We start from the raw sequence: 56,808 nt of genomic DNA on the forward strand, positions 1-56,808 counted from the left end.
TTGGCCTCCGACTTCGGGCCGCTCCCGGGCCGGGCGGGCCGGAGTGCCGCCGCGCGGCCCCTCCCCCACCCCCGCCGCGCCGGCCGGGGTGGGCGTGGTGCCCCACTCCCCCGGCGCGGGCACGCCCGGCGGGCGGATCGGCCGGCGACCACCGCCGGCCTCCGACTCGCCGGGCTCCTTCGCCCCCGGCCACGGCTTGGCGACCCGGGAGGCGAGCACGAACTCCTTGCGCAGCGGGTGCCCCTCGAACTCCGGCGGCAGCAGCAGCGGCAGCAGCCCCCGGTGGCCGGCGAAGTCGATGCCGAACATCTCGTGGGTCTCCCGCTCGTGCCAGGCGGCACCCGGGTAGACGTCCACCACCGAGGCCACGGTCGGCGTCTCGCGGGGCACCCGGGTGCGCAGCAGCACGCCGTGCCGGTGCCGAATCGACCAGAGGTGAGCCACCACGTCGAAGCCGCCGCCCAGCTCGTCGACCGCGGAGAGCCAGTCGAAGAAGTCGCAGCCCAGCTCGGCGTCGTCGCGGGCCGCGCGGAGCGCGTCCGACCAGCTCGCCGGGGGTACGTCGATGGTGGCGCGGGCGTAGGACTGACCGCCGGAGACCGACGCGGTGGCCTCGACCGGCGCGAGCAGCGCGACCATCCGCTGGCCGACCTCTTCCGGAGTCATGCCGTGATCCTATGGCCGTCCGCCCCGGGCCGTGACGGGCCGCCCGCGCCCGAGGGTGCCGCATCTGCCGCTTTGCCGGGCGGACGGGCCCCGGGCGGGGAAGGATGAGCACGTGCGCGCGATAACTGTCTCCCCCGAGGTGCCCGACTCGCTGCGCCTGATCGACGACTGGCCCGAACCGGCCGCCGAGGAGGGCGCGATCCTGGTCGAGGCGCTCGCCGTGGGCATCTGCGGCACCGATCAGGAGATCATCGCCGGCAAGTACGGCGAGGCCCCGCCCGGCCAGGAACGGCTGGTGCTCGGGCACGAGTCGCTGGGTCGGGTCCTGGAGGACCCGACCGGGACCCTGCAACCCGGCGACCTGGTGGCCGGCGTGGTCCGCCACCCCGACCCGGTGCCCTGCCCGAACTGCGCGGTCGGCGAGTGGGACATGTGCCGCAACGGGCGGTACACCGAACACGGCATCAAGGGTCTCTCCGGCTTCGCCCGGGAACGGTGGCGGGTGCAGCCGAAGTTCGCCATCGGCCTGCACCCGGTGCTCGAACCGGTCGGCATGCTGCTCGAACCGGCCAGCGTGGTGGCGAAGGCATGGGACCACATCGAGCGGATCGGCAACCGGGCCGAGTGGCAGCCACAGACCGTGCTGGTCACCGGCGCCGGGCCGATCGGCCTGTTGGCCGCCCTGCTGGCCGCCCAGCGCGGCTTCTCGGTGCACGTGCTCGACCGGAACACCACCGGGCCGAAGCCGGACCTGGTCCGGGCGCTCGGCGCGACGTACCACACGGTGCCCGTCGGCGAGCTGGACTTCGAGCCGGACGTGGTGGTCGAGTGCACCGGCGCGCCGACGGTGGTCCTCGACGCGATGTGCAAGGCCGCCCCGACGGGGATCGTCTGCCTCACCGGGGTGTCCAGCGGCGGCCGGACCATCGACTTCGACGCCGGCGCGCTCAACCGGGCCCTGGTGCTGGAGAACAACGTGGTCTTCGGGTCGGTCAACGCCAACCGGCGGCACTGGGACCAGGCCGCCGACGCGCTGGCCCGGGCCGACCAGTCCTGGCTGAACTCGCTGATCACCCGCCGGGTGCCGGTGGCGGAGTACGCCGAGGCGTACACCCCCGCCGGCGAGGACATCAAGGTGGTGGTGGACTTCACCGCCTGAGCCCACCCGACGGGGTCGCTCAGATGCCGGGGAGCCGGCCGTTGCGGAACAGGTCCACGAAGAGCTGGTGGTCCTCCCGGGTACGGCCGCCGTAGGCGTGCGCGAACTCGACCAGGTACGCCACGAAGCCGTCCTCGTCGCCCCCGACCGCGGCGACGATCGACTCCTCCGTCGAGTAGTCGACCAGGTCGTGGCTGGACTCGTCGTCGGCGACCGAGTGCATCCGGGCCACCGCCCGGCCCAGGTCGGCCAGCACCCCGGCCATGTCCTCCGGCTCGTTGACGTCCGCCCAGTCCAGGTCGGCGGCGTACGGGGAGACCTCGGCGACGAGCTGGCCGACCCCGTCCAGTTCGGTGAAGCCCAGCCACGGGTCCGCGTACGCCTGGAGCGCCCGCTGCGACTCGGCCGTGCGGTGCCCCTGGTGGTGGAAGTAGCCGCGGACCCGCTCGTCGTCGATGTGCCGGGCGACGGCCGGCACCTGCGCCTGCTTCATGTAGAGCACGACGTCGTTCTCCAGCGCCTGGGTGTGCCCCTCCAGCAGCAGGTTGTACGACGGCAGCCCGGCCGAGCCGATGCCGACCCCCTTGCGCAGCACCACGTCCTTGATCTTCGAGGCGACCGGCCGGAGCCGGGTCGCCGACTCGGGACGGGTGTCCAGGTACGCCTCGTAGGCCGCGCAGACCATCTTCCGGGTCTGGCCGTCGATCTCGAAGACGCCGTCGCCCAGGGAGAACCGGCGGTCGTAGTTGTCGATGGTGGTCTGGGTGGCGAGCAGGTCGACCCGGGTGTTCAGCCGGGCCTGCTGGAGCACCCGGCGCAGCACCCCGTCGGCGTTCTCCAGGGTGATCGAGCCGATCGCGTCGTCCCCGCCGGCGGCGATGGCCCGCAGCTCGGTCAGGTAGGCGCGGGCGAACCGGTCGACCAGGTCGCCGATCACCTGGTCGGAGAGGGCCTTGGCGTAGCCGAGCAGGGCCACGCTGGCGGCGAGGCGCTTCAGGTCCCAGGAGAACGGCCCGACATAGGCCTCGTCGAAGTCGTTGACGTTGAACACCAGCTGCCCGGAGGCGTTCATGTAGGTGCCGAAGTTCTCCGCGTGCAGGTCGCCGTGGATCCACACCCGGCTGGTCTGCTCGTCGAGATAGGTGTCGTCGGCGAAGTCGCCGCGCTGGTCGGCGTAGAAGAGCGACGCGCTGCCCCGGTAGAAGGCGAACGGGGAGGCGGCCATCTTGCGGAACTTGCGGCGGAAGGCCGCCGGGTCGAGCGCCATCGACGCGCCGAACTCGTCGGTCAGCACGTCGACGATGAAGGCGGAACGCTGGTCAGCGGACTGGGTCATGGACCGCAGGCTAACGCCCGACCGCCACCGGGGGCGCTCGGCCGGACGGAAGGACGGGCGCCGGTCAGCGCCCGGTGCGGGCCGCCCCGAACCGCCACGTCGACCGCGACGCGAGCGGCGGCGTCGGGCTGAGCATCGTGCCGGCGGTGGAGAGGGACCGCGACGTGGACGCGGTCAGCGGCATCTTGCCGCAGCTCCGGGTCATGTCCGCCGCGATGGTGGTGGTCTGCCCCGCCGTCATGGCGACCTCGATGGCCGGCTTGCCGGCCAGGCCGTACCAGCAGTCCTTGGTCAGGCTCGCGTACTGGACGTACACCTTCTGGGTGCGGTGGCCCTTGAGGCTGAAGGTGCCGTCCCGGGCGATGTTGGTGAACGACGGGCTGGCGACGTCCCCGGTGCGGGAGTTGTACGTCCAGACGTACCCGGCGTCGACCGGGTTCGCGCCGTCGGTCACCTTGCCGGTGAGCTGCCCGCCGGCGGCCAGCTTCGCGTCGACCGTGGCCGTCCCGCCTGCGGTCACCGTCGCCATGGTGGCGGCGAACCGGTCGGCGACGTCACCCGACCACTGCCAGCCGTACCCGGTGCCACTGTTCGGCATGAACTCCACCGGCCACCGGTACGGGCCGAGCTCCCCGATGGTGTAGCGGCCCTGGGAGTTGGAGCAGTTCGCCCCGAAGATCGCACCCTGGCCGGGGTGGAACGCGAACGGGTAGGCGCAGACCCCGGCGACCGCCGCGCCGGAGGAGTTGCGGACGGTGCCGGTGATCGTGCCGGGCGGGTCCACCCGGATGGGCGGAATGGTGATCGTCTGCTGGGGCGTGAGCGTCACCTTCGACGCCTCGCGCTGGTCGCCGCTGCCCCCGGTCGCGGTGACCCACTGGTCGCCGTAGCGCTTCGCCGGCGGCTCGTACGGGTTGACCGCCTGGTAGGCGTAGAGCTGGACGGTCTCCGCGTTGGTGAACGGGCCGATCTCCAGCGATCCGTCGTCGGACGAGCAGGTGCTGCCCATGTGCGCGGACTGCCCGCCGAACCTCGGCTTGACCAGGCGTACGCAGATGCCGCCGACCGGCTTGCCGGTCGGCCGGTCCTGCACGGTGGTGGCGATCGCCGCCCCCGGGTTCAACGCGTACGACACCGTGGTGGTCTTCCCGCGCTCCACGTGCACGTACGGCGTCTCGTCGATGGGGAAGTACGAGGCGCCGCCGCTCACCGTCAGGGTCCAGTCGCCCGGGTCGTACGCGCCTCAGCTCGCCGGCGGGCGTACCGGCGGGGCGGTGAGCGAGGAGACCGGGCGAGCGTCCCGGGGCGCCGCGTCCACCGGCGACGCGAGCGGGTCGGGGCGGGACACCCCGCCGATGCCGGCCTGCTCGGCGGCGATCTTCTCCTGGAGGCGGAGGATCCCGTGCAGCAGCGCCTCCGGCCGGGGCGGGCAGCCCGGCACGTAGACGTCGACCGGGATGAGCTGGTCGACGCCCTTGGTCACCGAGTAGGAGTCCCAGTACGGGCCGCCGCAGTTGGAGCAGGCGCCGAACGAGATGACGTACTTCGGCTCGGGCATCTGGTCGTAGAGCCGCTTGATCGCCGGGGCCATCTTGTCGGTGACCGTGCCGGAGACCACCATCAGGTCGGCCTGCCGGGGCCCGTGCGCGAACGGGATCACCCCGAGCCGGATGAAGTCGTGCCGGCCCATGCTGGTCGCGATGAATTCGATCGCGCAGCAGGCCAGGCCGAAGTTGAACACCCAGAGCGAGTAGCGGCGGCCCCAGTTCAGCACGAACCGGATCGGCTCGCCGAGCACTCCCGGCAGCTGCACGTCGAACCCCCTTCCGTCCGTCTCAGGACAGTCAACCACAGCGTCCGGCGACGATCATGGACGGCGGTCACCGGCCCTCGGCCCCGGCGGCGACGCGTCCGGACGCCGCGCTGTCCGCAGCCGGACAACGGACCACCGATGCCGCTGCAACCTTTCCGGCCGGTGACTTGTCTGACGGGCGGGAGGCGGGCGACCGCCGACCGCCACGGGGAGGACGAATGAACGTGACGAGAGACATCCGGGCCGGTGGTCCCCCGCCGGACCCGCTGCCGGGAGTCGCTCCACCACTGGCGGAACTGGTCTTCGACGACTTCTACCACGCCCATTTCCGGGGGCTGGTCGTGCAGCTCGCCGCGTACACCGGCGACCGGTCACACGCGCAGGACCTGGTCCAGGACGCCTTCTGTCAGGCGTTCACCCGGTGGGACCGGGTGGCCGGCTACGACGACCCGCTGGCCTGGGTACGCCGGGTCGCCTGGAACCTCGCCCACAACCGGTGGCGGCGGCTGCGCACCGCGCAGGCGTACCTGCGGCGGCAGCGGGAGACGCACGTGGCGGGGCCGAACCCCGACCGGGTGGCGGTGGACGCCGCGCTCGCCCTGCTGCCGCCGAGGCAGCGCCGGGCGGTGATCCTGCACTACCTCGCCGACCTCTCGGTCGCCGAGATCGCCGACCAGGAGCGGGTCGCCGAGGGCACGGTCAAGTCCTGGTTGCACCGGGGCCGGACGGCCCTGGCCGCGCACCTGCGGGAGAACACCGGGGAGGTGCGGAATGTCTGAGCAGGAAGACCACGTCCTCCTGAGCGAGGAGTTCGGGCGGTACCGCCCGACCGCGATCATGCAGGTCGAGGTGCCCGGCCCGGCCGCGGTCCGACGGACCGTGCGCCGCAACCAGCGCCGGACGCTCGGCGCCGCCGTCGCGGCCGCCCTCACGCTGGTGACCGGCCCCACGGTCGGGTACGCGGTGCTGAGCCACCACCCCGCTCCCCGGCCAGGGCCGGTCGATCCGACGGTCTCGCCGTCGCCGACCCCCACGCCGAGCCTCTCGGGCAGCCCCACGCCGACGCCGCCGGCCACCACGCCGGCAGCGCCGCCACCCCCGGACGGCCACATCACCCGCTCGCAACTGCTCGCGTCGCCGGTCTCGCTGCCTCCCTGGCCGTCCACCACACCGGAATGCCCCTCCGGGAGGGTCCGACTGTCGGACAAGGGCCGGACGTCGCCCGCCCCGGTCCTGCTCTCCCTCGACCACGCGGATGTGGATCGCGACGGTGCGGCCGAGACCGTCGCCCGCGTCAGGTGCGACAACGGCGACAACGGCCCGGAACAGGTGGTGGCCTTCGACCGGGACGAAGCGGGGAGGATCGTCACCCTCGGCCGGGTGGCGAGCGTGCCCGGTTCGGTCACCAAGGGCTGGCTGGAGGCGATGGAGCTACGGTCGGACGGGCAGGTCCGGCTGCAGCTGACCGACCGGGCCAACGACGTGGCGTGGCCGTCGGAGTGGGCGCAGCACCAGTGGCGCACGTACCGGTGGGACGGCGAGGGCTTCGACCAGGTGCTCGGCGAGACCGCCTTCCCCGTCAACCCGTACGCGGTGGATCTCTCGGTCACCTCCACCGACCTGCGGCTGACGAAGAACGCCGACGGATCCCGCTCCGGCGCCATCGACGTGCGGATCCGGCACCTGGGCGGCCGGGACGCGACCGCGGTGGAGCTCCGGGTGAGCCTGCAGTGGGGGCTGTTCCCGGTGGACGACACCTGGACCTCGTGCCGAGACGGCTACCGCACCTCGCGGGATCCGACGCTGTGCCGGCTGGGCCCGTTGCGCTCCGGCGACGACATCACGCTGCGGCTCCCCGTCCGGGTGCCGCAGGGGTACGTCTTCACCGGTGAGAATCGGTCCGTCGCGGTCACCGCCCTCGGACCGCAGGACCAGGAGCTGATCGAGCGCGACCGGAAGAACAACGAGGTCATGCCCCGACTCGGCTGAGCGGGAAGCAGCGCGGTGGCCCGGCCGGGGAGCGATCCCGGCCGGGCGGTGGTGCTGGTGGCGGCCCCGGTCGTCGCCAACGCGGCCCTGCACGGCGACCGGACGGCCCCGGTGCCGGGAGTGTCCGTCGACCCGACCACCCCACCGACCCAGTCCCCCTCGCAGACGCCGCCGGCCACCGCGACGACCACGCCGACCCCGACCGCGTCGGCCAGCCAGCCCGCACCGGACGGCCGGATCAGCCAGCAGCAGTTGCTGGCCGCGCGGCTCGACCTGCCGGCCTGGCCGACCGGCTCGCCGTCGGGCTGCGTCACCAGCCGGGTGCGACTGGGGGCGCCGCCGAGCGGCCAGGCGGGGGACGGCCCCCACCTGATCACCCTGGACCACGGCGACGTGGACGCCGACGGGGCGACGGAGACCGTCGCGCTGATCGGCTGCCGGGCCGGCGAGGTGATCCGCAAGCAGGTGGTGGCCTTCGACCGGGACGAGGCGGATCCGATCGTCACGGTCGGTCGGGTGACCCGGACCAATTCCGGCTTCGACGACATTCTCGGGGTGCAGGTCACCTCGGGCGGCGCGGTCGAGGTGCGGGTGGCCGACATCCAGCCGTGCTGCTCAACGCCGAGCTATCTGGTTCGGGAGCAGACCCGGACGTACCGGTGGAACGGGACCGGGTTCGCCCAGACCGGGGGGCCCCACGTCGTGGGGCACCGATCCGCGGCTGACCGACCTCAAGGTGTCGGTGAAGACGACGCTCGGGCCGGCCAACCCTGACACCACCCTGCGGCCGTTCACGATGACCTTCACGGTCAGCAACGCCGGCCCGCACGACGCCGACCGGATCGCCTTCTTCAATCTGGAGGTCGACGAGCACGCCGGTGGTGACTGGTCGAAGTGCGACACGTCGGTTGGGACGCGCGGAGAGATTCCGTCCTGCCTCCTGGCCGGGCCGCGGGCCGGTCAGACCCGCACCTACACGTTCGTGTCCAACGTGCCGGACGGGCAACGTGGTGCGGGTCCGCCGCCGTGGATCACCGAGGTCGCCCACTGGGACGCCCAGAACCGGGACTGGCCGGACGTCGCGCCGCAGGACAACTCGGTGCGGACGGCGATCCCGTACAACTAAGCCGGGCCCCGCGGGCGTCCCGTCCCCGTCCTGGGGCGGGGCGCCCGCAGGCGTCCGCGGGTCAGTCGCCGGACGCGAGCCGCCAGGCGGGGCGTTGCAGCAGGCCGACGAACTCGACCAGCAGTCGTTCCCGCAGCGCGGGCGGGGCGGTGTCGAGCAGCGTGTTCACCAGGGCCATCCGGTCCGGCAGCGGGCCGGCGCCCGCGCCGAGACCCAGCCCGGCGGCCAGCCCGGCGATCAGCTCCGGGGTGAGCGCCTCCGGGGTCAGGCTGGTCACCAGGGCGCGCAGCTCCGGTGGCAGCGCCACCGGCCCGGCCGCCCGGGCCGCCGCCACCGCCTCGGCCAGCGCCGGCCGGAACTCCGCCACCCGGGGCGCCACCGAGGCGGTCACCGTCAGGTGCACGGAGGCCGGCAGGCCGGCGTACGTGAGTTGCGGCTGGGTGTGCCAGCCCCGGGCGGTCAGCTCGTCGACCAGCACGAAGAGGTCCAGCGCCGGGTCGGTCGAGGTGAAGCAGACCACGGTGGACTCCGGCTCGGCCATCAGCCGCAGGCCCTCGACGCCGCGCACCGCGAGGGCCAGCCCGGCCACCGCGTCCCGGGTCGCGGCGGCGAGCCGCAGGTAGCCGTCGTCGCCGAGGTGCCGCAGGGTGGCGTACGCGGCGGCGATCGGGCCGCCCGACCGGGTGGAGGCGAGCACCGGGTTGACCATCGTGTACCCGGGCCAGTCCGCGTACGCGAAGTACTGCGGGGCGCGCAGCGACGGGTCGCGGTGCAGCAGCACCGAGACGCCCTTCGGGGCGTACGCGTACTTGTGCAGGTCGACCGAGATCGAGGTGACCCCGTCGACGGAGAGGTCGAACGGCGGCACCGGCGCCCCGAGCCGGCGCAGGTACGGCAGGGTCCACCCGCCGAAGCAGGCGTCCACGTGGCAGCGCACCCCGGCCGCCGCCGCCACCGCGGCGATCTCCGCGACCGGGTCGATCACCCCGTGCGCGTACGAGGGGGCGGAGCAGGCCACCAGCACGGTCTCCGGGCGGATCGCGGCGGCCACGTCGGCGGCCGACGGGCGCAGGGTCACCGGGTCGACCGGCACCGTGTCCAGGGTGACCCGGAGCAGGTGGGCGGCCTTGGCGAAGGCGGCGTGCCCGCTGGCCGGCACCACGATCCGCGGGCCGGCCAGCTCGGGGCGGGCGTCCCGGGCCGCCTTCACGGCGAGGATCAGCGACTCGGTGCCGCCGCTGGTGACGCTGCCGACGACGTCCGGCGCGCTCGTGCCGGGCCCGCCGCCGAGCAGCCGGGCGGCCGCCCCGACGAGCCCGTTCTCCATCGCCAGCAGCGAGGGGAAGGCGGTCGGGTCGAGCCCGTTGACGTGTGCGCTCTGCGCGTACGCCGCGGCGGCCAGTTCGTCCAGCCCGGCCACCGCCGGGTCGTACACGTAGGCGAACAGCCGCCCGCCGTGCGTCGGCCGGTCCAGCCCGCGCAGTTCCCGCACCTCGTCGAGCACCCGCTCGGCGGGCACCCCGGCTTCGTCCATCATGGATTCGTGGTGGCCTTTCCGGACGGCTCGGCGGTGGCGAGGGTGTAGTGGCGCAGCAGCAGGGTCACCGGGGCGATCAGCAGGGCCGGCAGCACGGTGAAGCCGAGCAGGATGCCGAGGCGGGCCGAGTCGGGTTGGGTCGCCGCGGTGCCGGTGCTGGAGGAGACGTAGCCGCAGAGTTGCAGGACCAGGCCGTAGAGGCCGGGGCCGAGGGCGAGGCCGAGGGTCTCGCCGGCGGTCCAGAGGCCGGTGAAGACGCCCGCCTGGCGGCGACCGGTCCGCGCGGTGGAGTGGGCGACCACGTCCGGGAGCATGGCCAGGGCGAAGACCTGCTGGCCGGCGTACCCGACGCCGATCAGCGCGACCACCGCGTAGCTGGCGGCGGCGGGCAGCACCGGCGCGGCGACCAGTCCCAGCGCGCCCGCCGCGAGCAGCAGCGACGCGGCGACCAGTGCGGTGCGCTTGCCGACCCGGGCGCCGACCCGGGTCCAGACCGGCATCACCAGCAGCGCCGGCCCGACGAAGCAGGCGAAGAGCAGGGTCGGCCCGTTCTCCGGGTCGCGCAGGACCTGGTCGGCGAAGTAGCTGACCCCGGCGAGGATGGTGGCCACCCCGGCGGACTGCACCACGAAGACGATCAGCAGCGCCCGGAACGGCCGGTTGGCGCCGGCCACCGCGAGCTGCGCGCGCAGCGACGGTTCGGTCGCCACCACCGCGCCGGTCGGTGCGGTACGGGTGCCGAGGAACGCGCCGAGGGCCCCGACGGCGATCAGCGTGGCGACGAAGAGCCCCATCCACCGGTGCCCGGCGACCCCGTCGCCACCGGCGGTGACCACCATGGGGGCCACCGCGCCGGAGACCAGGATGGCCAGCGCCAGCACCGCGATCCGCCAGCTCATCAGCCGGGTACGCTCCGCCCGGTCGTCGGTCAGCTCGGCCGGCATCGCCACGTACGGGACCTGGAAGAAGGCGAACGCGGTGGCGGTGGCGAGGAACGCGACCGCCACGTACGCCCCGGCGGCCGGAGCGGCCCCGAAGGGCGCGGCGAAGATGGCGGCGAAGAGCGCGGCCAGCGCGAGACCGGCCCCGAGCAGCCACGGCCGGCGCGGCCCCCAGCGGGAGCGGGTGCGGTCGGAGATCCGCCCGGCGACCGGGTTGACCAGCACGTCCCAGGCTTTCGGCAGGAGCACCAGCAGCGCCGCCACCCCGGCGGCCACGCCCAGCGTGTCGGTCAGGTACGGCAGCAGCAGCAGCCCCGGCACGGTGCCGAAGGCGCCGGTGGCGAGCGACCCGAGCGCGTAGCCGGCGTGCACCCGTCGGGGCAGCGCGCCGGCTGGTGACGGGGCGGCTTCCACCACGGGCGCGTCCATGCGGCCGAATGTTACTCACGTTATGGCGCGGGTCACATCCCCTCTTCCGGCCACCAGCTCGCCGCCGCCATGTCCACCCCGGCCGGGCGCAGCGGGCAGCCCTCCTCCCGCAACCGGGCCCGCGCCTGCACCTCGTGCCCCGGCGGCAACCGGCCCGCCGAGTTCACCACCCGGTGCCAGGGCACCCCACCGCCGTGCCGGGCCATGATCGAGCCGACCAGCCGGGCCGAGGCCCGCCCGGAGCGCTCGGCAAGAGCGTCGGCGACCGCCCCGTACGACATCACCCGACCCGGCGGGATCCGCTCGACCAGCGCGAGCACCGCCTCGACGTACTCCTCAGGCGTCACGAGCTGCCACAATATGGGAACGGCCCGGGGTGCGGTGGGACCGGGCGCGCAGAATGGGCGGGTGCGCGAAGCAGTCACCTCGGCCCGGCGGATCGCCGTCAAGATCGGTTCGTCCTCGCTGACCACCCCGACCGGCGGTCTGGACGACGCCCGGGTCGACGCGCTCGTCGACACCCTCGCCGCGCTCGCCGCCGACGGCCGCGAGGTGGTGCTGGTCTCCTCCGGCGCCATCGCCGCCGGGCTCGCCCCGCTCGGGCTGCCCCGGCGCCCCCGCGACCTGGCCACCCAGCAGGCCGCGGCCAGCGTCGGGCAGGGCCTGCTGATCGGCCGGTACGCGGCCGGCTTCGCCCGGCACCGGCTCACCGTCGGGCAGGTGCTGCTCACCGTCGACGACGTGACCCGGCGGGCGCACTACCGCAACGCGTACCGGACCCTGCGCAAGCTGCTCGACCTGCGGGCCGTGCCGATCGTCAACGAGAACGACACGGTGGCCACCGAGGAGATCCGGTTCGGCGACAACGACCGGCTCGCCGCCCTGGTCGCCGCCCTGGTCGACGCCGACCTGCTGGTGCTCCTGTCGGACGTCGACGCGCTCTGGACCGGCGACCCGACCCAACCCGGCAGCACCCGGATCAGCGAGGTCCGCGACGAGCGGGACCTCGCCGGCATCGACATCGGCGGCGCCGGCCGCGCCGGGGTCGGCACCGGCGGCATGGTCACCAAGGTGGAGGCGGCCCGGATCGCCACCGGCTTCGGCATCCCGGTGGTGCTGACCGCCGCGCCGCTCGCCGCCGAAGCGCTGGCCGGCGAGCCGGTCGGCACCTTCTTCCACCCGGCGCAGCGGCGCCCGGCGGCCCGGCTCTTCTGGCTCGCGCACGCCACCGCACCCCGCGGGCGGCTGCACCTCGACCCGGGCGCGGTCCAGGCCGTGGTGGGGCGGCGCAAGTCGCTGCTGCCCGCCGGGATCACCGCGGTCGACGGCACGTTCACCGCCGGCGACCCCGTCGACCTGGTGGACGCCGCGGGCGCCCCGGTGGCCCGGGGGCTGGTCAACTACGACGCGGTGGAGCTGCCCGGGCTGCTCGGCCGCTCCACCGGAGAGCTCGCCGCGGCGCTCGGCCCGGCGTACGAACGGGAGGTCGTCCACCGCGACGACCTCGTGCTGCTGTGAGGAGTGGACGCATGAGCGAGCGTCAGCGAGCGAATCATCAGTTCAGCGCGGTGGTGCCTCATGGCGGCACGGAGCGCAGCGGAGTGCCGGCATGAGCGAGCGTCAGCGAGCGAATCATCAGTTCAGCGCGGTGGTGCCTCATGGCGGCACGGAGCGCAGCGGAGTGCCGGCATGAGCGAGCGTCAGCGAGCGAATCATCAGTTCAGCGCGGTGGTGCCTCATGGCGGCACGGAGCGCAGCGGAGTGCCGGCATGAGCGTCGTCGAACAGGCCCGACGGGCCCGGGACGCGGCGGGTGAGCTGGCCGTCGCCACGCGTACCGCCAAGGACGCGGCGCTGCACGCGATGGCCGACGCGCTGGTGGCGCGTACGCCGGAGATCCTGACCGCGAACGACGCGGACCTGGCGGCCGGGCGGGAGGCCGGGCTGAGCGCGGCCGTGCTGGACCGGCTGGCCCTAGACGTGGGCCGGGTGGCGGGCATCGCCGACGCGCTGCGCCAGATGGCCGCGCTGCCCGACCCGGTCGGCGAGGTGGTCCGCGGCGCGACCCTGCCCAACGGCCTGGAGCTGCGGCAGGTCCGGGTGCCGTTCGGGGTGGTCGGGATCATCTACGAGGCACGGCCGAACGTGACCGTCGACGCCGCCGGGATCTGCCTGAAATCCGGCAACGCGGCGCTACTGCGCGGCTCCTCGTCGGCGGCGCACTCCAACGCCGCGCTGGTCGCGGTGCTCCGCGACGCGGTGGCGGAGGCGGGCCTGCCGGCGGACGCGGTGCAGCTGCTCGACGCCAGCTCCCGCGACTCGGTCAAGGAGCTGATGCGAGCCCGGGGACTGGTCGACGTGCTGATCCCGCGCGGCGGCGCGTCGCTGATCCGGACCGTCGTCGAGGAGTCGACCGTGCCGGTGATCGAGACCGGGGTGGGCAACTGCCACGTCTACGTCGACGCGGCCGCCGACCTGGCCAAGGCCGTGGCGATCACTTTGAACGCCAAGACCCAGCGCCTCTCCACCTGCAACACCGCCGAGTCGCTGCTGGTCCACGCGTCCGTCGCGGACGCCTTCCTGCCGGCGGTGCTGGCCGCGTTCGCCGAGGCCGGGGTGACCGTGCACGGCACCCCCGAGGTCGCGGCCCACTCGGACGCGGTGGTGCCGGCCACCGAGGAGGACTTCGCCACCGAGTACCTGTCGGCGGACATCTCGGTGGCGGTGGTCGACTCGCTCGAGGCGGCGGTCGCCCACATCCGGCGCTACGGCACCGGCCACACCGAGGCGATCGTCACCGACTCGCAGACCGCCGCCCGGGAGTTCGTCGCCCGGGTCGACGCGGCGGCCGTGATGGTCAACGCCTCGACCCGGTTCACCGACGGCGGCGAGTTCGGCTTCGGCGCCGAGATCGGCATCTCCACCCAGAAGCTGCACGCCCGCGGCCCGATGGGGCTGCCCGAGCTGACCTCCACCAAGTACGTGGTCACCGGCGACGGCCACCTGCGCCACTGACCGTCCCTCGTGGACTCAGGGCCCGCGCGGGTGCGCCGGGTCGGTAGTCTGGGGCCGGTTCACCGCGGCTGGGGAGGTGGCATGCTGGGCGAGAACGCCCTGGAGGAGCAGTTGGCGCAGGCACGGGCCGCGCTGCACGAGGCACGCCGCAGCGCCGTGCCGGCGCAGCGGGCCGAGTCGGTGGCCGAGGCCGCCGACGGGCGGATCCGGGTCACCCTCGGCACGGACGCCCGGGTCAGCGCCGTCGACATCGACCCCCGAGTGCTCCGGGAGGGCTCGGAATACCTCGCCGAGGAGCTGCGCCGGGCGGTGAACGCTGCCCTCGACGCGCAGGACCCGGGCCCCGCCGCCGGACCGGCACCCGACCTGGCCGCGATGGCCGCCACCGTCGAACGGCTCCAGGACTCGGGCCTGCGGCAGATGCGCGAGATGAGCGTCGCCATCAGCGAGACGATGCGCAAGCTCCAGCGGCGGAGCTGACGTGGAACCGCTGGAGGTGGACGTCGACGCGCTGCGCCGGGGCGCGGAGCAACTGGCCCAGGCCAGGGAGGGCGTCCGGCAGGCGTTCGAGGCGTTCCAGGCGGCGGCGGGCGGCTACGCGGGCGCCTTCGGCGGCGACGAGATCGGCATGCTGCTCGGCCTCGCCCACCAGGCCTGTGTGGACGGGCTGACCGAGTGCCTGAGCACCAACGTCGCCGAACTGGAGAGCTACGCCGAGGGGCTGGCCGTGATGGCCGAGGGCTACCGGGCCGTCGAGGAGGACGCCGCCGCCTCCTTCCGCGCCATCCTCGGCTCGCTCGGCGGCTGAGGCCGCCGCCGACGCAGGAAGGGAACCTCGTGGGTCTGACGTTGCCGGGCGAACTCGCCTCGCTGCTCTCCATGATCGGCTACGACTGGCCGGAGTCCGACGAGACGGCGCTCTTTCAGCTCGCCGGCGAGTGGACCGGCATGGCCGACCGGATCGACGCCTCGGTCGCGCAGCTGGAGTCGGCGGCGCGGACGGTGCTCGACACCAACCGGGGCGAGAGCATCACCGCGTTCGCCGCCGAGTGGAACGACCGGGAGTCGGCGGCGCGCAACATCGCCGACGCGACCGACCCGACGAACGTCATCGCCATCGGGCTGATGGCGGCGGCCGGGGTGGTGCTGGCCCTGAAGATCCAGGTGATCGTCCAGTTGGTGCTGCTGGCGATCCAGATCGCCCAGGCCGTCGCCACCGCGGTGGCCACCTTCGGGGCGTCGCTGCTGGAGATCCCGATCTTCAAGATGATCACCGGGCTGATCGTCGACCAGCTGATCGGGATGGCGGTGGACACGGTGCTCAATGGTTAGGAAGCGGACCACCCCGCCCCGGCAGGCCCAGGCGAAGGGCGCCCGGATCGTCTCGGCGTACCTGGAGAACGCCGACGTGTTCCGGACCGCCAAGGCGGCCGGGAAGAAGGTCGACGGGCCGGCGGTGCTGGTGCTGAAGAACCGGCCGGACTTCGACCGGCGGGACTTCGACCGCAAGGCGAAGGACCTGGCCCGGCTCGGCCAGGAGGGTCGGCTGAAGAAGGCGAAGCCGGACCGGGACAGCAACAAGGTCCACGACCCGTCGACCGGGAAGCGCCGTACCCGCACCAACATCTACCGGGACCGGATGATCCGGAACCTGACCAAGGACGGCCGGCTCACCGCGCAGAAGGGCACCCCGGCCAGCAACAAGTACCTGGCCAACAAGAACGTGGTGGACCGGCTCTACGCCGGCAAGGGGCCGATCACCGCCCGGGGCCAGGGCTACGACCCGGACCACATCCACGAGCTCCAAATGGACGGAACGGACACGTACGATAATCTCAGGCCGATGGACGCCTGGACCAACCGCCAACTCGGCAGCGACATCTCCGTCGCGCTGCGGGACGTCCCCGAGGGCACCCCGGTCATCGTGCGAGTCCTTCCGTGAGCGCGAGGAGTGAGCCGGGGTTGCGAGCCCCGCAGTCGCGAACCGAGGTGGCGCCGTGAGCGCGAGGAGTGAGCCGGGGTTGCGAGCCCCGCAGTCGCGAACCGAGCTGGCGCCGTGAGCGCGAGGAGTGAGCCGGGGTTGCGAGCCCCGCAGTCGCGAATTGAGCTGGCGCCGTGAGCGGCCCGGAGCCCGCCCTCCTGGACCGGATCCGGGACAAGCTGGAGCTGCTCCGGCGGGTGGCGGCCGACGGCGAACTCGCCGTCGTGGTGGGCGACCCGACCCCGCTGGAGCCCGTACCCGACCTGCCCGGCGTGGCCGAGGTGTACTCCCTCTTCGGCCGGCTGGAGGGGGACAACTTCCGCTTCGCCCCGCCTGCCGAGATCGTCACCCCGGCGGCCTGGGCGGCCCGCACCGTCGACGAGTCCGACCCGATGGGCAGTCCGCTCGCCGTGGGCCACGAGCTGCACAGCATTCCACCGGGGCTGCGCGACGACATCCCCGCCGGCGCCCCGATCTACCTCGACCCGGAGGACCTCGACGTCTACTGGATGGAGCCGGACGACTACGTCTTCCAGTACGAGCACCCCGACGAGGACGTGGCGTTCACCGTGCTGGCGCCGGACGTGGCGACCTTCTTCGACGAGCACGTGCTCGGCCCGCGCTACCCCGAGCTGGTCGCCACCGTCCTCGGCCCCGGGGTCGCCGAGCGACGACTCCGCACCGGGCGGCACACCGGCGAGTACGCCGACAACTGGCGCCGGCTGCTGATCGCCGCCGGGCTCTCCTCCTGACCCACTGCCGACCGCGAAGGACCGTCATGGCTGCTGATCCCCGGTTCACCGCACTGTGGAGCGAGGACGAGCTGATCCCCTACCCCCGCCAGGCGTGGCTGGAGGGGGGCTTCAGCCCCGACCTGCTCCCCGAGGGCGACGAGATCCCGCTCGACGTCGAGGTCGTCTACAGCGCCTTCCTGGAGGGCGACATCGAGCTGTACGACACCATCGCGCTGACCACCGAGGACGGCTCGCTGGACGTCCGGCTGATCGTGGTCGGGATGGTCGCCGACAACAGCGACCTGCTCTACGTGCTCGACCCGCGTACCGGCGAGATCCTCCAGTACGACCTGGAGCAGCAGGACGTCCAGGGCGTCAACAGCAACTTCCGCACCTTCGTCGAGTTCCTCTACCGGTTCGCGCTCTTCGTCGAGGCCGACGAGGGCAAGGCGGGTCGGGCCGAGCGGGCCGAGCAGCTGCGCATGGTCCTGGAGAGCATCGACCCGGCGGCCTTCGCCCCGGACGGCTGGTGGCCGCTGGTGCTCAGCCAGCTCAAGTAGGCCGGCACGCCCGGATCGCGTTCAGCGTGGTGTGCACGTCGAACTGGTGCCCGTCGTCGCTGTCCCAGCCGCCGTCGCTGCGCTGCGTCTCGGTGAGCCGTTTGCGCGCCGAGACCAGCAGCCACTGCTCATCGCCGACGTCGACCCGGCGCAGCGTCGCGGCCAGCCAGGCCACGTCCGCCGGGGACATCTGCGGGATGCGCTCGGCGAGCACCGCCTGGATCCGCGCCGACTCGTAGTACAGCTCCTGCCGGTGCAGCACCGCCGCGCTCAGCCACCCGGCGGGCAGGAACGACGGCCAGCTCCCGTCGGGCGCGAGCTGCCCGGCGAGCGCCTGGGCGGCGGCCTGCACCACCCCGGCGTACGCCCCACCGACCCGGTGGTCGAGCGGCCCCGCGGCGCGGGCGTCCCGACCACCGACGGTCAGCCAGAACCCGGCGTTGGCGGTGAGGTAGAGGCGGGCCTCCGGGTCACCCGGTCGGGCCCACTCGGGCGCGCTGCCGGCCAGCCGGGGATCCTCGTCCCAGCCACCATCGGGCAACTGCCGGGCGGCCAGCCAGTCCAGCGCGTGCCGGGCGGCGGGCCGGCCCAGCGCGCCCAGGTCGTCCAGCTCGGCCAGGCGGAAGCAGGTGGCGTCGACCGACGGCACGTCGCCGTCGAGCGTGGCCGGCCACCCGCCGTCCGGTGTCTGCCCGACCTCGGCCGCGTCGAGCAGTTCTGCCGGGACCGGGGCGCCGGTGCGCAGCCGGGAGAGCCGAGCGCGATCGACCGCGTCCCCGTGAGCCACGACGAAGCCGATCGCGGCGTCAATGTCCACCACGGCGGACACGCTACCTGCGAAAAGACGATCTCGCCTCCGGGGAATGGCCCCGCCGGAGGTGGCCGGGCGGCTACCGGGTGATCTGAACGCGAAGGGGCCCTCCCGGCACCGGGAGGGCCCCTTCGACGATCGGTCAGTACGCGGGCAGCGACGGGTCGATCTGCTTGATCCAGGAGAGCACCCCGCCCTGGACGTGCACCGCGTCGCGGAACCCGGCCGCCTTGAGCGCGGCGAGCGCCTCGGCGGAGCGGACGCCGGACTTGCAGTGCAGCACGATCTGCTTGTCCTGGGGGAGCTTCGACAGCGCCTCGCCGGAGATGATCTCGCCCTTGGGGATCAGGGTGGCGCCGGGGATCCGGACAATCTCGTACTCGGCCGGCTCGCGGACGTCGACGAGGAAGATGTCCTTGCCGGCGTCCTGCCACTCCTGGAGCTCCAGCGCGGTGATGGTCGCGTCGACCACCGCCTCCTGGGCCTCCTCGGAGACCGCGCCGCAGAAGTCCTCGTAGTCCTCCAGCAGATCGGTGACGGTCGGGTTCTCCCCGCAGAGCACGCAGTTCGGGTCCTTGCGGACCTTGATCTTGCGGTACTCCATCTCGAGGGCGTCGTAGACCATCAGCCGGCCGACCAGCGGCTCGCCGATGCCGGTGAGCAGCTTGATCGCCTCGTTGACCTGGATCGACCCGATCGACGCGCAGAGCACGCCGAGCACGCCGCCCTCGGCGCAGGAGGGGACCATGCCGGGCGGCGGCGGCTCCGGGTAGAGGCAGCGGTAGCAGGGGCCGTGCTCGGCCCAGAAGACCGACGCCTGACCGTCGAAGCGGTAGATCGAACCCCAGACGTACGGCTTGCCGAGCAGCACCGCCGCGTCGTTGACCATGTAGCGGGTGGCGAAGTTGTCGGTGCCGTCGACGATCAGGTCGTACTGGGCGAAGATCTCCCGGACGTTGTCCCGGTCCAGCGCGGTGTTGTGGATCTCCACGTTGACCAGCGGATTGATCTCGCGGATCGAGGCGGCGGCCGACTCGGCCTTGGCGCGCCCGATGTCGGAGACCCCGTGGATGATCTGCCGCTGGAGGTTCGACTCGTCGACGGTGTCGAAGTCGATGATGCCGAGCGTCCCGACCCCGGCGGCGGCGAGGTACATCAGGGCCGGCGATCCGAGGCCGCCGGCGCCCACGCAGAGCACCCGGGCGTTCTTCAGCCGCTTCTGCCCCTCGACCCCGACGTCCGGGATGATCAGGTGGCGTGAGTAGCGGCGGATCTCGTCAACGGTCAGCTCGGCGGCGGGCTCGACGAGCGGGGGCAGCGACACGGTGGACTCCCCGGGATCGGCTGGTGGCGAACCGCGCCATTGTCGCTCGGCCGGTGGCCGGTCGGCCATGAGCAGGGACACGTCGTCCGACATGCGGGAGCGGGAATAACTCAGATGCCGGGAACGAGGCCCCCCTCGTACCGGTCACCGCCCACGTACGGCCAGGCGTTGGCGACGCAACCGTCCAGGCCGTACGTCTGCTGCTGCATCACCGGCGCCGGCTGCCCCGGACCGGGGCAGGCCTGGTGCTCCTCGCCGAGCTCGTGGCCGACCTCGTGGTTGATCACGTACGACCGGTACGTCTCGATCGGCGCCCCGTAGTCGGGCACCCCCTCCATCCACCGGGCCAGGTTGACGATCACCTGGCCGGGCAGCCGGCAGGAGGTGTACCCGTCGGTGCTCAGCCCACCGTCGGCGCACATCCGCTCGGAGGTGGCCGGGGTGGCGAGGTAGATGGTGAAGTCGGCGGCGGCCGGCTCGGAGACCCGCTGCATCCGCAGTTCCCCCGACGCGATCCAGCTGCGCCGGTCGCCGAGGGCGTCGTCGACGGTGGCGGCGAAGGCGTCGACGTCCTGGCCGGTGCCCTGCTCGACCAGGACCCGGTAGCGGCGCAGCGGACCGTCGACGCCCTGGATCGACGACCGCCCGTCGGCGGCGGCGAAGAGGCCGGGGCCGCTGCTCGGGTACGCCGGTGCCTGGTCGCCGGCACCGATGTCGTCGGCCATCCGTTGCGCGATCGGCGCGGGCGGGACGCCCGGATCCCCACGGTGCACGAGGGCGACCCCGCCGGCCGTCGCCCCGAGCAGGAGAAGACCGAGCAGCAGGGCCCGCCGTCGGCGTCGCCGCATCCGGACCAGGCCGGGCCGCCGGCTCGCACCGGTCGACTCGGGCCGGTCGTCGTCGGCGGCGGTCGAGGCGAAGGGATCCACCCGGCCAGCATGCCAGACTATTCGGGCATACCGCCGCTATTGTCGCAAGCTCCGCGAAGATGTTTCACATGACGCGCAAGGGTTCAGACCGGCGGACCGCTGTATCGCTTCCCCGCCACGTACGGCCACGGGTTCGCGGTGCAGCCGCCGAGGAAGAGCGACTGCTGCTGCATCACCGGCGCGGGGCGTCCGGCGCCCGGGCAGGCCTCGTGGTGGTGCCCGAGCTGATGACCGACCTCGTGGTTCACCACGTACAGGCGGTACAGCGAGAGCGGCACCCCCGCCGAGACGAAGTGCGGCACGGAGGTTCGCCAGCGGTCCAGGTTGATGATCACCTTCCCGGGCGCCCGGCAGGAGGTGTACGGCCGCCCACCGACCCGGATGTCGACGCCACCGGCCAGGCACATCCGGCCCGCCGTACGCGGCGTGGCCAGGAAGACGGTGAACTCCGCCGGACTGCCGCCCGGCACCCGGCGCAACCGCAGCTTGCCGCTGTCCACCCAGCTCCCCGGCCCGGTCAGCGCCTGCTGCACCTGGTCGGAGAAGGCCCGCACGTCCTCGCCGGACCCGTTCTCGACCGCCACCCGGTACCCCCGCACCGCACCGGAGCGGCCGAGGACCGCACCCGCCCGGTCGTCGTACCCGAAGGTGCCGCTCCCCGCGGCCGGCACCGCGCCGGCCAGCTGGAGCACCGGCGCCGCGCTCGACGCGGCCGGGCTCGGCGTCACCGTCGGGTTCGGGACCGGGCCATCGGTCGGCGACGGCGACGGGGTACCGGCCGTCGCGCTCGGCTCGGCGGCGAGCAGACCCGCGCCGGCCGACGGCCACTCGACGGTCGCCGCGACCCCGGCGGACCCGGCCACCAGCAGCGCGGCCAGTAACAGGGCCGGTCGCCACCGGCCGGCGGACGAGCGGCGCGGTCGAGCGCGGTGCGACTGTCTCGGCAGGTCACCGTAGGGGAAGTTGCTGGGCATCCCGCTCAGCCTGCCATGCCGCGGTGCGCCGCGGCGTCCCCCGTTTCGGCGAGGAGTCCCACCACCGCCCGGGCCACCGTGCGGGGCACCTCCATCTGCGCCACGTGGCCGACGTCCCGCAGCATCAGCAGCCGACTGTCCGGGATCACCCGTGCGGTCTGCGGCGCCACCCGCACGTCCACCAGCCGGTCCTTCATCCCTCCCACCACCAGTGTGGGCGCCTGGATGGACGCGGCGATCCGCCACATCGAGCCCGGCCCCGGCAGGTACGACCGCAGGAAGCTGGAGACCAGGCCGCGGAACGTACGGACGTACGCGGCGGCGTAGTGGGTGGCCTCGTAGCGGATCCGGATCTCCTCCAGCGCCTCCTGTCGGCGCTGCTCACTGATCCGGCTCAGGTCCGCGACGCACGCCTCCATCGCCTGCTGGGCCATCACCTCGGGGGCCAGTTGGGCCAGCCGCCAGGCGGCCAGCCGCTCCCCGCGCGGGATGGCCAGCAGCGGCAGCATCCGCCCCTGCACCGAGCGGTGGAAGGCCAGGAACGGCAGCGCCGGAGAGATCAGGGTCAGGGTCCGCACCAGGTCGGGCCGCAGCCCCGCGACCTGCACCGAGATCGCCCCACCCAGCGAGTTGCCGAACAGGTGCACCGGGCCACGCCCAGAATGCTCGATCCACCGGATCACCCGCTCGGCGAAGGCGGGGATCGTGTAGCTCGGTCCCGGCTCGCTGCGCCCGAAGCCGGGCAGGTCGATGGCCTGGCCGTCCAGCCGGTCGGCGAGCAGCCCGGCCAGGTCGGTCCAGTTCTGCGACGATCCCCCCAGCCCATGCACGTAGAGGGCGGGTTCGGCGTCCGGCCCGGTGGCGGGGGTGTCCCGGACGTAGGTGATCGTGCCGTCGAGCCGCACCGCTCGGCCGGGCCACGGCGGCGGGATGTCGTGTGGGGGCAGAAGGTGGTCGGGCCAGAGGGCGGCGCGCTTCATCTCTCTAGTTTTCCCGCTCGTGCCCAGTGCGACACCGCAACGCCGGTCACGCCAGCAGCGCCTCGAGCCGCCGGTTCACCGCGGCCAGTGTCGCCCGGACCACCGCCTGCCTCGGGTCGCCGGCGACCAGGGCGGAACCGGCCAGCTGCTCCACCCAACCGTCGCAGACCAGCAACACCACCACCGTCGCCACCTCGCAGTTGCCGAACGGCACCACCGCGGTGTGCTCGACGAAGCAGCGCCCCCGGTCGGCGGTGCGCTCGGAGCCGCGCAACAGCTGGTCGACCGCAGCCGCGGCGGCCACCGCGCAGAGCCGCAGGACGTACCCGTCCACGGCCGGGCCGGTGGAGTGCCCGGCGGCGACCTCACCATCGGCAAGCAGTCGTACCTCGACGGTGGCGTCCAGGCCGAACGTGCTCACCTGCACGTGGTCGATCACCACCCGGGGCCCCGGCACGCCGCCGGTGTCCAGCGGGCGGGAGGGCGCGGTCTCCGTCGTGGTCATCTGACCACCGGAGTACGACGTGCCGGCCGTGGCCGGGCTGCCGGCGGCCGGCGGCGCGGAGTACGCCGTCACCTCCTCCACACTGGCCCGGCCCCGGTGCGGGGAGATCTGTCGGCGTCGGCGCGGGACACCGGCCACCATCTCGGCTGGCTGCTCCCCCCGGTCGGGGTCGGCCACCGCAGCGGGAAGCCTCGTCTCGGCGGGACGTTCCGCGCGCACGACCGGGTCGACCGGCCGGACGGCGCCCGCGCCGGCCGGCCGGACGGCGCCCGCGCCGGCCCGGGGCTCGCGCTCCCCGGTGGCGGCCGGCGGAGCGGCGGACCGGGGATCCGCATCCCGGGAACGGGAACGGGAGCGGGCGTCCGCGTCGCGCGTCTCAGTGGCCCCGGCACCCCCGGCGGCCCTGCTCTCGGCCGGGCGGCTCTCCGTCGGGCGGTTCTCCGTCGGGCGGCTCTCCGTCGGGCGGCTCTCCGTCGGGCGGCTCTCCGTCGCCCGGGCCTCTGTCGGCCGGCGGCGCATCGGCGGCGCCGGGGCGGCCGGCGATCCGGGCAGGTTCTGCGGAGCCGCGGCCAGCCCCATCCGCTCCTGGAGCAGGCGGGCCACCATTCGGCTGACCTCGGCCGGGTCGGCGCCGTCGGAGAGGTCGAGCCGCAGGCTGTGGGCGCCGGCCGGGGTACGACGCAGCGCGGCGTCCCGCACGCCGGCCACCTCCCGGACGGCGTCGAGGATGGCGTTGACGTCGAAGCCCTCGGGGCGTTCCCGCAGTGGGGCGGGCTCGTCGTCCCGGCGCAGATGGGTGGCGATGCGGGCGAGTTCCGGGGTTTCGGCGGGTGGCTCCACGGCAGGCGGCTCCGGCACGACGGGCACGTCCGGTTCGGCGGGGACGCGCTGCGGCAGCACCGCCGCGCCGCCATCCGGCCTCAGGTCGTCCGAGACCGGCTCGGGCGTGGGCTCCGGATCTGGGGCGGACCGGCGGGCCGCGTAGGAGGGTGCACCCGTCGGGGCGGGCGCGGACGACGTGCGGTCGAGGCGACGCGGCCCGCTCATGGCGGGAAGGGGCGCGGCGCCGGAACCGGCGAGGGTCGGCGGATTACCGGAGCCGGTGCGGGTCGGCGGATTACCGGAGCCGGCAAGGGTCGGCGGGTTGCCGGGGCCGGCGAGGGTCGGCGAATGGTCCGGACGTCCTCGCGGGGCGACGGCCTCGCCCGGCAGCGAACGGAGCCGGAAGGGCTGTTCAGCCCGGTCGACGACCGGGCCGCGGTCCGGGCCGGTCTCCGCCGCCGGTGCGGGCGGTGCGCTGCTGGGCGGGGACACCGTGGGCCCGCCGGGCCACGCGGGGGGCTCGACGACGGGCCGGTCGAGGCCGGGCCGATCGCCCACCGGCCGGTCGAGGGCCGGTCGGCCGGGTGAGGAGCGGTCGGTCGCCGATCGGTCCGGGGAGGGCCGATCGAGGCCGGGCCGGTCGACGACCGGACGATCCAGTGAGGGCCGGTCCAGCGAGGGCCGGTCCAGTGAGGGCCGCTCGAAGGAGGGTCGCTCGAAGGAGGGCCGGTCGAGGCCCGGACGGTCGATCGTCGCCCTGTCGAGGCCCGCCCTGTCGGGACCCGCACGATCGAGTCCCGCACGATCGAGTCCCGCACGATCGAGGCCAGGGCGGTCAACACCCGCCCGATCGACACCGGGGCGGTCGACACCGGCCCGATCGACGCCGGGGGCATCCGCGGCAGGCGGGTCGGCGCGGGGCCGCTCGGCGGCCGGGTGATCCAGGGTCGACCGATCGAGGGGCGACGCCTCCGTCTCGGCGACAGCCGGTCGGGCCGCCGGCCCGGACGCCACGCGGGGCTCCGACTCTGAGCGGGTGACCTCGTACGGACGACCGGTCTCGGAGCGCACCGGCTCGTACGGGCGGGCCGGCTCGGCCCGGACCGGCTCGTACGGTTGGGCCTGCTCCGGGCGCATCGGCTCGTACGGCCGGCTCGGTTCCGCGGCCCAGTCGGCCGCCCGATCCGCCCGGGCCCGGCGACCGCCCGGCTTCTCCTCCCGCGACCAGGGCGGTGCCCAGCTCCCACCCCAGCTCGGCCGGTTCCAGCTCGGGCCCGACCAGTCCGGTTCGTCGGCGGGCAGCACCGGCCGGCGGTCGGCGTCGGGCTCGGCGACGCGCCGGTCCGATTCCACCGGGTCCGACGGCTCGGCGCCGAACCGGTCCGCCCAGCGGGGCGGCTCGGCGGCCGTCGAAGGCTCGGCGTCGGCGCGCTCGCCCCGCCCGGCGCGGCCGTTCGGCGCGACGCGTTCGTTCTGCGGAGCGCGTTCGTTCTGCGGAGCGCGTTCGTTCTGCGGAGCGCGTTCGTCATGCGGGGCGCGTTCGTCATGCGGGGCGCGGTCGTCATGCGGGGCGTGGCCGTTCGGCGCCGCGCGGCCGTTCTGCGGTGCGCGGTCGTTCGGGGCGGCACGACCGTTCTGCGCGGCGTGGTCGTTCTCGGGGGCGGGCTCGTTGAGGGGGGCGTGGAAGCCGGGGGGCACCTCGAAGCCGGAGGCTGCCGTGCCCACCGGGGGCACCTGCACGGCCGGCGGGGCCGACGAGGGGAACATCCCCTCGGCCCACGGGCTCACCCGGACACCGGGCGGCTCGTCGGAGGCATGCCGGGCGGTGGGGTCGGGCTCCGTCTGCTGCTCGACCGGGGGGACCGGCCGCTGCGCCGGCACGACCAGCCGGTCGCCGTCGGAGTCGCGGCGGGCCTCGGCGCCGAACCGGGGCTGGTCGGCGGGCGGGGCGCTGACCGGCGACGGTCGGGCCGCGAGCTCGTCCTCGGGGTGGCCGACGCCGTTGAGCCGGGGCCGCCCGTTGCGGGGCGCGAGATCGTCGGCCGTCGGGTCGGCGAGCGGCGCCGGCAGGTCGCCGTGCCGGGGCGAGGAGGCGCCCCAGCCGGAGTGCGGATCGGGCTGGCGCCACGGGGCTGCGGGCTCCCGGTAGGTGGGGGCGTCCGTCCCGCCGGACCACCCGGTCGCCGGCGGTGCCCACCCAGTGACGGAGCGGGCCAGGTCGTCGTGCTGACCCGTCCCGTCGCCGTGCTCTCCCGGGGTGGCGGCACCGGGTTGCCCTGTTTCACTCACCGCGCGCTCCTTGGTCGCCCTCGCTGAGGCTACCGTGTGGTGACAGTGGCGATAAGTTACGGCGGCGGGCCAATTCCGGGCCGGGGTCATTGCCCTGACCGGTACGGGGTAAAAGTGCCGGCTCGTACGAAGAACTCGGAGGTTCCCATGACCGCTGTGGGGAACGGTGCGCAGACCGCCGGCCGGCCCACCAGGCTGCCCCGCTCGGCGCGCCGTAAGCAGCTGCTCGCGGCGGCTCAGGAGGTGTTCGTCGCGCAGGGCTACCACGCCGCCGCGATGGACGACATCGCCGAGCGGGCGGGGGTCTCCAAGCCGGTGCTCTACCAGCACTTTCCGGGCAAGATGGAGCTCTATCTGGCCCTGCTGGACACGCACTGCGACGCCATGGTCGCCAAGGTGCACGAGGCGATGCGCGGTACCAACGACAACAAGGAGCGGGTCGGGGCCGCGGTCCGCGCCTACTTCGACTTCGTCGACCACGAGAGCGAGGCGTTCCGTCTCGTCTTCGAGTCGGACCTGCGCAACGACCCGGCGGTGCGGCAGCGCGTCGAGCGGGTCGAGCAGGGCTCCATCGCGGCGATCACCGACACCATCATCTCGGACACGGGCATCAGCCGGGCGCACGCCGAGCTGCTCGCCTCCGGCCTGGTCGGTGCGGCCGAGACCGCCGCCCAGTTCTGGCTGGCCGGCGGTCGCCAGGTGCCCAAGGCGGAGGCGGAGGCGCTGGTCGCGGCGCTGTCGTGGCGTGGGATCGCCAGCTTCCCGCTGCAAGGTGAGTCAGCCTGAACATCCGGCCCCGAGATCGGATAGCCTTCCCAACGGCGGCTCTTTCGCCCACCTGAGGAGGCACAGTGGAGGTCAAGATCGGCGTGCAGTACGCGCCGCGCGAGCTGGTTCTGGAGAGCGCGCAGTCGCCGGCCGAGATCGAGCAGATCGTGACCGACGCCTTCGCCAAGGAGGAGGGAACGCTCTCCCTCACCGACGAGAAGGGCCGACGGATCATCGTGCCGGTCAGCAAGGTCGCCTACGTCGAGATCGCCGAGGCGTCCCCGCGGGCGGTCGGTTTCACCGTCCGCTGACCCGGTCCGGCCCCCGCGGCGGCGCGAGTCGCCGCGGGCCGGGCCTGGCCCGGTCCGCGCCCGTCGCCGTCAGTTGTTGAGACCGACGGCGGTCATCCGGGCGGTGTGGTTGGCGGTGAGCCTCCGGAACAGCGCCGGCACGTCCGTCCCGTCCCGCGCGATGAGCGCGGTGAGCGCTCCGCGGTCGGCGGCGGCGACCCGCCCCGCCTGGGAGAGCGCCTCGCCGACGAGCCGGCGGGCCCACATGGAGAGCCGGTTCGCCACCCGCGGGTCGATCTCGATTGCCGCGCGGATCTCGGTCGCCGCGAATTCGGCGTACCGGGACTCGTGCAGGACGTCGCGCACCAGTCCCCGGTACGGCTCCTCCAGCCGGTCGGCGATCTCGCCCAGGAAGTCGTCGGTGATCCCGTCCCCGACGTACGCCTTGGTCACCGCCTCCAGCCAGTCCCGCGGCTCGGTCGAGTCGTGGTACGCCCGCAACGGCCCGACGTACGGCGCCATCACGTCGTCGGGGGTGGCGCCGAGTGCGGTGAGCCAGTCGGCGAGCCGCCGGTAGTTGCCGATCTCGGCGCCGGCCATCTCGCTCAGTGCGGCCCGTCGGCGCAGGTCGGGGGCGAGCCGGGCGTCAGCGGCCAGCCGGTCGAAGGCCAGCAGCTCGCCGTAGGCCACCAAGCCGAGCAGGTCGACGACGGCGGCGGGGCTTGTCGGGGCGGACACGAGCGCAGGGTACCGCCCGGGACGTCCCCTTTCCGACCCGCTGGGGTGACGCAGATCACACTTGTCACCCCCGGCGAAGAGGCGCTCACCGCGCTCCGGGACGACCGGGGACCCGCTCGGGTAGGATGGAGCAGTTGCCGCGGGCGCCGATCTGATCGAAGTCCTGCCTGCGGCGCGCGTGCGGCCCGGTCCGGCTCGGCGTTTTCCGCCGCCGACCGCGTGGCCCGCGCCAAACCGAACGCGCCCTGAGGACAAGACGGGGCGCACCACGAGAGGGCACCCCCAGATCCAGATGAGCGAACAAATTCTCGAAGAGCTGGGTGGCCACGAACTGGCCCCCACCGCCCCGGTCCGTCCGGAGGCCCCCACCTTCGCCGCGCTCGGCGCGCGGCCCGAGACCGTCGAGGCCCTGGCCGCGGCGGGCATCACCCGCGCCTTCGCGATCCAGGAGTACGCGATCCCGATCGCGCTGCGCGGCACCGACATGATCGGCCAGGCGCCGACCGGCACCGGCAAGACCCTCGGCTTCGGCGTACCGCTGCTGGAGCGGGTCTTCGCGCCCGGCGAGGGCAGCGACGGCGTGCCGCAGGCCCTGGTCGTCGTCCCCACCCGCGAGCTGGGCATCCAGGTCGCCAAGGACCTGGCCGCCGCGGGCCGCACCCGGGGCGTCCGGGTGCTGCCGATCTACGGCGGCGTGGCGTACGAACCGCAGATCGACGCGCTGCGCAAGGGCGTGGAGATCCTGGTCGGCACACCTGGCCGGCTGATGGACCTGCAGAAGCAGAAGCACCTGCGGCTCGACCGGGTGCGCGCGCTGGTCCTCGACGAGGCCGACCGGATGCTCGACCTGGGCTTCCTCGACGACGTCGAGAAGATCCTGGCGATGCTGCCGGAGGACCGGCAGACGATGCTCTTCTCGGCCACCATGCCGGACCCGATCGTCACGCTCTCCCGGCGCTTCCTGCGCCGTCCGATGACGATCCACGCCGGGCACACCGCCGACACCGGCCCGTCGCCGCAGACCCAGCAGCTGGCCTACCGCACCCACTCGATGAACAAGATCGAGATCGTGGCCCGGATCCTGCAGGCCGAGGGTCGCGGGCTGACCATGATCTTCACCCGGACGAAGCGGGCCGCCGACCGGGTCGCCGAGGACCTCGACTTCCGCGGCTTCGCGGTCGCCGCCGTCCACGGCGACCTGGGCCAGGGCGCCCGCGAGCGGGCGCTGCGTGCGTTCCGGGCCGGGAAGATCGACACTCTGGTCGCCACCGACGTGGCGGCCCGGGGCATCGACGTGAGTGGCGTCACCCACGTCATCAACTACGACTGCCCCGAGGACCAGGACACCTACACCCACCGGATCGGCCGCACCGGCCGGGCGGGGGCGACCGGCGTCGCGGTGACCTTCGTCGACTGGGACGACATGCCCCGCTGGCGGATCATCGACAAGACGCTCGGCCTGGACATGCCGGAGCCGCCGGAGACGTACCACACCTCGCCGCACCTCTACACCGACCTCGACATCTCCACCGAGATCACCGGCACCCTGCCGACCGCCGAGCGGACCCGCGCCGGGCTCGCCGCCGAGGTCGAGGAGGACCTGGGCGGCCGGCCGCGACGTGGTGAGACCGGCGGCCGGGGCTCCCGGCGCGGTGACGGCCGGGGCGAGGGCCACGGTCGCGGCGAGAGCCGTGGGCGGGGCGAGAGCAGCGGGCGGGGCGAGAGCCGCCGTGGCGGCCGCTCCGACGCCGGCACGCCGGACGCCGAGGCGCCCGTCGCCGTCGCCGAGGGCGAGGAGGGTCCGCGTACTCCGCGCCGCCGGCGTCGCCGCCGGGCCGGCGAGGCGGCCGCGGGCGAGACGACCGCGGTGACCACCGGCGGCGACGCCGGGAGCACCGAGCCGGCCGCATCGGCCGCCGAGGGCGAGGCGTCGGCCAAGCCGCGCCGCCGCCGGCGCCGCCGTGGTGGCGCTTCCGGCGCCGACACGCCGGCCGAGGCGATCGCCGACTGACCAGCGGAACACCGGACATCCCCCGTACCGCCCACGCGGTACGGGGGATGTTCCCTTTCCCACCCAGGGCCGGCCCGACCGGTGGTCCGGGCCCTCGACGAGGATGATGGAGCGATGCCGGAACCGTTGGACGCCGCCCTGGCCGAGGTGCGGGCGCTGCTGCTCGATCCCGCGCTGACCCGCGCGGTCGCCGCCGGCCGCCGCCGTGGGCAACGCCCCTCGGTGGTCCGCGCCGAGCTGCGCCCGGTCGCCCTCAAGGCCGGCCCCCGGCTGCAGATCGCCACCTCCGACGGCGCGCGGCCGTACACCCGGAACGTGGCGCCGGGCGCGGAGGCCGACGCGGCGGTCGACGCGCTGCTGGCCGAGCCGTTCGGCAACTGGCACGTGGAGACGGCCGACGGGACCCTCCAGCTGCGGGTGACCAAGTCCGGGGAGGCGCAGGTGCACCGGGCCGCGGCGGTCCGGCCGGCCGCCGAGCCCGGCGGGCACGACCGCGCCAAGGAGTACCTGCTCGATCCGGGCGACCCCATCTTCGCCGAGATCGGCGGGTCGGCCGCCAAGCGCCGCCAGGTCGACGCCTTCCTCCGCGCGCTGGCCGCGACCCTGCCCGAGGACCTGACCGGCCCGCTGCGCGTGGTCGACCTGGGCTGCGGCAACGCGTACCTGACCTTCGCCGCGTACCGCTACCTCTCCCAGCGGGGCCTCGACGTCACGCTGGTCGGGGTGGACGTCCGCGAGGACCAGCGGCGGCGCAACACGGAGCTGGCCGAACGGCTCGGCTGGGGCGACGCCGTCTCGTTCGTGGCCGGCACCATCGCCGACGCGGTGGTGGAGCCCGCCCCGGACCTGGTGCTGGCGTTGCACGCCTGCGACACCGCCACCGACGAGGCGCTGGCCCGGGCGGTGCGCTGGGAGGCCCGCTGGGTGCTGGCCGCCCCCTGCTGCCACCACGACCTGGCCACCCAGCTGCGGGCCCGGCCGGCGCCCGCCCCGTACGAGTTGCTGACCCGGCAGGGCATCCTGCGGGAACGCTTCGCCGACGTGCTCACCGACGCGCTGCGCGCCGGGCTGCTGCGGCTGCACGGCTACCGGGCCGAGGTGGTGGAGTTCGTCGACTCCCGACACACGCCGCGCAACCTACTGATCCGGGCCCGGCGGACCGGCACCGCCCCCACCGGGGGGCAGCGGGCCGAGTACCGCGAGCTGGTGACGCAGTGGCAGGTCACGCCCCGGCTGGCGACCCTGCTGACGGACGAGCGGGAGGGCGCGGTCGGGCACTGACGGCCCGCCGCGACGACGTCGGCTGCCGGGGTCCCGGCCGGTCAGCGACGGCGGTCGCCGTTGCGCCCGCCCGGCCGCTCACCCTGGACGCCCCGCTCGAAGACCGACACCCGGTCGCCGTGCCCGCGGTACGACGGCTTGTCGTCCTCGGCCGGCTGGGTCGGGAACGGCACCACCTTGCCCTGCGTGTCGGCGTTGCCCGCGGCGGTGAAGGCGTTCCAGGAGATGTCCACCAGCAGCCGCTTGAGCTCGGCGTGCCGGACGGCCGCGCTGCGCTGAAGGGCCAGCCGGATGCCGAGCACCACGGCGACCAGGGTGGTGGTGACCGCCCCGGCGGCGGCCAGGACATGCGCCCCGGTGGCCTCCTCGCCGGTCAGCACCAGCACCAGCAGCCAGATCCAGCAGGCCAGGGCGAACACGCCGGCCTTGGCCACGAAGAAGAGACTGACCGCACCCGGGCGGTGCGGCACCGGACGGACGAGGTCGGCCATGCTGCTCCTCATCGATGTCGCGGGACGCACCGGGCGGCCCGGGGCCAGGTTGCGGTGGGTCTGTCGAGCTTAGTTGACGGGCGGCAATCGTCGCTGGCCACGACCGCTCCGCCGGCCTTCCCGCCGCGGGTCCCGCCGACGGGACGTTCGGGTCGATCGGTCAATTGCTTCTACGGACTGTCGTACTACCCTCGAAGGGCGCGACCGACACCGCGCCCGGTTCAAGAAAGGGACCATCCCGCACGCATGGGCTCCGCAGACGTTTCACCACAGATGGCCTTCGCGCGCTTCGTGCGACGCGCCATCGACGACGCCCGTGACGAGCGGGGGTGGACCGTGAGCGACCTCGCGGCGCACACCGGGGTCGGCCGGTCCACCGTCTTCCGCTGGCTCGCCGGCGACTGGCAGGACTACCCGGAGCTGGCCAAGGTGCGCGGGTTCTGCGCCGCGCTCGACCTGCCGGTGGCGGCGGCGTTCCGGGCGCTCGGTCTGCCCGACGCCGGCCCGGCCCCGCGCCGGCGCGCCGACGACGCCCCGGTGGAGGCGGACGTGCGGGTCATCCTGGACCGGCTCGCCGACCCGAGCGTGCCGGCCGAGGAGAAGCACCACATCCGCGACCTGCTCCGCTACCTGGCCCGCCGCCCGGTGCGCCGGGCCGGTTGAGCGGCCGGGTGTGCCGGGCCGGTTGAGCGGCCGACCGCCTCAGCTCACGGCACGTCGAGGGTGAACTCGGCGGTCCGCACCTCGCCCGCCACCTGGAAGTCCAGGAACATCCGGTAACGACCCGGTCCGGGCACGGTCGCCCAGAAGGTCACCGTGTCGCCGGCTGGCGCGGGTTCCGGGTGCACGTGCAGGTAGGCCAGGTCGCCCTCGCGGAGCGCGACCAGGTGGCCGTACGCGCCGAGGTAGCGCTCCAGCTCGGCCGGCGCGGCACCGGCGCGGACCTGGAAGCGCAGCGGTGCCGCCACGCCGACCCGCGGGGTGCCCTGCCAGCCGACGGTGAAGCCATCGACGGTGGCGCTGTTGGCCGGCGCCGGCAGCGGCCGCGGGTGGTAGCCGCCGGGCGCGACCAGGTCCACCCCGAGGGTGGCCGGGGTCTGCGCGCCGTCGTCGACGAGGGCGACGAAGTCGGCGTACGCCCGCCAGACGCCCGGCTGCGGCAGGGTCAGCGGTACGGACCAGGTGCCGTCGGGCGCCATCGTCGGGTGCAGGTGCTGGTAGCCGGTGAGGTCGCGGCGTACCACGATCAGGTGCATCGGCTTGTCGTGCACGACCGCGAAGCGGGTCGCCGGTCGCCGCCGGTCGTCGCGGATCTGGAACCGGAACTCCCCGGGCCGGCCGGCGGTGAACTCCCCGGCCGACGGGGTGAGGGTGTAACCGGCCGAGGTGACCGAGAGCCCGCCGGCCCCGTCGGTCCCCGCCGGGTCGGCGCCGCCGTCGTCGTGCGCGCCGGTGCCGGGGGCGTGCGCGTGCTCCCCGCCGGCGGTCGCACCGGCGGGGACGGCCACGGGAGCGCCCGGCCGGGGGTTGGCCCGGCCGAGGCCGAAGCCGAGCAGGACGGCGAGCACCAGCCCGCCGACGGTGAGCGCCAGCCGCAGGGTGCTCCGATCGGCACCGGCCGGGATCGGGCCACCGGTGCCGGAGCCGTCGCCGGCGACCGGCGGCACGTCCGCCGCCAGGTCGGCGGGCGCGGCCGGGTCGGCGGTCACCGGCCGGTCGGTCGGCTGCTCGGGCCCCGTCCCGGGTCGCTGGTCGGCCATGGCCCCACGGTACCGGCGGGTCGGTGACGGCACGGACCACGGTCGGTGACCGTGGCGACGGTCCCAATCGGCCCGGGCCGGGAACTTTTCCGGTGGTGGCCGGTCCCGGTCAGCCGGCCACGGCGAGGGCGAGCGGCAGCACGTCCGGCGCGCCGGCCCGGCGCAGCAGCCGGGCCACCATGGTCATCGTCCAGCCCGAGTCGACCAGGTCGTCGACGAGGAGCACCGGACCGTCCAGGCCGGTCAGGGCGGCGGCCAGCTCGTCGGGGACGGCGAAGGCGTCGTGCAGTGCGCGTACCCGCTGGGCGCTGTTGCCGCGCGGCCCGCCGGCCCGGGACGGGCCGGTGCGGACCACCCGGCCGAGCAGCGGCAGCCGGCCGACCGTGGCGATCCGCTCGGCGAGCGAACCGACCAGCGCCGGGTGGGTGCGCGACCCGATCGCGACCACACCGGCTGGGCGGCGCGGCCACGGGTCGTCGCCGCGCGCCCAGGCCTTCAGCACCTCGACCACGGCCGCGGCCACGTCGTCGGGGACCGGGGCGTCGGCCGCCTCCGGCCCGACCAGGCCGCGCAGCCGCCCGCCCCAGCCGAGGTCCGACAGCCGGCCCACGGCCCGCCCGGACAGCGACTGCTCGCCCGGGGGAATCCGCCCCTTCAGGGGTACGCCCACAGCCTCCAGCCCGGTCGGCCAGAGCTTCTTCGGCGCGATCTCCACGCCGGGGCGGCCGAGGAAGGTCTGCGCGGCACCGAGCGCGGCGGCCGAGACCTCGGCGGTGAAGAGCGGGCCGGCGCACCGGTCGCAGCGACCGCAGTCGGCCGCCCCGACGTCGTCCAGGCACTCGCGCAGGTAGCGCAGCCGGCAGTCCGCTGTGGTCGCGTACTCCCGCATGGCCTGCTGCTCGGCGGTGCGCGCCTCGGCGACGCGGCGCAACCGGGCCTCGTCGTAGACCCAGGGCTCCCCGGTGGCGAGCCAGCCCCCGCGGACCCGGCGGACCGCCCCGTCCACGTCGAGCACCTTGAGCATCAGCTCCAGCCGGGCCCGGCGCAGGTCGACGAGGGGTTCCAGCGCCTGGGTGGAGAGCGGCCGGTCGGGGCGCAGGGCGGCCAGCACCGCGCGGACCTGCTCCTCGGGCGGGAAGGCGAGCGAGGCGAAGTACCGCCAGATGGCCGCGTCCTCCACGCCGGGCAGCAGCAGCACCTCGGCGTGCGCGACGGCCCGGCCGGCGCGGCCGACCTGCTGGTAGTAGGCGATCGGCGAGGGCGGCGCGCCGAGGTGCACCACGAAGCCGAGGTCGGGCTTGTCGAAGCCCATGCCCAGCGCGCTGGTGGCGACCAACGCCTTGATCTTGTTGTCGAGCAGGTCCTGCTCGGCGGCGCGGCGGTCGGCGTCGTCGGCCTGACCCGTGTACGAGGCGACCGACCAACCCCGCGCGCGGAGGAACTCGGCCGTCTCCCCCGCCGCCGCGACGGTCAACGTGTAGATGATCCCGGAGCCGGGGAGCTGGTCGAGGTGGTCGGCGAGCCAGCCGAGCCGGTGCGCGGGGCTGGGCAGGTCGATCACGCCCAGCCGCAGCGACTCGCGGTCCAGCGTGCCGCGCAGCACGAGGGCGTCGCCGAGCTGCTCGGCGACGTCCTGGGTGACCCGGGCATTGGCGGTGGCCGTGGTGGCCAGCACCGGGGTGCGCTCGGGGAGGTCGGCGAGGAAGGTGCGCAGCCTGCGGTAGTCCGGCCGGAAGTCGTGCCCCCAGTCGGAGACGCAGTGCGCCTCGTCCACCACGAGCAGCCCGGTGGTCGCGGCCAGCTTCGGCAGGACGGTGTCCCGGAAGTCGGGGTTGTTGAGCCGTTCCGGGCTGATCAGCAGGACGTCGACCGCGCCGGCGTGGATCTCGGCGGTGATCTCGTCCCACTCGTCGAGGTTGGCGGAGTTGATGGTGCGGGCCCGGATGCCGGCTCGGACGGCCGACTCGACCTGGTTGCGCATCAGCGCCAGCAGCGGCGAGACGATCACCGTGGGGCCTGCGGCGTCGGGGCGCTCCCGCAGCAGCGCGGTGGCGACGAAGTAGACCGCCGACTTGCCCCAACCGGTGCGTTGCACGCAGAGCACCCGGCGCCGGTCGACCACCAGCGCCTCGATCGCCCGCCACTGGTCCTCACGCAGCCGAGCGTGCTCGCCGGCCAACCGGCGCAGCACCGCCTCGGCCCGCTCCCGTACCGCCGCCCGATCCTGACTCATCCGGCATTTCTACCAGCATGGCCGGACAGCCCCGTCGATCATGGGCGAGCGGCGGGGAAGCGGAAGATCGGGTGCGCCGCGACGCCGGCCAGGCTGCCGGTGTCGCCGCCGAGGTAGCCGCCGGCGTTGTTCACCAGCACGTCGACCGCCCGGTCCCCGACGGCTTCGACGACCCGCCCGACCTGCTCCGGATCGGTCAGATCGGCGGCGACCGCGGTCACCGCGTCCGCCCGCCCGCATTCCGTCGAGATCCGCCCCGCCGCGGCCGCCAGCACCGACTCCCGCCGCCCCACGACGATCACGTCGTACCCGTCGAGGGCCAGCACCCGCGCGACAGCCGCCCCGATCCCCGTCCCCCCGCCGCTCACCACGGCCAACCGCTCTCCCACAACCGCCTCCCCTGCACCCCGGATCCCCGTCGATCATGAGGTTAGCGGCGGCCCGGCCGGCGTGTCGCGCCGCAAACCTCATGATCAACGGCGGGTGGGGGTTCAGCGGCGGGGGCGGAGGGCGGCGCGGAGGGGGGCGAGGCGGGAGGTGAGGCTGGCCAGGCCGCCGGGGAAGAAGTAGACGGCCAGGATGAACACCGTGCCCAGGACGAAGAGCGGCTGGCTCAGCGGGTGGCTGAGGACTGCCGGGAGGGCGTTCACCGCGTCGGAGCTGCCGAACGCGGTGAGGCGGTGGTCCAGGTACATGTAGAGGATGCCGCCGAGCACCGGACCCCAGCGGGTGCCCGGGCCACCCAGCACCACCATGACCAGCAGGGACAGGGTCAGCTCAGAGGTGGTGACGTGCGGCGAGGCGCCGCCGACGATCAGGCAGTAGACCACCCCGCCGGCCGCGGCCAGGCCGCCGGCCAGGGTGAACGCCACCAGCTTGAACCGGTACGGGTCGAGCCCGAGCACCCCGATCCGCCGCTCGTCGTCGCGCAGCCCGGCCAGCACCCGCCCGGTCGGCGAGCCGGAGACCCGGTGCACCACCAGGACCACCAGCGCCAGGTACGCCAGCGCCAGCCAGTACAGGTTCACCGTGTTCGTCACCCCGACCAGGGCCGACGGCAGCCCGGAGACGTCCAGCGGCAGCCCCTCCTCGCCACCGGTGAAGCCCCAGAAGTCCCGGGTCACCAGGATCGCGGCGACCTGCGCGAAGGCGAGCGTGACCATGGCGAAGGCGATCCCGACGGTGCGCAGCGCGATCGCGCCGAGCAGCGCGGCCAGGATCGTCGCGCCGGTGACGGTGAGCAGCGCGGCCTGCCACAGCGGCAGGCCGGCCCGGGTGACCAGCACGTCGGTGCCGTACACCCCGGCGGCGAAGTAGAGCGCGTGGCCGAAGGAGAGCATCCCGGTCCGACCGAAGAGCAGGTCGTACCCGGCAGCCAGCCCGCCGAAGACCAGGCAGATGGCGAGCAGTTGCAGGGTGCCCGGCGAGTTCAGCGGCCCCTCGAAGATGCCCGGCAGGTTCACCGTCGAGTACGGCAGCACCGCCGCCACCGCCAGCGCCACCAGCGGCAGCCAGGGGCGCACCCCGTGCCAGCGCGAGTGCCCCGGCGTCAGCTCGTCGGGCACCGCCGCCGGCGGCGCCGGAACCTCGGGACTCCTGACGTCGGTCATGCGGTTGCCACCTTCCCGGCGAAGCCCTGCGGGCGCAGCAGGAGTACCACGGCGAGCAGCCCGACCACGCAGATGTCGCCCAGCCCGGACGTGCCGTAGTAGTTGACGAACTGTTGCAGCAGCCCCACCGCGACGGCCGCGTACGCGGACCCGACCACCGAGCCCATCCCGCCGATCACCACCACGATGAACGCGAAGATCAGCAGTGAGCCGCCCTGGCCGGGCGAGACGGTGCCGTAGAAGGTGCTGCCGAGCGCGCCGGCCAGCGCGGCGGCGGCCCCGCCGATCGCGAAGACCAGGGTGAACGCCTTGCGCACGTCGATGCCGAGCGCGGTGACCATCTCCCGGTTCTCCACCCCGGCCCGGATGACCAGGCCGTAGCGGGTCCAGCGGAGGAAGGCGAGCAGCGCGGCGAGCACCACCACGGCGGCGACGATCAGCAGCAGCCCGCCGTTGGGCACGTTCGCGCCGAGGACCGTCGTGGTGTCCCGGGTCCATTCCGGACGGGGGAACGGCCGTGCGTCGGCGCCCCAGGTGGCCTGGAGCAGCGCCACCCCGGCCAGCGACAGACCGACGGTGACCAGCACCTGCTCGATCGTGCGGCTGTACAGCGGCCGGATCAGCACCAGTTCCACCAGCACCGCCACCAGCGCACCGGCGAGCACTCCGAAGGCGACTGCCAGCACGAAGCCGAAGCCGTCCGCGCCGGCGCCGGGCAGGTTCCCGACCGCCCACCAGGTCGCGTACGCGCCGACGCCGAGGAAGAGCCCGTGCGCGAAGTTGAGCACGTCGGCGAGGCCGAAGACCAGGGAGAGCCCGGAGGCCACCAGGAAGTAGAGCGCGGCCAGGCCCAGCCCGGTCAGGGTCAGCAGGATCACCGTGCTCATGAGTGCACCTCCGAGGCGCCGACGCCGAGCAGCGACTTGGTCAGCGCGGTCTCCAGCAGCAACTCCCGGGCGTCACCGGCCCACGCCACTCGGCCCGCGGCGAGCACCACCGCGTCGTTGGCGAGCCGCCGGACCACGGCCAGGTTCTGCTCGACCAGCAGCACCGGCACGGACTCGGCCACCCGTTCGAGCACCTCGGCCACCTCGGTCACCACCTTCGGCGCCAACCCCTTGGTCGGCTCGTCGACCAGCAGCAGCCGGTTGTCGTTGAGCAGCACCCGGCCGATCGCGAGCATCTGCTGCTGCCCGCCGGAGAGCGAGCCGGCCCGTTGCCGTCCGCGCCGGTCCAGCTCCGGGAAGAGCGCGAACACCTTGTCGTACGCCGGGGTGGTGCCCCGCCGTTCGGCGAGCCGGAGGTTCTCGGCGACGGTGAGGCCGGCGAAGACGCAGCGGTCCTCCGGCACGTAGCCGAGCCCACCGCGGACCAGCCGGTGGGTGGGGCGGGCGAGCAGGCTCTGCGCGCCCATCCGGATCGCGCCGCGCACCTCGCCGTTGCGGGGGGTCAGCCCGACGATCGCGCGCAGCGTGGTGGTCTTGCCGACGCCGTTGCGGCCGAGCAGCACGGTCACCCCGGTCGGCGCGACCGTGAACGACACCCCCTGGAGGATGTGCAGCCCGGCGATCCGCACCGACAGGTCCTCGACCGCGAGGACGGGTTCACTCATAGCGCCTCTCCCAGGTACGCCTCCTGCACGGTGGCGTTGGCCATCACCGTGTCCGGGGTGTCGCAGGCCAGCAGCGCGCCGTGGTGCATCACGGCGATCCGGTCGGCCAGCTCCAGGATCACGTCCATGTGGTGCTCCACCATCAGCACCGACCGGCCGCTGTCGCCGGTCAGCGACTTGATGACGCTGACCAGCTCGGGCACGTCCTCGGCGCTGACCCCGGCCATCGGCTCGTCCAGCAGCATCACCCGGGGCTCCCCGGCGAGCAGCAGGGCGATCTCCAGCTTCCGCTTCTCGCCGTGGGCGAGGGTGCCGGCGAGCGCCGTACCCCGGTGGTGCAGGCCGACCCGGTCGAGCGCCGCGTCGGCGGCGGCGGCCACCTCCCGGTCGGCCGCCGCCCGCCGCCACAGCTTCATCGAGCCACCCCGGTGCGCCTGTACGGCCAACCGAACGTTCTCCCGGACGGTGAGCGAGCCGAAGACCGAGGACGCCTGGAAGGTGCGTCCCAGCCCGAGGCGGGCCCGCCGGTGCGGCGGGAGGGCGGTGATGTCCGCCCCGTCCAGCTGGATCCGGCCCTCGGTGGGCCGGCGCAGACCGGTGATCAGGTTGAACAGGGAGGTCTTGCCGGCGCCGTTCGGCCCGATCACGCCGAGGAACTCCCCGGGTGCCAGGTCGAGGTAGACGCTGTCGACGATGGCGACCTCACCGATCCGCCAGGTCAGACCGCGGGTGGCGAGCACGGATCAGCCCTTCATCTGGGTGACCGGCGGCGCGGTCTCGTCGCCGGTCAGGCTCTTCTGCGCGGCCGCGGTGAAGGTGGTCCCGCTGCCGGAGAGCTTGGCCTGGTACATCGGCTGGAGCAGGGCGTGGTCCTCGGCGCGGATCGTCATCGGGCCCTTGATCCCGTCGAACGACCAGCCCTCGAGCGCCTTGATCATCTTGTCGACGTCGTCGCCGCCCTCCTGCACCGCCCGGACCACCATCTGGGCGGCGGCGAAGCCGTCCGGGTGGAACAGGTCGAGCGTCCCGCCGGGGATCTTCGCCTTGGCCGCCTTGGCGACCTCGGTGTCGCTGGCCCCGTCGAAGTAGTGCGACAGGAAGGAGATCTTGCTGCCGGCGGCGCCGAAGGTCGGCCAGGAGGCCCGGATGTCCAGGCCGGTGACGACGGTGGTGGAGGAGAGCACGCCCTGCTGGTCGAGGGTCTGCCACATGGCCGGGGCGGTGGTGCCGGCCCAGGCGACGAAGAGCAGATCCGGCTTGGCGGCCTTGATCTGGCTGGCGAACGGGGTGAACTCGGAGGCGCTGGCCGGGGCGCGGACGCTGCTCACGGTGGCGCCGGCTCCGCCGATCACCTTCTTGACCGCGGCCTCGTTGGCGTCGCCGAAGGCGCCGTCCTGGGCGAAGACCACGACCTTCTTGCCGGTCGGGTCGCCGATGAACGACTTGGCGGTCACCACGTCCTGGTAGGACTGCCGGCCCGAGCGGAACGTGTACTTGTTGGCGCCGGTGACCGCGTCGGTGGCGGCCGGGCCGGAGATGAAGAGCGCCTTGTTCTGCGCCGCGATCGGCGCGACCTGGAGCGCGACGCCGGAGGCCGTCGACCCGGCGATGATCTTCGTGCCCTTGCCGATCAGGTCCTTGGCGGCGGAGACCGCCTTGGCCGGGTCGCCCGCGTCGTCGACCTCGGTCAGCTCGACCGTCCGGTCACCGACCTTGCCGGTGCCCTTGGTGGCGTAGTCGAGGCCGGCCTTGAACCCCTCGATGTACTGCTTGCCGTAGCTGGCCAGGGGACCGGACTGGGAGTAGACCAGGCCGACCTTGACCGGGGCGGAGCTGTCACCGCCTCCGGAGGCGGTGTCCTGCGGGCTGCCGCAGGCCGTGGCGGCGAGCGCCGCGGCCATCATCGTGGCGGCGGAGAGGAACGCCCGCCGGGTGTGCCGGACCGTCATCGCGACTCCAGGTGAGGACAGGATGCTGTGTTGTCGGCTCACGCTAGAAGTGACGTCACCCACGGGCTATGTGGCGACGCCACACAAGTGCTAAGGGTGGGGTGGCCGGCCGTAACAACGCCCGGGCGGGCCGGGGTGTGGGTCGGTGCCGCGATGGCCATCGCCCCCATCGCGGGAGCGGATGCTGTGTCTCGTCGCGCCATCGCCGCCGGTTCGCTCGCCCGCCCTTGCGGCGGTTGGTGAGAGGTGCGGGACGTCCTGCCCGTACGTCGGGGTCAGCTGGTTGTTCGGCGTCCGGCACCACCGTGGCGGTGCCGGTCAACACGTACTGCGGGGTGCTGATAGAGGGTCTTCCGCCTACCGATGCTTGGCCGGTCCACACGGCCCGTCGTGATCGGCCGGCTGAGAGCATCGGCGGCCGGCGTCGAGCCTCCGGTCACAGAACACCCAGTGGCGTACGGCCTGCGCGTCCTCCGCCGAAACCGTGGCGCCCGCGCGATCCACATCAGCCAGGAAGGCCAACGATCGGGTGATCGCTCGGGCGAACCGCAGCGCCGCTGGCAGGTCGGTGGCTACCACCGGCAGGTGGACGACGAACCGCTGCCGGCTCACCGTCGCGCGCCCGGGGCGAACCGGGACTGCCACGCGCGCAGCGCCCGCTTGATCCGCAGGTTCTCCTCGGCGGTCACCGCCAGCTCGCGTCGGGTCAGCGCCAGCTCGCCGGCGACCCGGTACAGGAAGGCGTGCACCTCCACCGGGTCGAGCCCGCGCTTCACCTGGTTGAACCGCCGATCCCGGATCTGCCCGGCGGTCAAGGGCCGGCACGACTCCGAGCGGTACCAGCCGGCGTTCGGCGGGCGCTCAGGGCACCGCCGGGCGGCGCGGCGGAACAGGAAGAACACGGTGCGCATGAGCCCCCTTCCGGGTCACTGCCGTCGGCCGAAGCCGGCCGTGGAGGGCGGCCCAGTCCGCCGATAGGGGACGCGGACCGGACCGCCCGGCCCCACGACCGCAGCCCACATCGGCGGTACGACCCCGGAGCCAACCTTGGTGTCCGCCCCCGAGGTTTGCCGAACCAACCGGAGCCGGACACTCAGCAACTTACGCCACTTACTAGCGTGAGTCCATCTCTCCGCGCCAACGAGCTCACTTATTGCAGATGCTGGCGCAGGTCCGGCATGATCGGAGGTGCCGAACCAACCGGAGCCTCTTCATGCCCACCGCACAGCCCGAGTTTCGCCGCATCGTGGACGACATCGTCGCCAAGATCAGAAGCGGTGAGTTCAAGCCCGGAGACAAGCTGCCGTCAACCAGCCAGCTCGCCGAGATCTACGGGGTCAGCAACAACACGGCCTACCGGGCGCTCGTCATCCTGCACGACCGTGAGCTCATCATCGGCCGGCAGGGACGCGGCACCTACGTCGCCGAACGCCCGTCGCCGTAGCTCGGGCGGCACCCGGCGCGGCAGCCCCGCAGACGCTACGAACTTGATGCCGCCAACGAATCACCGCTGCCCTCGCCGCGCGGTACACCGACCCACGAACGGCGTCCGGGCGCGGTCGACTCATGATTCGTCTGCGTCATCAGGTTCGTAGCGAGCGACGGGGCATCCGGATCGATCCGGACGCCCCGTCCTGTGTAGCCGAAGATCAACAACCGCCGGCGATCGCCAGGCGGCGGAATGCGGCGGTCAGTGCCCGGGCAGACCCGCGCGGGCGGCGACCGCGGTGTCCGGCTGGTCGGCGAAGACGCCGTCCAGGCCGAGGCCGAGGAAGAGCTCGTACTCGGACGTGATGTCGCCGCGGGCGTTCGGGTCGGCGCCGACCCGGAAGTCCGCCGGGAGGAACTGGTTCTCGGCGCGGAAGGTCCAGGCGTGCACGACCAGCTTCTCCCGGTGCGCGTCCCGGATGACCGTGGTCGGGGCGCGCAGCCTGCCGGTGGCGTCCCGGGGCACGATCAGGTTCTTGTTGAGACCCACCCCGTCGGCGTACTCCGCGATCCAGGCCAGCCCGGCGGCGGAGGCCAGGTCGGCGTAGGTGCGGGTGTCGCCGGCGGCGGTGAAGTCGTAGGGACGCCCGCTCGCGTCGAGCAGCTGCACCAGCGGCACGTCGATCATGCTGTCCAGCCTGCGCAGGTTCGCCGTCTCGAAGGACTGGATGAACACCGCGTCGTGCCGATGGGTCAGCCGGTTCTTCCGCAGGGTCGCCACCAGCGGCTCCTCCAACGCCAGCCCGATCGACGCGAAGTAGCTGGGGTGCTTGGTCTCCGGGTAGATGCCGATGGTCCGGCCCCGGTTACGGCTCTCCGTACGGGCCAGGTCGATGACCTCCTGGAAGGTCGGCACCTCGAACTTCCCGTCGAACGCCGTGTTGGCCACCCGCACCTGCGGCAGCCGCTCCTTGGCCCGCAGGGTCTTCAGCTCGGCCAGGGTGAAGTCCTCGGTGAACCAGCCGCTGACGGCCACCCCGTCGATGGTCCTGGTGGCCCGGCGGGCGGCGAACTCGGCGTGCGCGGCCACGTCGGTCGTACCCGAGATCTCGTTCTCGTGCCGGGCGACCAGCACGCCGTCCTTCGTCGAGACCAGGTCGGGCTCGATGTAGTCGGCGCCCATCCGGATCGCCAACCGGTACGCCTCCAGGGTGTGCTCCGGGCGGTAGCCGCTCGCGCCGCGGTGGCCGATCACGATGGGCCGGTGGGTGGCCCGGTCCGCGCGGCCCGCGCGGTCGGTGTCGTCCTCGCGGGCCGAGGCCGCGCCGGGCACGGCAACGGCCACCGCGAGCAGGGCGCAGGCCACACCAAGGGCGGAAAGGGTACGTCGCAACGCCGTCTCCTGTCGTCGATGAGTCGCGCCCCAGCAGACCGGTCGCCCCTGGCCGCCAGTTGGTCGGCGGCTGACCGCGAGGTGAACCCTCGCCGGGATGTGCGATTCACCGACCCCGCCCCGCCGGTAATCGGAAGATTGTCTGGTGCGCCGCTATTTTCGTCACCCCGTCCGGCTGGTGCCGTTCGGCTTCCTGGTGGCGATCGCGATCGGCACCGGCCTGCTGATGCTGCCCTGGGCGACCAGCGAACAGCACTACACCCCGCTGGTCACCGCGCTCTTCACCGCCACCTCCGCCGTCTCCGTCACGGGCATGGCCGTCAACGACACCCCGAACTACTGGAACGGCTTCGGGCTCGCGATGATCACCGTGCTCACGCAGATCGGCGGCCTGGGCATCCTCACCGGCGCCGCCCTGATCAGCCTCGCGGTGTCCCGACAGCTCGGGCTCCGCAACCGGCTGCTCGTGCAGGCCGAGACCGCCGAGTACGGCATAGGTGACGTCCGCCGGCTGCTGGTGCGCATCGCCGCCACGGTGGTTGCCACCGAGGCGTTGATGACCCTGATCATGAGTGGCCGGCTCTGGCTCGCCTACCACTACCCACCCGGCAGGGCACTCTGGTCCGGCGCCTTCCACGCCGTCCAGGCGTTCAACAACGGCGGGTTCAGCCTCTACTCGGACGGTCTGCTCGCCTTCTCCCAGGACCCGTGGGTGGCGCTGCCACTGGCCTTCGGCGCGATCATCGGCGGCCTCGGCTTCCCGGCGCTCTTCGAGGCGGCCCGGCACTGGCGGCGGCCGGCCCGCTGGACGGTCGCCACCAAGCTGACCATCTGGGGCAGCGCGGTGCTGCTGGTCGGCGGCTTCATCGCCCTGCTGCTGGCCGAGTGGACCAACCCGCGCACCATCGGCACCTACGACGGGCCCGGCAAGGTGCTCGCCTCGTTCACCCAGATCGCGCTCAGCCGTACCGGGGGCTTCGACGTGATCAACATCGAGTGGTTGAGCGAGGAGAGCTACCCGCTGCTGATCACGCTGATGTTCATCGGCGGCGGCAGCGCCAGCACCGCCGGCGGCATCAAGGTCTCGACCTTCTTCCTGCTGGCCTTCGCCATCTGGGCCGAGCTGCGCGGGGAGCCGGACGTCACCGTCGGCCACCGTCGGGTGGCCGTGGCCAGTGTGCGGCAGGCGCTGACCGTCGCCCTGCTCAGCGTGGCCCTGGTGGTGGTCGGCACGGTCGGACTGATCCTGATCACCGAGGGCGTCCGGTTCAACGAGTCGCTGTTCGAGGTGACTTCGGCGTTCAGCACCACCGGCCTGACCGTCGGGCTCACCCCGCAACTCCCCGAGCCCGGCCAGTACGTGCTGACCGTCCTGATGTACATCGGCCGGGTCGGCCCGCTCACCCTCGGCTCGGCGATCGCGTTGAACACCCGCCGCCGGCTGTACCGCTACCCGAAGGAGCAACCCATTGTCGGCTAGAGGAGATGGCGGCGGCGACGTCGCGGTGATCGGACTGGGCCGGTTCGGCTGCCACCTGGCCACGGCATTGAACCGGCTCGGTCACCAGGTGCTCGCCGTCGACCGGGACGCGAACCAGGTGCAACGCTGGTCGTCGACGCTGGACCGGGTGGTGCAGGCCGACGCCACCGAGGAGGCCGCCCTGCGCCAGCTGGGGCTCGGCGACTTCCACCGGGTGGTGGTCGCCATCGGCGCCTCGGTGGAGGCCAGCGTGCTCACCGTGCTGGCGCTGACCGAGGTGGGGGTGCCGCAGATCTGGGCCCGCGCCACCTCCGAGAAGCACGCCCGGATCCTCAACTCCGTCGGCGCCCACCACGTGGTCTTCCCCGAGGCGGAGATCGGCGAGCGGGTAGCCCACCTGATCGTCAGCCGGATGCTCGACTTCATCGGCTTCGGCGACGACTTCGCCATCGCCAAGGTGGCGGTGCCACCGCCGCTGGTCGGCCGGCCGCTGAGCGAACTGGCGCTGAGCGAGCAGCACGGGGTGCGGGTGGTCGGCGCGAAGGCGCCCGGGGAGCCGTTCCGCTACGCCACCCCGGACACGGTGGTCAGCACGGGCGGAGTGCTGATCGTGGAGGGCACCATCGCCCAGGTGCAGGAGTTCGCCGCCCTCCGCTGAGGGTCAGCCCCTGCCCTTACCGCCGTCGCCCCCCTTCCCCGCTACTTTCCACCTTTTCCCTTGCCCTCACCCGACCCCTTGGCCTTGCCCGCCTTCGCCTTGGACGACCCCGACCCGCCGCTACCCGAGGAGACCTTGGTCGCGCTCTTCGCGGGCGCCTTCGCCGGGACCTTCGGGGCCGGGGCGGTGCCGGCCACCCCGGAGACCCGTACGCCACAGGTGGCGTCGCCGACCTTGAACTCCACCGGCAGCGGGTTGCCCCCGGTGTACCGGCCGGACAGGGCGACCTTCTCCGAGGCGCCCGGGGCCAGCGCGTTCCGCCCGGCGGTGGGCACGACGCGCACGGTTCGGCCGTCCTGGTGCACCGCCGGGGTGGCCTTCGTGACGGACTGCTGACCGGGGAAGGTGAAGCTCATCGCCCAGTCCCGCAGCTCGCGGGTGCCGGTGTTGGTCAGGGTCAGCTGGGCTGCGAAGTCCCGGCCGGAGTCGCTGCGCAGCGCGTACTCGACCTCGCAGGGGCTGGCCTGCGGCAGGCCCATCCGCGCCTCGGTCGGCTCCTCGATCCCGCCGCTGGCGGAGCTGCCGGAGGTCACCCCCCACATCGCCGCGGTCACCGCGACCAGGCCGGCGGCGGCCACCCCGGCCTCGATGCGGCGCCGCCGGCCCAGCGCCCGCCGGCTGCGGGTACGGCCGGAGAAGGGCAGCGCGTCGGTGTCGGTCGACCAGGGCAGGATCGTGGTGCCGGCGTTGGCCAGCAGCGCCGGGTCGAACGTCCCCGGCGCCGGGGAGACCGGCACGGCCGCGAGCATCCCGGCCGCGTCGGCGAGGGTACGGGCCACCTCGGCGGTGGCCGGCCGGTCCGCGGGCCGCTTGGCCAGGCAGCGTCCGACCAGCTCGGTGACGTCCTCGGGCAGCCCCGGCACCTCGGGCATCGGCTCCGGGTCGTTGTACATGTGCGCGCGGAGCATCTCGGTGGTGGTGCTGGCCCGCCAGGGCAACCGGCCGGTCAGCATCCGGTAGAGCAGCAGCCCCACCGCGTACACGTCGGTGGCCGGGGAGACCTGGCCGTTGTCCAGCCGCTCCGGAGCGAGGTACGCGGGAGTGCCGAGCAGGGTGCCGTCCGGCCCCTTCTCGCTCTCCCCGACCAGCGCCGAGATGCCGAAGTCGACGACCTTCACCCCGGTGGGGGTCAGCATGACGTTGCCCGGGGTGACGTCCCGGTGGACCACGCCGCGGGCGTGCGCGGTGGCCAGGGCGGAGGTGACCTCCGCGCCGATGGTCACCGCCTCCCGCCAGGGCAGCTGCCCGTCGCGGCCGAGCCGCGCGGTGAGCGGGCCGCCGTCGACCAGTTCCATCACGACGTACGGCACGGTCAGCCCGACCTGCTCGCTCTCGCCGTAGTCGTACACGTTGGTGATGTTGGGGTGGCACAGCCGGGCGGCGGCCTGGGCCTCGATCCGGATCCGGTGCCGGAACGCCTTGTCGCTGGCCAGCCGCGAGGCGAGCACCTTGATCGCGACCTGGCGGCCGAGCACCTCGTCGTAGCCACGCCACACCACGGACATGCCGCCCGCGCCCAGCTGCTCGACCAATCGGTACCGCTCACCGAGGAGCTGGGCCCCGTTCCTGACTCCTCCACGCATGGTCAGAGGTGTTGCCCGGGAAGGTGGGGGCTACACCTCAATGGTCGCAATCGGTCAGGATTGTCACCCGATCAGGCGGTCGCCAGCAGCTGGTCCACCGGCGCGTAGTCGTCGGTCAACACCAGCGCGTCGGAGACGAAGTCGTCCAGCCGGGCGTCGCTGAGCAGGTCCGGCGGAGTGTCCAGAGCGCTGAGCCGTTGTTCCAGCGTGGCCAGCGGCAGCGGCGCGTCCGAGGCGACGATGAGGAAGTTGGCGCCCTGCTCCCCGGCGAACGCGCCGGGCGGGGCGATCACCGCGACGGTGCGGAACTCGGCCGCGACCGTGGCCAGCTCGGCCCGGATGAACCGGTCCGGCGGGTAGTCGATGACGTTCTGCACGTAGATCCCGCCGGGCCGGAGCACCCGCTCCACCTCCGCCGCCATCTCCCGGGTGGCCAGGTGCCAGGGGACCACCAGATGCCCGAAAGCGTCCCCGACGATCAGGTCCCGGCTGTCGGCCGGCTCCCCGTCGACCAGCATCCGCGCGTCGCCCACCTCGGCGCGCAGCCCGGCACCGGTGCGCACGCCGAGCAGCCGCCGGTCCAGGTCCACCAGCTCGCCGTCGATCTCGAAGACCAGGTTGTCGGTGCCGGGCCGGGTGGCGGTCAGGTAGCGGGGCATGGTGAACCCGCCCCCGCCCAGGTGCAGCGCGTCGAGCCGCCGCCCGCGCGGCGCCATCACGTCCGCCACCGCCCCGATCCACTGGGTGTACGCGTACTCCAGGTGGGTGGGGTCGGCCAGGTCGACGTACGAGTGCTGGGCGGAGTTGAGGTACAGCGTGCGCCCGGTGGACCGGGACGGGTCGGTCTCCACCCGCGCGCAGTGGTACGCCGTCTCCACGTCGCACGGGTTCGGCGCCACGGCGCTCAGCCCGGCGCCGACCAGCCCGAGCACCGCGAGGGTGGCCTTCGTCCGGGCCGGACCGGGCAGCCCCGCACCCTCCCGCCGCCGCAGGTACGCCCCGAGCGCCAGCCCGGTCACCCCGAGGGTCACCGCCAACGCGATCAGGATGATCGTGCTCGGCAGCGCCGCCACCAGCACGAAGCCGGTGACCAGGGTGGCGGTGATGCCGCCCAGCGTGCCGATGCCGGAGAGCCGCCCGACCACCTGCCCGGTGCGGCGCAGGTCGGCGAGCTGGAGCTTCACCACCAGCGGGGTGACCGCCGAGAGCAGCGCCGCCGGGACGAAGACGGCGAGCGCGGTGAGCAGCAGGATGCCGCTGGCCGCGCCGCCGCGCAGCACCTCACCGGCGTACCGGACCACCGGCAGGGTGATCGCGGAGGCGATGCCGGCCAACACCAGCGCGGGGGCGAGCAGGCGGCGCGGGTCCCGCCGGTCGGCCAGCCAACCGCCGGTCCACGCGCCGTACGCGATGGCGGCCAGCGCGATGCCGATCACCGAGCTGGTCACCTGGAGGGTCACCCCGACGTACGGGCCGACCAGGCGGAGCGAGACGGTCTCCAGCACCAGCACGGCCCCGCTGGCGAGGAAGACCAGGAACGCGGCGAGCCCGTTGGGCAGCGCGCGGGAGGTGGCCGGCGCGTCGGGCGCCGACCCGACCACGACGTCGGACGATGAGCTGCTCACCGTCGCGATGGTACGTCTCGTTCCTGGCGGTCGAGGTCAGTACATCGAAAGATGAACATGGTTTGTGTGGTCGGCGGCCGGGCTGCCCGCCCCGCTGTACGACCGCCAGCCGGTGTTCGGCATCCAGATCTGCCGGTACCAGATCACGTAGAGCACGCCGAGCCGATTGGCGTTGTTCTTGAAGTAGTTGGCCAGGCTGTCGCCGTACGCCTTGTCGCCACCGGTGGCCGACACGTCCTCGAAGCCTCCTGTGGCGGCGGCGAAGTCGCAGGCCCGACCCTTGGGGTGTTCACCGTCGCCGCCGCTGCGGAAGCACGAGACGTACCGCTTGTAGCCGGCGGCCTGGGCCTGCTGGAGGGCGTGCAGGGTGCGCGGGGTGATGCAGCCGTCGGTGGTCGGGTCGTTCACCGAGCACGACTCGGACGGCCAGGAGCCGTCGGAGTTGCGCGGCGCCGGGCTGGCGGAGCGGGAGCCGCCGCTGAACCCGGAGCTGCTGCCCGAGCTGACCGTGGCCAGCGCCCGCTCGGCGTCCTTCTTCTTCTTGGCCAGCACCGCCAGCTGCTTACGCTGCTCGCGCACCTCGTTGTCGATGGCCACCTTGGCCTGCGCCGCGGCCCGCTTCGCCTCGGTGAGGTCGCGCAGCCGCTTGCCGTCGCGCTGGGCCATCACGTCCAGCTCGGCGGCGCGCTGCATGAACCCGCCGGCGGTGGTGCTCTGGAGCAGCATCGCGGTCGGGGTCAGCCGGCCCAGCCGGTACGACTGGGCGGCGACCTCGCCCACCTGCGCGGTCAGCTCACCGAGCCGCCCCTCGACGGTCCTCAGCTGGGCGACCAGCGCGGTCTGCCGGCGGACCGAGTTGTCCAGCCGGGCCTTGGCCTCGATGTGACCCTTGGCGGCCGCCTCCAGCGCCTCCCGGAGCTGCTTGGTGCCACCCTCGCCGGGTTCCGCGGCGGCCGGTACGACCCCGGCACCGAGCAGCAGCACCACCGCGGCGAGCAGCACGGTCAGCGGCCGGCGTACGCGCGGCCGGGTGAGACTGGTCCTGGGCACGACGGTGTCCTTCCCTCTGCCACCGGCGCTCGGTCGGCCCTGCGCGGTGGCGGTCCCGCCGGCCCTCCGACGGCGGCCTGGGGGCGGAGACCGCCGGTCACGATACCGGACGCAGCCGGGCTGACCAGGCCCGCGACCCCTTCGGACATCGATCATCGACGCAGCGTTGCCGCCTCGTCGCGCAGGGCGGCGATCCGGGCGCCGGCGCCCGGGGTCAGTCGCCCAGGAGAGCGTCGCGGGCCGCGGTCCAGGTCCACTCGTCGGCGGCGACGAGCAGGCCCCTGGCGTCGTCGTCGTCGGCCGGGTGGTAGTCGGTGCCGTCGAACCGGCGGGCCACCCCACCGGCCTCCCGGACCAGCAGCACGCCGGGGGCGTGGTCCCAGGGCAGCGTCCGCCAGAAGAGGACGAAATGCTGCGCGCCGGTCAGCAGGTCCAGGTACTCGCGGCCGGCGCAGTGCTGCCCGGGCAGCAGCTCGCCGATCCGCTCCGCGCCGGCCTCGGCGCGCCGGCGGGCCTCCGGCGGCAGGAACCGCGTCATCGCGGTGCCGCGCAGCTCCCCCGCCGGCGGCACCTGGTCCGCCGTCCGCACCTTCTGGCCGTCCAGCTCGGTGCCGCCGCCGGCACGGGTCACGGCGAGCATCTCCGCCAGCGGGTCGAGCACCCACGAGGCGGCCGGCTCGCCGTCGGTCAGCAGGGCGACCATCAGCGCGAACGGCCGCCGGCCGGCGGCGAAGTTGGCGGTGCCGTCGATCGGGTCGACCAGCCACACGTCACGGTCGCCGCGCAGGTGCCGCAACAGCGTCGGGTCGTCCGCCACCGCCTCCTCGCCGACCACCACGGAGCCCGGCCGCAGCCGGCGCAGCTCGGCGGAGATCCGCTCCTCGGCCCGCCGGTCGGCGACCGTGACCAGGTCACCCGGGGCCTTCTCGGCGATCTGGGAGTCGTCGAGCCGACGGAACAGGGGCAGCACCACGTCCGCCGCGGTCTCCCGCAGCAGCGCGCCGACGTCGTCGAGCAGCCGGTCAGCCACGCGGCGGAAGCTTGACCACGCTGACGAAGAACTCGTCGATCTGGCGGACCACCGAGATGAAGCGCTCGAAGTCCACCGGCTTGGTCACGTAGGCGTTGGCGTGCAGCTGGTAGCTGCGCAGGATGTCCTCGTCGGCCTGGGAGGTGGTGAGCACCACGACCGGGATCCGGCGGAGCTGCTCGTCCTCCTTGATCTCCTCCAGCACCTCACGGCCGTCGCGGCGCGGCAGGTTCAGGTCGAGCAGGATCAGGTCCGGCGTCACCGCGTCGGTGTAGGGCGGCTCGCGCCGCAGGTAGGCCAGCGCCTCGGCGCCGTCGGAGACGACGGTGAGCCGGTTGCGGAGCTTGTGCTCCTCGAAGGCCTCCTGGGTCATCAGAACGTCACCCGGATCGTCCTCGACCAGGAGGACCTCGATCGGGCTCTTGCCGTCCGCGGGCGCGGTCATCCCACCGTCTCCTTCATGCCACCCGTTGTACCCTGCTGCGGCGCCTCGCCGGGCAGGTACCGGTCCGTCGCGCCGTCCGGCTGACCGCCGACCGCCGCCGGCTGCTCCTGCGCCGCGTCGGAGTCGGTGCCGGCCGCCGTCTCCGGCTCGCCCTCGGTCTCCGAGGCGGCCGCCTCGGCGGCCTTCGCCGCCTCGACGTCCTCGGGCAGCGCCGGGAGGGTGAACCGGATCGCAGTGCCCTCGTCCAGGTCGGTGTCCACCCAGACCCGGCCGCCGTGGTACTCGACGATCTTCTTGACGATGGCCAGTCCGATGCCGGTACCCGGGTAGGCGTCCTTCGAGTGCAGCCGCTGGAAGATCACGAAGATCTTGTCGGCGAACTCGGGCTCGATCCCGATGCCGTTGTCCCGGCAGCTGATCTCCCACTCGTCGTCGACGAGGCGGGCCGAGACGTGCACCTTCGGCGTGACGTCGGCGCGGCGGAACTTGATCGAGTTGCTGACCAGGTTCGCCAGCAGGTTGGTCAGCAGCGGCTCCTCGCCGCGGATGACCGGCATCTCGTCCCAGGTCAGCTCGGCGTCGGCGTACTGGAGGGCGGCCTCGGTCTGCCCCGCCACGTCGCCCATCACCTTGTTCAGGTCGACCTCGGTGAAGCCGGTGGTGAGCCGGCCGATCCGGGAGAACGCCAGCAGGTCGTTGATCAGGCGCTGCATCCGCTGCGCCCCGTCCACCGCGAAGGCGATGTACTGGTCGGCCCGCTCGTCGAGCTGCCCGGAGTATCGGCGCTGGAGCAGCTGGCAGAAGCTCGCCACCTTGCGCAGCGGCTCCTGCAGGTCGTGCGAGGCGACGTACGCGAACTGCTCCAGGTCACGGTTGGAGCGGGTCAGCTCCTCGGCCTGCTTCTGCAGCTGGCTGTTGACCCACTCGATGTTCTCCCGTGCGGCGCGTACCTCGGCGAGGTCCTTGGCGATCTTCTGCCGCATGACGTCGACGTCCTCGGCGAGTCGGACGAACTCCGGCGGCCCGGTGCCTTCGATGTGGTGCTGGTAGTCGCCCTCGGCGACCTCGCGGACCTGCTGGGCCAGCCCGGTGAGCGGGCGGATCACCATCCGGTCCAGCGAGAGCACCAGCACGGTGCCGGCGATCAACACCACCACCGCGGCCACGATCAGCAGCATGACCAGCAGGTTGCCGGTCCGCTCCACCTCCCGGGCGCTGCGCTGCCGCTCGACCAGGATCTCCGCCTGGAGGTCGGCGACGGCCGCGCGGACCTGGTCGAACTGCTGCCGGGACTGGTCGGTGATGAGGGCCTGCCCGGCGGCGGTGCCGCTGCGCTGGGTGGTGTCGATGACCGGCTGGGCCACCGTCCGCCGCCAGTCGTCGGCCTGCCGCTGCGCGACGCGCAGGTCGTCGACCACCCCCGGGTAGTCGCGGCTCAGGTTCTCGATCTGCGCGGCGGTCGCCTGCTCCTGCTTGACCCCGTTCTCGTACGGGGTCAGGTCGGCCGGGTCGCCGCTGACCGCGTACCCCCGGACGCCGGTCTCCTGGTCGAGCAGCGCGTTGAGCAGCTCCTGCCCCTGCACCCGCAGCGGTCCGGTCCGGGTGAGCAGCGCGTCCATGTACTGCCGGTTCTGGGTGGCCACCGCCGCCTCGGCGACGGCGAGCCCGACCAGCAGCATGCCCGCCACCGTGAGCAGCGTGAGGACCCGGCGGCGCAGCGTCCAGCCGTACCGGTCCGACTTCACCGGCCACCACCTCGGGTGACCAGCAGCATGGCGACGTCGTCGGCGAGCGGGCCACCGTTGATCTGCTCCGCCCGGCCGACCAGCCAGGCCGGGAGCTCGGACAGCGGTACGGCGTGGTTGGCCGGCTCCTCGAGCAGGCCGGCGAGCCCCGGCACGTCCAGCCGCTCGTCGCCGTCGCCCACCCGCCCCTCGATCAGGCCGTCGGTGTACATCAACAGGGACCAGTCATCGGTGTCGAACTCCAGATCGAACGCTACGGGGCGGCGGGGCCGTACGCCGAGCAGCAGGCCGCCGGGCGCCGGGACGGGCGCGACCTTACCGCCGGAGAGCAGCAGCGGCGGCGGGTGGCCCGCCAGCCGGACGGTGGCCCGGTTGTCGGACAGGTCGAGGCAGACGGTGGCGACGGTGGCGAAGATCTCCTGGAGCCGCCGCTCACTCATCAGCACCTGTTCCAGGGCGGGCAGCACCTCGTCGTCGTCGACGCCGGCCAGGATCAGGGCCCGCCAGGCGACCCGGAGTTCCACCCCGAGCGCGGCCTCGTCCACCCCGTGCCCGCAGACGTCGCCGACGATCAGGTCGACCCGGTCGGGCCGGGTCTGCACCACGTCGAAGAAGTCCCCGCCGATCAGGGCGGCGTGCCGGCCCGGGCGGTAGAAGGTGTGCACCGCCACCTCGTCGGTGGTCATCAGCGGCTGGGGCAGCAGGCCGCGTTCCAGCCGGGCGGACTCGGCCTGGCGCAGCTCCACCTCGCGCAGCCGCCGGGCGTTCTCGTCGGCCCGCTTGCGTTCCACCGCGTAGCGCAGCGCCCGGGTCAGCAGCACCCCGTCGACCTGCCCCTTGACCAGGTAGTCCTGGGCGCCCTCGGCGACCGCCACGATGCCCAGGTGCTCGTCGGAGCGACCGGTCAGCACGCAGACGGCGGCGCCGGTGGTCATCTCCAGCACCCGGCGGAGGCCGTCGAGGCCCTGCGCGTCGGGCAGGCCGAGGTCGAGCAGGACGCAGTCGACGCCGGCCACCCGCTGCCGGGCCTCGCTCAGGCTGGTGGCGACGAGCAGGTCGATCATCGAGTTGGTCTCGGCGAGCAGCTCGCTCACCAGGAACGCGTCGCCCTCGTCGTCCTCGACCAGCAGCACCCGCAGCCGCTCACCCGGTGGCAGGTTGGGATGGCGGCCGAGGCCGCCGTGCGGGTACGGCACGCCGGAGGGACCGGTCATACCGGACCCCCGGTGCGGCCGGGTCACCGCCGCGAGACGCGGGAGTTCGCTGGTGATGTGGGGCTCCTTCCGAGTGCCCTGCTGATCCTGTATTAGACAACGGTCGCACACAACATGGACCGTCCGGTCCGGGCGTACCCGGGCAGGGCCGTCACTGGAGTAGGCGTCCGGGCCGGTGGCAGCGTCACGGTTCGGTCCCGAGGAGCCCCGTGGCCGGTTCGGGCGGTGCAGGATGGTGCCCCACCCCCGCACCACCTCCGAGGAGTCCGCCGTGGGCGCACCCCCCATCTCCACCGCCGATCGGAGGCCCGTCCGGCCGGCCGCCGACCGGGCGCTGGCCCGGCCGGCCCGCCGACCGCTGGCCGCCCTGATCGCGCTCGTCGCGCTGCTCGCGGTGGGCGCCGCGATGCTGGCCACCCTGGCCACCCCCACGCCGAGGGCGGCGGACGCCCCGGCCGACGAGTTCAGCGCCGGCCGGGCGTACCGGACCGTGCAGACCATCGCGGACCGGCCGCACGTCGCCGGCAGCGCCGCCAACGACCAGGTACGCGAGCACCTGGTCGGCGCGCTGCGCGGCCTCGGCCTGGAGACCGAGGTGCAGGACACCGTGGCGCCGGAGGCCGGGCAGCTCAGCGGGGCCGCCGGCGGGGCGACGCTGGCCCGGGTCCGCAACGTGGTGGCCCGGCTGCCCGGCTCGGAGTCCACCGGTCGGGTCTTCCTGGTGGCGCACTACGACTCGGTGCAGTCCGGGCCGGGCGGCAACGACGACGGCGCCGGCACCTCCACCATCCTGGAGGTGGCGCGGGCGCTGGCGGCCGGCCCGCGACCGCGCAACGACATCGTCTTCGTGCTGACCGACGCCGAGGAGGCCTGCCTCTGCGGGGCGTCGGCGTTCGCGTCGAGCCACCCGCTCGCCGCGGACGGCGGGGTGGTGCTCAACCTGGAGGCGCGCGGCGCGACCGGTCCGGTGATCATGTTCGAGACGTCCCGGAACAACGCGAAGCTGGTGGACGTCTTCGGCCGGGCCGCCGCCCACCCGGTGGGCACCTCGTTCGCCGTGGAGATCTACCGGGCGCTGCCCAACGACACCGACTTCACCGCCTTCGCAGACCACGACTTCGTCGGGCTGAACTCGGCGTACATCGACGGGGGCGCGGTCTACCACACCCCGTTGGACACCCCGGCGGCGATGGACCGGGGCAGCCTTCAGATGCACGGCGACAACGCGCTCGGGCTGGCCCGCGAGTTCGGCCGTACCGACCTGAAGGACCTGTCGTCGGGGCACGACGCCACCTACTTCCCGGTGCCCGGCGGGCTGGTCCGCTACCCCGGCTGGCTGACCTGGCCGCTGGCGGCGGCGGCGCTGCTGGCGGTGCTGGCACTGGGCTGGCTCATCCGCCGCCGGGGCCGGGCCGGCGCCGGCGGGCTGGCGGCCGGGTTCGGGCTGACGCTGGTGCCGGTCGTGCTCGCCCCGGTCGCCGCCCAGCTGCTCTGGGCCGGGATCACGGCGCTGCGCCCTGGCTACGCGGAACTGCTCGACCCGTACCGGCCGACCTGGTTCCGGCTCGCCGTGGTGGCGCTCGCCGGGGCGATCCTGCTCGCCTGGTACGCGCTGACCCGCCGCTGGGCCGGGCCGGCCGCGCTGGCCTTCGGCGGGCTGGCCTGGCTGGCCGTGCTCGGGGTGGTGCTGGCCGCGCTGGTGCCCGGCGGGGCGTACCTGGCCACCCTGCCGGCGCTGGCCGGCGCGCTCGCCGGCCTGGTCGCGCTCGGCGCCCGGATCGACGGCCCGTGGCCGGTGGTCGCGGTGACCCTGGCCGGCGCGGTGGCGGTGGTGATCCTGCTGCCGACGGTGGTGCTGCTCTTCCCCGCGTTGGGCATGGCGATGGGTGGCGTGGCGGCGCTCTTCGCGGTGCTGCTCGGGCTGGCCGCCCTGCCGGTGCTCGACCTGCTGCACCCGGCCGCCGGCGGGCAACGCGGCATGGTCGCGCTGCGCGCCCGCCGGTTGGGCGCGCTGCCGGCCCTCGCGGCCGCGCTCGCCGCGGTGGTGCTCGCCGGGGTCGGGCTGCGCGTGGACCGCTTCGACGCCGCCCACCCGGTGCCCACCCACCTGATGTACGCCCTGGACACCGACAAGGGCACCGCGGAGTGGTGGAGTCGCGAGGAGGACCCGCAGCCCTGGACCCGGTCGTACGTGGTGGAGAAGGGCTCCCCGAACTGGTTCTTCCCGGCGCTCGGCGACGACGCGATCGGCTACGGCCCGGCTACGGCGGCGAACCTGCCGGCGCCGAAGCTGGAGGTGCTCGCCGACACCACCTCGGGTGGCGAGCGCACCCTGCGGGTCCGGCTGATCCCGCAGCGGACGGTAAGGCTCGCCTCGTTGCACGTGGAGGCCGACTCGGCGACGGTCACGCGGGCGGTCGCCGCCGGGCAGCCGC

52 protein-coding genes and 2 pseudogenes (1 of these 54 only partly in view) are annotated in these 56,808 nt (G+C 73.8%); 22 read left to right on the forward strand and 32 right to left on the reverse strand.

Annotation, left to right across the window (positions count from 1 at the left end; genetic code table 11):
- On the reverse strand, positions 1 to 666 hold a 666-nt coding region (locus tag V6U81_RS19960; protein WP_334491370.1), incomplete at its 3' end, for an NADH-quinone oxidoreductase subunit C.
- Positions 667 to 778: 112 nt separating this feature from the next.
- Here V6U81_RS19960 and V6U81_RS19965 point away from each other — a divergent pair.
- On the forward strand, positions 779 to 1,825 hold the full coding sequence (locus V6U81_RS19965) for a glucose 1-dehydrogenase (protein ID WP_334491371.1): 1,047 nt from the start codon (positions 779 to 781) through the stop codon (positions 1,823 to 1,825).
- 19 nt (positions 1,826 to 1,844) lie between these two features.
- Here V6U81_RS19965 and V6U81_RS19970 read toward each other — a convergent pair whose 3' ends face one another.
- From V6U81_RS19970 to V6U81_RS19980, 3 genes are all read right to left on the reverse strand, one after another.
- Positions 1,845 to 3,161, reverse strand: coding sequence for a DUF2252 domain-containing protein (locus V6U81_RS19970; RefSeq protein ID WP_334491372.1), 1,317 nt, complete (start codon positions 3,159 to 3,161; stop codon positions 1,845 to 1,847).
- A gap of 64 nt (positions 3,162 to 3,225) precedes the next feature.
- Positions 3,226 to 4,371, reverse strand: a complete 1,146-nt coding sequence (locus V6U81_RS19975) for a carboxypeptidase-like regulatory domain-containing protein (RefSeq protein ID WP_334491373.1) — start codon at positions 4,369 to 4,371, stop codon at positions 3,226 to 3,228.
- Positions 4,372 to 4,404: 33 nt separating this feature from the next.
- A complete protein-coding gene (locus V6U81_RS19980; protein WP_334491374.1) occupies positions 4,405 to 4,974 on the reverse strand; it encodes an NADH-quinone oxidoreductase subunit B in 570 nt (189 codons plus the stop codon).
- Positions 4,975 to 5,192: 218 nt separating this feature from the next.
- Between V6U81_RS19980 and V6U81_RS19985 the strand changes: the two genes are divergently transcribed.
- The 4 genes from V6U81_RS19985 to V6U81_RS20000 are packed head-to-tail and all read left to right on the forward strand — an operon-like array spanning position 5,193 to position 8,089.
- Entirely contained in the window at positions 5,193 to 5,753 is a 561-nt protein-coding gene (locus V6U81_RS19985; RefSeq protein ID WP_334491375.1) for an RNA polymerase sigma factor, read from the forward strand.
- Positions 5,746 to 6,963, forward strand: coding sequence for a hypothetical protein (locus V6U81_RS19990; RefSeq protein ID WP_334491376.1), 1,218 nt, complete (start codon positions 5,746 to 5,748; stop codon positions 6,961 to 6,963). The genes V6U81_RS19985 and V6U81_RS19990 overlap by 8 nt, the downstream gene beginning before the upstream one ends.
- 15 nt (positions 6,964 to 6,978) lie before the next feature.
- Positions 6,979 to 7,737, forward strand: a complete 759-nt coding sequence (locus tag V6U81_RS19995; protein WP_334491377.1) for a hypothetical protein — start codon at positions 6,979 to 6,981, stop codon at positions 7,735 to 7,737.
- Positions 7,706 to 8,089 carry a hypothetical protein gene (locus tag V6U81_RS20000; RefSeq protein ID WP_334491378.1) on the forward strand — a complete coding sequence of 128 codons (384 nt, stop codon included), beginning with the start codon at positions 7,706 to 7,708 and terminating at the stop codon, positions 8,087 to 8,089. The genes V6U81_RS19995 and V6U81_RS20000 overlap by 32 nt, the downstream gene beginning before the upstream one ends.
- Positions 8,090 to 8,150: 61 nt before the next feature.
- On the opposite strand, the gene V6U81_RS20005 is transcribed toward V6U81_RS20000, so the two are convergent.
- From V6U81_RS20005 to V6U81_RS20015, 3 genes are read right to left on the reverse strand one after another with little or no spacing between them, the layout of a single operon-like run.
- On the reverse strand, positions 8,151 to 9,626 hold the full coding sequence (locus V6U81_RS20005) for a pyridoxal phosphate-dependent decarboxylase family protein (protein WP_334491379.1): 1,476 nt from the start codon (positions 9,624 to 9,626) through the stop codon (positions 8,151 to 8,153).
- Positions 9,623 to 10,996, reverse strand: coding sequence for an MFS transporter (locus tag V6U81_RS20010; protein ID WP_334491380.1), 1,374 nt, complete (start codon positions 10,994 to 10,996; stop codon positions 9,623 to 9,625). The genes V6U81_RS20005 and V6U81_RS20010 overlap by 4 nt, the downstream gene beginning before the upstream one ends.
- Positions 10,997 to 11,028: 32 nt before the next feature.
- Complete coding sequence (locus tag V6U81_RS20015; protein WP_334491381.1) at positions 11,029 to 11,343, reverse strand: MGMT family protein; 315 nt, start codon at positions 11,341 to 11,343, stop codon at positions 11,029 to 11,031.
- Between the two features lie 61 nt (positions 11,344 to 11,404).
- Here V6U81_RS20015 and proB point away from each other — a divergent pair, with 61 nt between their 5' ends.
- From proB to V6U81_RS20055, 8 genes are all read left to right on the forward strand, one after another.
- Positions 11,405 to 12,514 carry a glutamate 5-kinase gene (proB, locus tag V6U81_RS20020; RefSeq protein WP_334491382.1) on the forward strand — a complete coding sequence of 370 codons (1,110 nt, stop codon included), beginning with the start codon at positions 11,405 to 11,407 and terminating at the stop codon, positions 12,512 to 12,514.
- 251 nt (positions 12,515 to 12,765) lie between these two features.
- Entirely contained in the window at positions 12,766 to 14,010 is a 1,245-nt protein-coding gene (locus V6U81_RS20025) for a glutamate-5-semialdehyde dehydrogenase (protein ID WP_334491383.1), read from the forward strand.
- An 81-nt stretch (positions 14,011 to 14,091) separates the two neighbouring features.
- Positions 14,092 to 14,490 carry a YbaB/EbfC family nucleoid-associated protein gene (locus tag V6U81_RS20030; protein ID WP_334491384.1) on the forward strand — a complete coding sequence of 133 codons (399 nt, stop codon included), beginning with the start codon at positions 14,092 to 14,094 and terminating at the stop codon, positions 14,488 to 14,490.
- 1 nt (position 14,491) lies between these two features.
- Positions 14,492 to 14,818 (forward strand): hypothetical protein, encoded by a 327-nt coding sequence (locus V6U81_RS20035; RefSeq protein WP_334491385.1) that lies wholly within the window; start codon positions 14,492 to 14,494, stop codon positions 14,816 to 14,818.
- A gap of 29 nt (positions 14,819 to 14,847) precedes the next feature.
- Positions 14,848 to 15,342 carry a WXG100 family type VII secretion target gene (locus tag V6U81_RS20040; protein ID WP_334491386.1) on the forward strand — a complete coding sequence of 165 codons (495 nt, stop codon included), beginning with the start codon at positions 14,848 to 14,850 and terminating at the stop codon, positions 15,340 to 15,342.
- Positions 15,335 to 15,952: a hypothetical protein gene (locus V6U81_RS20045; RefSeq protein WP_334491387.1), complete on the forward strand. Its 618-nt coding sequence runs from the start codon at positions 15,335 to 15,337 to the stop codon at positions 15,950 to 15,952. Before V6U81_RS20040 ends, V6U81_RS20045 begins: the two co-directional genes overlap by 8 nt.
- A 173-nt stretch (positions 15,953 to 16,125) precedes the next feature.
- Positions 16,126 to 16,743, forward strand: a complete 618-nt coding sequence (locus V6U81_RS20050) for a hypothetical protein (RefSeq protein ID WP_334491388.1) — start codon at positions 16,126 to 16,128, stop codon at positions 16,741 to 16,743.
- A gap of 26 nt (positions 16,744 to 16,769) precedes the next feature.
- A complete protein-coding gene (locus V6U81_RS20055; RefSeq protein ID WP_334491389.1) occupies positions 16,770 to 17,285 on the forward strand; it encodes an SUKH-4 family immunity protein in 516 nt (171 codons plus the stop codon).
- On the opposite strand, the gene V6U81_RS20060 is transcribed toward V6U81_RS20055, so the two are convergent.
- The 6 genes and pseudogenes from V6U81_RS20060 to V6U81_RS20085 form a co-directional block, all read right to left on the reverse strand.
- Positions 17,278 to 18,105: a prenyltransferase/squalene oxidase repeat-containing protein gene (locus V6U81_RS20060; protein ID WP_334491390.1), complete on the reverse strand. Its 828-nt coding sequence runs from the start codon at positions 18,103 to 18,105 to the stop codon at positions 17,278 to 17,280. The genes V6U81_RS20055 and V6U81_RS20060 overlap by 8 nt on opposite strands.
- A gap of 133 nt (positions 18,106 to 18,238) precedes the next feature.
- Positions 18,239 to 19,489 carry an adenylyltransferase/sulfurtransferase MoeZ gene (moeZ, locus tag V6U81_RS20065; protein ID WP_420884047.1) on the reverse strand — a complete coding sequence of 417 codons (1,251 nt, stop codon included), beginning with the start codon at positions 19,487 to 19,489 and terminating at the stop codon, positions 18,239 to 18,241.
- A 41-nt stretch (positions 19,490 to 19,530) separates the two neighbouring features.
- Positions 19,531 to 20,349 (reverse strand): DUF3152 domain-containing protein, encoded by an 819-nt coding sequence (locus tag V6U81_RS20070; RefSeq protein ID WP_334491392.1) that lies wholly within the window; start codon positions 20,347 to 20,349, stop codon positions 19,531 to 19,533.
- Positions 20,350 to 20,432: 83 nt separating this feature from the next.
- Positions 20,433 to 21,323 (reverse strand): DUF3152 domain-containing protein, encoded by an 891-nt coding sequence (locus V6U81_RS20075; RefSeq protein WP_334491393.1) that lies wholly within the window; start codon positions 21,321 to 21,323, stop codon positions 20,433 to 20,435.
- A gap of 5 nt (positions 21,324 to 21,328) precedes the next feature.
- Positions 21,329 to 22,303 carry an alpha/beta fold hydrolase gene (locus V6U81_RS20080; protein WP_334491394.1) on the reverse strand — a complete coding sequence of 325 codons (975 nt, stop codon included), beginning with the start codon at positions 22,301 to 22,303 and terminating at the stop codon, positions 21,329 to 21,331.
- Between the two features lie 46 nt (positions 22,304 to 22,349).
- Positions 22,350 to 24,011: pseudogene (locus V6U81_RS20085) on the reverse strand (hypothetical protein); the annotation flags it as partial.
- A gap of 2,055 nt (positions 24,012 to 26,066) precedes the next feature.
- On the opposite strand from V6U81_RS20085, the gene V6U81_RS20090 reads away from it, so the two are divergent.
- Together V6U81_RS20090 and V6U81_RS20095 are read left to right on the forward strand one after the other, a co-directional pair.
- Positions 26,067 to 26,705, forward strand: a complete 639-nt coding sequence (locus V6U81_RS20090; protein WP_334491395.1) for a TetR/AcrR family transcriptional regulator — start codon at positions 26,067 to 26,069, stop codon at positions 26,703 to 26,705.
- A gap of 65 nt (positions 26,706 to 26,770) precedes the next feature.
- Complete coding sequence (locus tag V6U81_RS20095) at positions 26,771 to 26,998, forward strand: DUF3107 domain-containing protein (RefSeq protein ID WP_334491396.1); 228 nt, start codon at positions 26,771 to 26,773, stop codon at positions 26,996 to 26,998.
- Positions 26,999 to 27,067: 69 nt separating this feature from the next.
- On the opposite strand, the gene V6U81_RS20100 is transcribed toward V6U81_RS20095, so the two are convergent.
- A complete protein-coding gene (locus V6U81_RS20100; protein ID WP_334491397.1) occupies positions 27,068 to 27,715 on the reverse strand; it encodes a ferritin-like fold-containing protein in 648 nt (215 codons plus the stop codon).
- 292 nt (positions 27,716 to 28,007) lie between these two features.
- Here V6U81_RS20100 and V6U81_RS20105 point away from each other — a divergent pair, with 292 nt between their 5' ends.
- Both V6U81_RS20105 and V6U81_RS20110 read left to right on the forward strand, forming a co-directional pair.
- Positions 28,008 to 29,726 (forward strand): DEAD/DEAH box helicase, encoded by a 1,719-nt coding sequence (locus tag V6U81_RS20105; protein ID WP_334491398.1) that lies wholly within the window; start codon positions 28,008 to 28,010, stop codon positions 29,724 to 29,726.
- A 114-nt stretch (positions 29,727 to 29,840) separates the two neighbouring features.
- Positions 29,841 to 31,007, forward strand: a complete 1,167-nt coding sequence (locus tag V6U81_RS20110; protein ID WP_334491399.1) for a class I SAM-dependent methyltransferase — start codon at positions 29,841 to 29,843, stop codon at positions 31,005 to 31,007.
- A 41-nt stretch (positions 31,008 to 31,048) separates the two neighbouring features.
- Here the strand turns inward: V6U81_RS20110 and V6U81_RS20115 are convergent, their stop codons facing one another.
- The gene (locus V6U81_RS20115; RefSeq protein WP_334491400.1) at positions 31,049 to 31,498 is read right to left on the reverse strand and encodes a hypothetical protein; all 450 of its coding nucleotides are present in this window, start codon (positions 31,496 to 31,498) and stop codon (positions 31,049 to 31,051) included.
- 246 nt (positions 31,499 to 31,744) lie between these two features.
- Between V6U81_RS20115 and V6U81_RS20120 the strand changes: the two genes are divergently transcribed.
- On the forward strand, positions 31,745 to 32,161 hold the full coding sequence (locus V6U81_RS20120; protein WP_334491401.1) for a helix-turn-helix domain-containing protein: 417 nt from the start codon (positions 31,745 to 31,747) through the stop codon (positions 32,159 to 32,161).
- 44 nt (positions 32,162 to 32,205) lie between these two features.
- Here V6U81_RS20120 and V6U81_RS20125 read toward each other — a convergent pair whose 3' ends face one another.
- From V6U81_RS20125 to V6U81_RS20165, 9 genes and pseudogenes are all read right to left on the reverse strand, one after another.
- Complete coding sequence (locus tag V6U81_RS20125) at positions 32,206 to 33,258, reverse strand: hypothetical protein (protein ID WP_334491402.1); 1,053 nt, start codon at positions 33,256 to 33,258, stop codon at positions 32,206 to 32,208.
- Positions 33,259 to 33,367: 109 nt separating this feature from the next.
- Complete coding sequence (locus V6U81_RS20130) at positions 33,368 to 35,491, reverse strand: RecQ family ATP-dependent DNA helicase (protein WP_334491403.1); 2,124 nt, start codon at positions 35,489 to 35,491, stop codon at positions 33,368 to 33,370.
- 77 nt (positions 35,492 to 35,568) lie between these two features.
- Positions 35,569 to 35,880: pseudogene (locus tag V6U81_RS20135) on the reverse strand (SDR family NAD(P)-dependent oxidoreductase); the annotation flags it as partial.
- A gap of 102 nt (positions 35,881 to 35,982) precedes the next feature.
- A complete protein-coding gene (locus V6U81_RS20140) occupies positions 35,983 to 37,101 on the reverse strand; it encodes a branched-chain amino acid ABC transporter permease (RefSeq protein ID WP_334491404.1) in 1,119 nt (372 codons plus the stop codon).
- Positions 37,098 to 37,988, reverse strand: a complete 891-nt coding sequence (locus V6U81_RS20145; protein ID WP_334491405.1) for a branched-chain amino acid ABC transporter permease — start codon at positions 37,986 to 37,988, stop codon at positions 37,098 to 37,100. Before V6U81_RS20145 ends, V6U81_RS20140 begins: the two co-directional genes overlap by 4 nt.
- Complete coding sequence (locus V6U81_RS20150; protein WP_334491406.1) at positions 37,985 to 38,713, reverse strand: ABC transporter ATP-binding protein; 729 nt, start codon at positions 38,711 to 38,713, stop codon at positions 37,985 to 37,987. Before V6U81_RS20150 ends, V6U81_RS20145 begins: the two co-directional genes overlap by 4 nt.
- Positions 38,710 to 39,453, reverse strand: coding sequence for an ABC transporter ATP-binding protein (locus tag V6U81_RS20155; RefSeq protein ID WP_334491407.1), 744 nt, complete (start codon positions 39,451 to 39,453; stop codon positions 38,710 to 38,712). The genes V6U81_RS20150 and V6U81_RS20155 overlap by 4 nt, the downstream gene beginning before the upstream one ends.
- A 3-nt stretch (positions 39,454 to 39,456) precedes the next feature.
- Positions 39,457 to 40,662 (reverse strand): substrate-binding domain-containing protein, encoded by a 1,206-nt coding sequence (locus V6U81_RS20160; protein WP_334491408.1) that lies wholly within the window; start codon positions 40,660 to 40,662, stop codon positions 39,457 to 39,459.
- A 608-nt stretch (positions 40,663 to 41,270) separates the two neighbouring features.
- Positions 41,271 to 41,573: a DivIVA domain-containing protein gene (locus V6U81_RS20165; RefSeq protein ID WP_334491409.1), complete on the reverse strand. Its 303-nt coding sequence runs from the start codon at positions 41,571 to 41,573 to the stop codon at positions 41,271 to 41,273.
- A gap of 302 nt (positions 41,574 to 41,875) precedes the next feature.
- On the opposite strand from V6U81_RS20165, the gene V6U81_RS20170 reads away from it, so the two are divergent.
- Positions 41,876 to 42,106, forward strand: a complete 231-nt coding sequence (locus V6U81_RS20170) for a GntR family transcriptional regulator (RefSeq protein ID WP_334491410.1) — start codon at positions 41,876 to 41,878, stop codon at positions 42,104 to 42,106.
- A 246-nt stretch (positions 42,107 to 42,352) separates the two neighbouring features.
- Here V6U81_RS20170 and V6U81_RS20175 read toward each other — a convergent pair whose 3' ends face one another.
- On the reverse strand, positions 42,353 to 43,483 hold the full coding sequence (locus tag V6U81_RS20175; RefSeq protein ID WP_334491411.1) for a glycerophosphodiester phosphodiesterase: 1,131 nt from the start codon (positions 43,481 to 43,483) through the stop codon (positions 42,353 to 42,355).
- 145 nt (positions 43,484 to 43,628) lie between these two features.
- Between V6U81_RS20175 and V6U81_RS20180 the strand changes: the two genes are divergently transcribed.
- Positions 43,629 to 44,963 carry a TrkH family potassium uptake protein gene (locus V6U81_RS20180; protein WP_334491412.1) on the forward strand — a complete coding sequence of 445 codons (1,335 nt, stop codon included), beginning with the start codon at positions 43,629 to 43,631 and terminating at the stop codon, positions 44,961 to 44,963.
- Positions 44,953 to 45,621: a potassium channel family protein gene (locus tag V6U81_RS20185; RefSeq protein ID WP_334491413.1), complete on the forward strand. Its 669-nt coding sequence runs from the start codon at positions 44,953 to 44,955 to the stop codon at positions 45,619 to 45,621. The genes V6U81_RS20180 and V6U81_RS20185 overlap by 11 nt, the downstream gene beginning before the upstream one ends.
- Positions 45,622 to 45,662: 41 nt before the next feature.
- Here V6U81_RS20185 and V6U81_RS20190 read toward each other — a convergent pair whose 3' ends face one another.
- The 7 genes from V6U81_RS20190 to V6U81_RS20220 form a co-directional block, all read right to left on the reverse strand.
- Positions 45,663 to 47,264, reverse strand: a complete 1,602-nt coding sequence (locus tag V6U81_RS20190; protein WP_334491414.1) for a protein kinase domain-containing protein — start codon at positions 47,262 to 47,264, stop codon at positions 45,663 to 45,665.
- A 71-nt stretch (positions 47,265 to 47,335) separates the two neighbouring features.
- Positions 47,336 to 48,889, reverse strand: a complete 1,554-nt coding sequence (locus tag V6U81_RS20195; RefSeq protein WP_334491415.1) for a fused MFS/spermidine synthase — start codon at positions 48,887 to 48,889, stop codon at positions 47,336 to 47,338.
- Between the two features lie 36 nt (positions 48,890 to 48,925).
- Entirely contained in the window at positions 48,926 to 49,939 is a 1,014-nt protein-coding gene (locus V6U81_RS20200; protein ID WP_334491416.1) for a coiled-coil domain-containing protein, read from the reverse strand.
- 214 nt (positions 49,940 to 50,153) lie between these two features.
- A complete protein-coding gene (locus V6U81_RS20205) occupies positions 50,154 to 50,969 on the reverse strand; it encodes an inositol monophosphatase family protein (protein WP_334491417.1) in 816 nt (271 codons plus the stop codon).
- On the reverse strand, positions 50,962 to 51,414 hold the full coding sequence (locus V6U81_RS20210; RefSeq protein WP_334491418.1) for a response regulator: 453 nt from the start codon (positions 51,412 to 51,414) through the stop codon (positions 50,962 to 50,964). Before V6U81_RS20210 ends, V6U81_RS20205 begins: the two co-directional genes overlap by 8 nt.
- Complete coding sequence (locus V6U81_RS20215; RefSeq protein ID WP_334491419.1) at positions 51,411 to 53,159, reverse strand: sensor histidine kinase; 1,749 nt, start codon at positions 53,157 to 53,159, stop codon at positions 51,411 to 51,413. Before V6U81_RS20215 ends, V6U81_RS20210 begins: the two co-directional genes overlap by 4 nt.
- Complete coding sequence (locus tag V6U81_RS20220; protein WP_334491420.1) at positions 53,156 to 54,373, reverse strand: PP2C family protein-serine/threonine phosphatase; 1,218 nt, start codon at positions 54,371 to 54,373, stop codon at positions 53,156 to 53,158. Before V6U81_RS20220 ends, V6U81_RS20215 begins: the two co-directional genes overlap by 4 nt.
- A gap of 271 nt (positions 54,374 to 54,644) precedes the next feature.
- Here V6U81_RS20220 and V6U81_RS20225 point away from each other — a divergent pair, with 271 nt between their 5' ends.
- On the forward strand, positions 54,645 to 56,808 hold the 5' portion of the coding sequence (locus tag V6U81_RS20225) for a M28 family peptidase (RefSeq protein WP_420884045.1). The gene runs 248 nt beyond the window's last position; only the first 2,164 of its 2,412 coding nucleotides appear in the window; its start codon is at positions 54,645 to 54,647; its stop codon lies off the right edge, out of view.

It is taken from the genome of Micromonospora lacuserhaii, from assembly GCF_036902735.1.
Taxonomy (GTDB): domain Bacteria; phylum Actinomycetota; class Actinomycetes; order Mycobacteriales; family Micromonosporaceae; genus Micromonospora.

Bases quoted from the DNA above. Each gene is read 5' to 3' on its own strand.
- V6U81_RS19970 (WP_334491372.1), bottom strand. From the start codon at position 3,161: ATGACCCAGTCCGCTGACCAGCGTTCCGCCTTCATCGTCGACGTGCTG.
- V6U81_RS19985 (WP_334491375.1), top strand. From the start codon at position 5,193: ATGAACGTGACGAGAGACATCCGGGCCGGTGGTCCCCCGCCGGACCCG.
- V6U81_RS19990 (WP_334491376.1), top strand. From the start codon at position 5,746: ATGTCTGAGCAGGAAGACCACGTCCTCCTGAGCGAGGAGTTCGGGCGG.
- V6U81_RS20005 (WP_334491379.1), bottom strand. From the start codon at position 9,626: ATGATGGACGAAGCCGGGGTGCCCGCCGAGCGGGTGCTCGACGAGGTG.
- V6U81_RS20010 (WP_334491380.1), bottom strand. From the start codon at position 10,996: ATGGACGCGCCCGTGGTGGAAGCCGCCCCGTCACCAGCCGGCGCGCTG.
- V6U81_RS20025 (WP_334491383.1), top strand. From the start codon at position 12,766: ATGAGCGTCGTCGAACAGGCCCGACGGGCCCGGGACGCGGCGGGTGAG.
- V6U81_RS20030 (WP_334491384.1), top strand. From the start codon at position 14,092: ATGCTGGGCGAGAACGCCCTGGAGGAGCAGTTGGCGCAGGCACGGGCC.
- V6U81_RS20045 (WP_334491387.1), top strand. From the start codon at position 15,335: ATGGTTAGGAAGCGGACCACCCCGCCCCGGCAGGCCCAGGCGAAGGGC.
- V6U81_RS20055 (WP_334491389.1), top strand. From the start codon at position 16,770: ATGGCTGCTGATCCCCGGTTCACCGCACTGTGGAGCGAGGACGAGCTG.
- moeZ (WP_420884047.1), bottom strand. From the start codon at position 19,489: ATGGCCGACCGGCCACCGGCCGAGCGACAATGGCGCGGTTCGCCACCA.
- V6U81_RS20075 (WP_334491393.1), bottom strand. From the start codon at position 21,323: ATGCCCAGCAACTTCCCCTACGGTGACCTGCCGAGACAGTCGCACCGC.
- V6U81_RS20080 (WP_334491394.1), bottom strand. From the start codon at position 22,303: ATGAAGCGCGCCGCCCTCTGGCCCGACCACCTTCTGCCCCCACACGAC.
- V6U81_RS20090 (WP_334491395.1), top strand. From the start codon at position 26,067: ATGACCGCTGTGGGGAACGGTGCGCAGACCGCCGGCCGGCCCACCAGG.
- V6U81_RS20105 (WP_334491398.1), top strand. From the start codon at position 28,008: ATGAGCGAACAAATTCTCGAAGAGCTGGGTGGCCACGAACTGGCCCCC.
- V6U81_RS20110 (WP_334491399.1), top strand. From the start codon at position 29,841: ATGCCGGAACCGTTGGACGCCGCCCTGGCCGAGGTGCGGGCGCTGCTG.
- V6U81_RS20115 (WP_334491400.1), bottom strand. From the start codon at position 31,498: ATGGCCGACCTCGTCCGTCCGGTGCCGCACCGCCCGGGTGCGGTCAGT.
- V6U81_RS20120 (WP_334491401.1), top strand. From the start codon at position 31,745: ATGGGCTCCGCAGACGTTTCACCACAGATGGCCTTCGCGCGCTTCGTG.
- V6U81_RS20125 (WP_334491402.1), bottom strand. From the start codon at position 33,258: ATGGCCGACCAGCGACCCGGGACGGGGCCCGAGCAGCCGACCGACCGG.
- V6U81_RS20130 (WP_334491403.1), bottom strand. From the start codon at position 35,491: ATGAGTCAGGATCGGGCGGCGGTACGGGAGCGGGCCGAGGCGGTGCTG.
- V6U81_RS20140 (WP_334491404.1), bottom strand. From the start codon at position 37,101: ATGACCGACGTCAGGAGTCCCGAGGTTCCGGCGCCGCCGGCGGCGGTG.
- V6U81_RS20145 (WP_334491405.1), bottom strand. From the start codon at position 37,988: ATGAGCACGGTGATCCTGCTGACCCTGACCGGGCTGGGCCTGGCCGCG.
- V6U81_RS20150 (WP_334491406.1), bottom strand. From the start codon at position 38,713: ATGAGTGAACCCGTCCTCGCGGTCGAGGACCTGTCGGTGCGGATCGCC.
- V6U81_RS20160 (WP_334491408.1), bottom strand. From the start codon at position 40,662: ATGACGGTCCGGCACACCCGGCGGGCGTTCCTCTCCGCCGCCACGATG.
- V6U81_RS20165 (WP_334491409.1), bottom strand. From the start codon at position 41,573: ATGCGCACCGTGTTCTTCCTGTTCCGCCGCGCCGCCCGGCGGTGCCCT.
- V6U81_RS20170 (WP_334491410.1), top strand. From the start codon at position 41,876: ATGCCCACCGCACAGCCCGAGTTTCGCCGCATCGTGGACGACATCGTC.
- V6U81_RS20190 (WP_334491414.1), bottom strand. From the start codon at position 47,264: ATGCGTGGAGGAGTCAGGAACGGGGCCCAGCTCCTCGGTGAGCGGTAC.
- V6U81_RS20210 (WP_334491418.1), bottom strand. From the start codon at position 51,414: ATGACCGCGCCCGCGGACGGCAAGAGCCCGATCGAGGTCCTCCTGGTC.
- V6U81_RS20220 (WP_334491420.1), bottom strand. From the start codon at position 54,373: ATGACCGGTCCCTCCGGCGTGCCGTACCCGCACGGCGGCCTCGGCCGC.